This is a genomic window from Aeromonas sp. QDB39, assembly GCF_027707585.1.
Taxonomy (GTDB): Bacteria; Pseudomonadota; Gammaproteobacteria; order Enterobacterales; family Aeromonadaceae; genus Aeromonas; species Aeromonas hydrophila.
Map to the genome: position 1 here is coordinate 57071 of NZ_JAPCIV010000019.1, position 47884 is coordinate 104954.

General features: G+C 59.3%; 38 protein-coding genes, 3 tRNA genes, 2 pseudogenes and 1 riboswitch (1 of these 44 only partly in view). Of the genes and pseudogenes, 20 read left to right on the forward strand and 23 right to left on the reverse strand.

Annotation, left to right across the window (positions count from 1 at the left end; genetic code table 11):
* Positions 1-527, reverse strand: the start of a protein-coding gene (locus PG899_RS12805; protein WP_085734861.1) for an LTA synthase family protein. Its footprint begins 1735 nt before the window's first position; the window shows 527 of its 2262 coding nt (coding positions 1-527); its start codon is at positions 525-527; its stop codon lies beyond the left edge, outside the window.
* 254 nt (positions 528-781) lie between these two features.
* On the opposite strand from PG899_RS12805, the gene PG899_RS12810 reads away from it, so the two are divergent.
* On the forward strand, positions 782-1870 hold the full coding sequence (locus PG899_RS12810) for a hypothetical protein (protein ID WP_011706391.1): 1089 nt from the start codon (positions 782-784) through the stop codon (positions 1868-1870).
* Positions 1871-1964: 94 nt separating this feature from the next.
* On the opposite strand, the gene lysC is transcribed toward PG899_RS12810, so the two are convergent.
* Complete coding sequence (gene lysC, locus PG899_RS12815) at positions 1965-3317, reverse strand: lysine-sensitive aspartokinase 3 (RefSeq protein ID WP_039213472.1); 1353 nt, start codon at positions 3315-3317, stop codon at positions 1965-1967.
* An 89-nt stretch (positions 3318-3406) separates the two neighbouring features.
* A riboswitch (Lysine riboswitch) is annotated at positions 3407-3631 on the reverse strand.
* A 107-nt stretch (positions 3632-3738) separates the two neighbouring features.
* A complete protein-coding gene (gene argA, locus PG899_RS12820) occupies positions 3739-5067 on the reverse strand; it encodes an amino-acid N-acetyltransferase (protein WP_190284151.1) in 1329 nt (442 codons plus the stop codon).
* 258 nt (positions 5068-5325) lie between these two features.
* On the opposite strand from argA, the gene msrA reads away from it, so the two are divergent.
* Complete coding sequence (msrA, locus tag PG899_RS12825; protein WP_024944924.1) at positions 5326-5958, forward strand: peptide-methionine (S)-S-oxide reductase MsrA; 633 nt, start codon at positions 5326-5328, stop codon at positions 5956-5958.
* Positions 5959-6299: 341 nt separating this feature from the next.
* Here msrA and PG899_RS12830 read toward each other — a convergent pair whose 3' ends face one another.
* Genes PG899_RS12830 through PG899_RS12840 form a run of 3 tightly spaced genes read right to left on the reverse strand, consistent with a single transcriptional unit; the run spans position 6300 to position 7532 of the window.
* Positions 6300-6635, reverse strand: a complete 336-nt coding sequence (locus PG899_RS12830; RefSeq protein ID WP_024944925.1) for a DUF3802 family protein — start codon at positions 6633-6635, stop codon at positions 6300-6302.
* Between the two features lie 55 nt (positions 6636-6690).
* Positions 6691-7179 carry a GNAT family N-acetyltransferase gene (locus PG899_RS12835; protein WP_102988554.1) on the reverse strand — a complete coding sequence of 163 codons (489 nt, stop codon included), beginning with the start codon at positions 7177-7179 and terminating at the stop codon, positions 6691-6693.
* Positions 7176-7532 carry an MmcQ/YjbR family DNA-binding protein gene (locus tag PG899_RS12840; protein WP_016351046.1) on the reverse strand — a complete coding sequence of 119 codons (357 nt, stop codon included), beginning with the start codon at positions 7530-7532 and terminating at the stop codon, positions 7176-7178. Before PG899_RS12840 ends, PG899_RS12835 begins: the two co-directional genes overlap by 4 nt.
* Positions 7533-7638: 106 nt before the next feature.
* On the opposite strand from PG899_RS12840, the gene PG899_RS12845 reads away from it, so the two are divergent.
* Together PG899_RS12845 and PG899_RS12850 are read left to right on the forward strand one after the other, a co-directional pair.
* Positions 7639-8421 (forward strand): alpha/beta fold hydrolase, encoded by a 783-nt coding sequence (locus tag PG899_RS12845; protein ID WP_005302068.1) that lies wholly within the window; start codon positions 7639-7641, stop codon positions 8419-8421.
* A 153-nt stretch (positions 8422-8574) separates the two neighbouring features.
* Positions 8575-8970, forward strand: coding sequence for a VOC family protein (locus PG899_RS12850; RefSeq protein ID WP_190284152.1), 396 nt, complete (start codon positions 8575-8577; stop codon positions 8968-8970).
* A gap of 74 nt (positions 8971-9044) precedes the next feature.
* Here the strand turns inward: PG899_RS12850 and PG899_RS12855 are convergent, their stop codons facing one another.
* A complete protein-coding gene (locus PG899_RS12855) occupies positions 9045-9326 on the reverse strand; it encodes a ribbon-helix-helix domain-containing protein (protein WP_039213478.1) in 282 nt (93 codons plus the stop codon).
* 72 nt (positions 9327-9398) lie between these two features.
* A complete protein-coding gene (locus PG899_RS12860; protein ID WP_075384208.1) occupies positions 9399-10376 on the reverse strand; it encodes a LysR family transcriptional regulator in 978 nt (325 codons plus the stop codon).
* Positions 10377-10436: 60 nt separating this feature from the next.
* On the opposite strand from PG899_RS12860, the gene PG899_RS12865 reads away from it, so the two are divergent.
* The 5 genes and pseudogenes from PG899_RS12865 to PG899_RS12885 all read left to right on the forward strand — a co-directional run bounded on the left by PG899_RS12865 (position 10437) and on the right by PG899_RS12885 (position 17795).
* Positions 10437-12134 carry an L-lactate permease gene (locus PG899_RS12865; protein WP_190284316.1) on the forward strand — a complete coding sequence of 566 codons (1698 nt, stop codon included), beginning with the start codon at positions 10437-10439 and terminating at the stop codon, positions 12132-12134.
* 13 nt (positions 12135-12147) lie between these two features.
* On the forward strand, positions 12148-12939 hold the full coding sequence (locus PG899_RS12870; protein ID WP_190284317.1) for a (Fe-S)-binding protein: 792 nt from the start codon (positions 12148-12150) through the stop codon (positions 12937-12939).
* A complete protein-coding gene (locus PG899_RS12875) occupies positions 12932-14368 on the forward strand; it encodes a LutB/LldF family L-lactate oxidation iron-sulfur protein (protein ID WP_190284154.1) in 1437 nt (478 codons plus the stop codon). The genes PG899_RS12870 and PG899_RS12875 overlap by 8 nt, the downstream gene beginning before the upstream one ends.
* A 1-nt stretch (position 14369) precedes the next feature.
* Positions 14370-15014: a LutC/YkgG family protein gene (locus PG899_RS12880; protein WP_190284155.1), complete on the forward strand. Its 645-nt coding sequence runs from the start codon at positions 14370-14372 to the stop codon at positions 15012-15014.
* Positions 15014-17795: pseudogene (locus PG899_RS12885) on the forward strand (FAD-binding and (Fe-S)-binding domain-containing protein). The gene PG899_RS12880 and the pseudogene PG899_RS12885 overlap by 1 nt, the downstream one beginning before the upstream one ends.
* A gap of 368 nt (positions 17796-18163) precedes the next feature.
* On the opposite strand, the gene PG899_RS12890 reads toward PG899_RS12885, so the two are convergent.
* Positions 18164-19381 (reverse strand): DUF3644 domain-containing protein, encoded by a 1218-nt coding sequence (locus PG899_RS12890; RefSeq protein WP_232105297.1) that lies wholly within the window; start codon positions 19379-19381, stop codon positions 18164-18166.
* 76 nt (positions 19382-19457) lie between these two features.
* The gene (locus PG899_RS12895; protein ID WP_190284156.1) at positions 19458-20216 is read right to left on the reverse strand and encodes an ATP-binding protein; all 759 of its coding nucleotides are present in this window, start codon (positions 20214-20216) and stop codon (positions 19458-19460) included.
* 572 nt (positions 20217-20788) lie between these two features.
* Between PG899_RS12895 and PG899_RS12900 the strand changes: the two genes are divergently transcribed.
* Positions 20789-21733 (forward strand): hypothetical protein, encoded by a 945-nt coding sequence (locus PG899_RS12900; protein ID WP_190284318.1) that lies wholly within the window; start codon positions 20789-20791, stop codon positions 21731-21733.
* A 103-nt stretch (positions 21734-21836) separates the two neighbouring features.
* Here PG899_RS12900 and PG899_RS12905 read toward each other — a convergent pair whose 3' ends face one another.
* The 3 genes from PG899_RS12905 to PG899_RS12915 are packed head-to-tail and all read right to left on the reverse strand — an operon-like array spanning position 21837 to position 26044.
* On the reverse strand, positions 21837-22904 hold the full coding sequence (locus PG899_RS12905) for a lipocalin-like domain-containing protein (protein ID WP_190284157.1): 1068 nt from the start codon (positions 22902-22904) through the stop codon (positions 21837-21839).
* Positions 22901-25342, reverse strand: coding sequence for an ABC transporter permease (locus PG899_RS12910; RefSeq protein WP_190284158.1), 2442 nt, complete (start codon positions 25340-25342; stop codon positions 22901-22903). The genes PG899_RS12905 and PG899_RS12910 overlap by 4 nt, the downstream gene beginning before the upstream one ends.
* Positions 25343-25363: 21 nt before the next feature.
* Positions 25364-26044 carry an ABC transporter ATP-binding protein gene (locus PG899_RS12915; protein WP_139389854.1) on the reverse strand — a complete coding sequence of 227 codons (681 nt, stop codon included), beginning with the start codon at positions 26042-26044 and terminating at the stop codon, positions 25364-25366.
* A gap of 197 nt (positions 26045-26241) precedes the next feature.
* On the opposite strand from PG899_RS12915, the gene PG899_RS12920 reads away from it, so the two are divergent.
* Complete coding sequence (locus tag PG899_RS12920; RefSeq protein ID WP_016351033.1) at positions 26242-26709, forward strand: DUF4357 domain-containing protein; 468 nt, start codon at positions 26242-26244, stop codon at positions 26707-26709.
* Positions 26710-26840: 131 nt separating this feature from the next.
* Here PG899_RS12920 and PG899_RS12925 read toward each other — a convergent pair whose 3' ends face one another.
* From PG899_RS12925 to PG899_RS12970, 10 genes are all read right to left on the reverse strand, one after another.
* On the reverse strand, positions 26841-28028 hold the full coding sequence (locus tag PG899_RS12925; protein ID WP_049047841.1) for a Bcr/CflA family multidrug efflux MFS transporter: 1188 nt from the start codon (positions 28026-28028) through the stop codon (positions 26841-26843).
* 51 nt (positions 28029-28079) lie between these two features.
* A complete protein-coding gene (locus PG899_RS12930) occupies positions 28080-29363 on the reverse strand; it encodes a hypothetical protein (RefSeq protein WP_190284319.1) in 1284 nt (427 codons plus the stop codon).
* A gap of 187 nt (positions 29364-29550) precedes the next feature.
* Positions 29551-30111 (reverse strand): hypothetical protein, encoded by a 561-nt coding sequence (locus tag PG899_RS12935; protein ID WP_190284159.1) that lies wholly within the window; start codon positions 30109-30111, stop codon positions 29551-29553.
* Between the two features lie 131 nt (positions 30112-30242).
* Positions 30243-31667, reverse strand: a complete 1425-nt coding sequence (locus PG899_RS12940) for an FAD-dependent oxidoreductase (RefSeq protein WP_190284160.1) — start codon at positions 31665-31667, stop codon at positions 30243-30245.
* Positions 31668-31763: 96 nt separating this feature from the next.
* Positions 31764-32588, reverse strand: coding sequence for an FTR1 family iron permease (locus PG899_RS12945; RefSeq protein WP_039213490.1), 825 nt, complete (start codon positions 32586-32588; stop codon positions 31764-31766).
* Positions 32588-35569, reverse strand: a complete 2982-nt coding sequence (locus tag PG899_RS12950; RefSeq protein WP_190284161.1) for a YncE family protein — start codon at positions 35567-35569, stop codon at positions 32588-32590. Before PG899_RS12950 ends, PG899_RS12945 begins: the two co-directional genes overlap by 1 nt.
* 4 nt (positions 35570-35573) lie before the next feature.
* Positions 35574-36023 (reverse strand): hypothetical protein, encoded by a 450-nt coding sequence (locus PG899_RS12955; protein ID WP_190284162.1) that lies wholly within the window; start codon positions 36021-36023, stop codon positions 35574-35576.
* A 117-nt stretch (positions 36024-36140) separates the two neighbouring features.
* Entirely contained in the window at positions 36141-36626 is a 486-nt protein-coding gene (locus PG899_RS12960; RefSeq protein ID WP_011706364.1) for a YqhA family protein, read from the reverse strand.
* A gap of 143 nt (positions 36627-36769) precedes the next feature.
* Positions 36770-36845, reverse strand: a tRNA-Asn gene (locus PG899_RS12965).
* A gap of 2 nt (positions 36846-36847) precedes the next feature.
* A tRNA-Asn gene (locus tag PG899_RS12970) sits at positions 36848-36923 on the reverse strand.
* Positions 36924-37414: 491 nt separating this feature from the next.
* Between PG899_RS12970 and dauA the strand changes: the two genes are divergently transcribed.
* From dauA to PG899_RS13015, 9 genes and pseudogenes are all read left to right on the forward strand, one after another.
* On the forward strand, positions 37415-39211 hold the full coding sequence (gene dauA / locus PG899_RS12975; RefSeq protein ID WP_193557075.1) for a C4-dicarboxylic acid transporter DauA: 1797 nt from the start codon (positions 37415-37417) through the stop codon (positions 39209-39211).
* Between the two features lie 183 nt (positions 39212-39394).
* Positions 39395-39482, forward strand: a tRNA-Ser gene (locus tag PG899_RS12980).
* A gap of 83 nt (positions 39483-39565) precedes the next feature.
* Positions 39566-40876 carry a site-specific integrase gene (locus tag PG899_RS12985; protein WP_148140660.1) on the forward strand — a complete coding sequence of 437 codons (1311 nt, stop codon included), beginning with the start codon at positions 39566-39568 and terminating at the stop codon, positions 40874-40876.
* A 291-nt stretch (positions 40877-41167) separates the two neighbouring features.
* Positions 41168-42328 (forward strand): tyrosine-type recombinase/integrase, encoded by a 1161-nt coding sequence (locus tag PG899_RS12990; protein ID WP_270697428.1) that lies wholly within the window; start codon positions 41168-41170, stop codon positions 42326-42328.
* A gap of 296 nt (positions 42329-42624) precedes the next feature.
* Positions 42625-43323 (forward strand): plasmid mobilization protein, encoded by a 699-nt coding sequence (locus PG899_RS12995; RefSeq protein WP_109113091.1) that lies wholly within the window; start codon positions 42625-42627, stop codon positions 43321-43323.
* On the forward strand, positions 43314-45023 hold the full coding sequence (locus tag PG899_RS13000) for a relaxase/mobilization nuclease domain-containing protein (RefSeq protein WP_198497570.1): 1710 nt from the start codon (positions 43314-43316) through the stop codon (positions 45021-45023). The genes PG899_RS12995 and PG899_RS13000 overlap by 10 nt, the downstream gene beginning before the upstream one ends.
* A gap of 153 nt (positions 45024-45176) precedes the next feature.
* On the forward strand, positions 45177-45932 hold the full coding sequence (locus tag PG899_RS13005; protein ID WP_270697429.1) for an AAA family ATPase: 756 nt from the start codon (positions 45177-45179) through the stop codon (positions 45930-45932).
* Between the two features lie 979 nt (positions 45933-46911).
* Positions 46912-47340, forward strand: a complete 429-nt coding sequence (locus PG899_RS13010) for a hypothetical protein (protein ID WP_005893577.1) — start codon at positions 46912-46914, stop codon at positions 47338-47340.
* A 332-nt stretch (positions 47341-47672) separates the two neighbouring features.
* Positions 47673-47884: pseudogene (locus tag PG899_RS13015) on the forward strand (IS5/IS1182 family transposase); the annotation flags it as partial.

The following is a 47884-nucleotide window of genomic DNA, read 5'->3' on the forward strand; positions in this document are numbered from 1 at the left end:
GTGAGGTTGAAACCCCGCTCCGGCAGGGTCTGCAGGATCTGGCTGAATTCACCGCTCTCGGGCCTCTCCTTGAGCAGCAGGCCGATCCGCAGCTGATAGCGGCTGGCCAGGGCGTCGTCGGGGGCCCGCAGGGTGCTGTTGAGATCCAGGGTGCAGCGTCCCTTGCGGCACAGCTGGCGCTTGTCCACCGGCTGGCTCAGCTGATCGATGCGCTCGCCCCTCTCATTGAGCAGCTCCACCCTGACCTTGTCACCCTCCTGCAGCGGCCCGCGCAACTGCCACTGGCTGCGCACCACCAGATAGAGGCCGCGGCTGTCGCTCTTGTAGAGCAGGGCGTGACGGGTGAGGGTGGCGATGGGGTTGTCCGCCGGCCCCAGTACCAGCGGCTGGGCCCGGCCGAGCCAGCTGGCGGGGTTGATCTGCGGTAGCAACAGGGTCAGCAGCAGCAGCGCGGCCAGCATGGCGAGCAGCACGGAGGGCAGAGCGGGCACCCTAGCTGACAAGCGCGCTGAAGTGGGGGCTTTCATATGGGCTCATCCTTTGAGCGAGTGATGATGAAACATGGCTGCTGCATTTAATTTGACCCGATGGTGATGGGCTTGTTCCTTGTTGTCAATTTAATGACCGAACAATGAACATTGCGTGACCGTGAAACCATGCAAACTGTGATCCCGATCCGGGGGCCGCACTCATTCTGTGATGAAAGCGTCATCATGGCGCTTTGCCACTGGCCTGCCTCTGCCTTGCTGCTTAGTCTCTCAATATGGATGGAGGTACATGTATGAATCCCAAAGTAGCGGCACGTCAGGCAAGATTGCTCCGCATGCTGGAGAGCAAACAGGAGATCCGGATCGGGCGCGAGCAGGACTGTCCCTTGTCCGTGGCCAAGCTGGTGCGACTCAAGGAGGATCATCCGGCGGTGCTCAAGGTCTATCGTCACGGCCTCACCGCCGAGGTGTTCCACCTCAAGGTGGAGGGACATCACTGGTGCCTGAAGCGGCGCCGGCACGACTCCCTGGTGGCCAACGTGGACGGCAGAACCGCTTTCCTGACCGAGCTGGAGCGCCGCCGCGAGATAGAGGCCCTGCGGGAGTTGCACCCCACCATCCTGGCCAACGTGGTCTGTACCTGTTTTGGCTCGGCCCGCGCCGGCGTGCTGGTCTCTCCCTGGCTGCGGGGCGTGCCGGTGCATGAACTGAACGAGCGCAACCTGGCGCAGATGCTGGCGGTGCAGGCGGAGCTGGCCCATTGGGGCTGGTTCGACTGGGATCCGAGCCCCGGCAACCTGCTCGACGACGGCCAGCAGATCAGCGTGTTCGACTTTGGCTACATGTGGCCCTTTGACCCCCGCCATGAATTCAACTCCAACGGCCTCACCGATCCCGCATTTCACGTACCGGAGCGGCTGGAGACCCGCACCCTCTCGGGCCTGTGGCTTGACGAGCCGGATCCGCTGCCGCAGTTTCGTTACTGGCGCGGCCTGTGTATCAATTGGGCGCAGCGGGAGCTGCAACACCTGACCCGGGAGGGGGCGAGCGCACCGGTGCTGGCCCGCTTGCAGAGCCTGCTGGGGGAGTGGCGTTCGGCGCTGGCCAGCGAGGAAGCGCTGGCTGCCAACTGGTGGCGCGACATGTATCGCAGCCACCGGCTCGACATTGCCGACGATCTCAGCGGCAAGAGCTGCGGCCCGCTCACTCTGCGCCGGCTCGACTGGTTGCAGCAGGCGGTGACCGAACACTTCGCCGAGCTGGTGGACAACCTGGGCCCCGACGAGGCGGGCTTAAGTCAGGTGGCGCTGCTGAGCCGGCTGGAAGGGCTGCGCGAGGAGATCCGGGCCAACCTGCTGCCGGTACCGACCCTGGTGGGCTAGGGAGAACCGCACTTAGATTCCATCTGCGTATCACCTTATATAAAAAGAGGGGCCAGCCGGCCCCTCTTTTTTATTTCCATGCGGTGTCAGTACATCAGTCGAGCAGCTCCTGGTGGAGGCGGTTGACGATATGGCCCGCCTCGTCCTCCTTGACCAGGAAGCAGAGGTTGTGGGCGCTGGCGCCGTAACAGATCATGCGGATGTTGTGCTCGCGAATGGCGTCAAAGACCTGACTGCCCACCCCGGCTGCTTCGCTCATCCGGTTGCCGATCAGCGCCACCAGCGCCAGCCCCGTCTCCACCTGCACCTTGCACAGCTGGCCAAGCTCCGCCAGCACCTTGTCGCCGAGGATGGGCTCACCGTTGCTCTGGCTGCCGGTGTGATCCAGGGTGAGCGACACGCTCACCTCCGAGGTGGTGATGAGATCCACCGAGATGCGGTGGCGGGCCAGGATGCCGAACACCTCGGCCAGAAAACCGTAGGCGTGGAACATGTTGAGGCTGTGCAGGGTGACCAGCACCTGGTTGCGGCGCAGGGCCACGGCGCGAAACAGTGGATTGGTGCGAGTGCTGGCGCGGATCCAGGTGCCGCCGGCGGCCGGATCCTTGCTGGAGCCGACAAACACCGGGATGTCCTGGCGCACCGCCGGCTGCAAGGTGGCCGGGTGCAGCACCTTGGCGCCGAAGGTGGCCATCTCGGCCGCCTCCACGAAGCTGATTTCGGGGATGGGGCGGGCGCGGGTGACCAGGCGCGGATCCGTGGTGTAGATGCCGGGCACGTCGGTCCAGATCTCGATGGTTCCGGCGTCGAGCGCCTCGGCCAACAGGGCCGCGCTGTAATCAGAGCCGCCCCGGCCGAGGGTGGTGGTGCGCCCATCGCCGTCGGCACCGATAAAGCCCTGGGTGATGATGAGGCTGTCGCCAAGCAGGGGGCCCAGCGCGGCCTGGCAGAGGGCGCGGGTGGCGGCCAGATCCACGCTGGCCTTGCCAAAGCGGCTGTCGGTGCGCAGCAGCTGGCGCGCATCCTGCCAGCAGGCTTTCACGCCGCGCTGGCGCAGCAGTTCGGTAAAGAGGCGGGTGGACATCAGCTCGCCGCAGGCGATGAGCCTGTCGGCCAGCTCGGCATCGGTGTGCAGATGGGCCTGGCGTGCCATGGTGCGGATCTCGCCGAGCTGGCCGTGGATGAGGTCACTCAGATCGCCTGAGTCGCCCAGCTCCGTCAGAATGGCCTGCTGGATCTCGGTGAGCCTGGCCAGTTGCGCCTCCTGGCCCGCCTCGTCCAGATCGCCCTGAGCCAGTGCCACCAGCAGATTGGTGACACCGGCGCTGGCACTCAGCACCACCACCCGGGTGGCCGGGTTGGCCAGCACCACATCGGCGCAGTTGTTCATGGCTGCCGCGTTGGCGACGCTGGTTCCGCCAAACTTGGCGACATTGATCGGGCTCATTGCTTACTCCTGTCTTAATATGAAAATCCGGATCCATCGGGCAAAAAGAGAGGAGGAGGCTGAAAATGGCAGGAATGATCGAAGCTATCCCGGCCAGAAGCACTCCACCCGCAGAGCCCATCCCGTACCCGCCCCTGACGGGGCGCGGTGGGGGATGACCACTACCGATGACAACCCGGGGGATTCAGCCCCCGCAGCCGACACTGAGGTATCCAGTTGCCTCAGATGTCTCGGCGCTGCTCCCCCTGACCCAAGTTCACCGGACACTGGTGTCCTCCCTCGGGCTGCCTGGGCAGCGCTCCTCTTCTGGCTCCACCAGGGCGGTGGAGTGCATTTAGAAATACCTTGCGTTGGATTGCACTGTCAATCGAGTTTGTGAAAAAGTTAAAAAAGTCAGTCAAGCCAACGCAAAATCAATTACTTATACGATTGTCTTTGACAAAACCTTGGAGCGACGCTGCCAGTTGTAGAGGCGCTGGCGCGCCACCGGCAGATCTTCCACCTCCAGCGGATCAAAGCCCCGTTCCCGGAACCAGTGGATGGAGCGGGTGGTGAGCACGAACAGGCGGCGGATGCCGAGCCGTTTGGCCCGCTCAGCCACCTTGGTCACCAGCTGATCCCCCCGGTTGGAGTTGCGGTAATCGGGGTGGATGGCGACGCAGGCCATCTCCGCCATCGCCTCTTCCATGAAGCAGTAGAGCGCCGCGCAGCCGATGATGAGGCCGTCGCGCTCTATGATGGTGAACTTGTCGATCTCCATCTCCAGCTGCTCGCGGGAGCGGCGCACCAGAATACCTTCCTCCTCCAGCGGGCGGATGAGATCCAGGATGCCACCGATGTCCTCGATAGTGGCGGCGCGCGCCTGCTCGGCGCTTTCCCGCACGATCTGGGTGCCGAGACCGTCGCGGCTGAACAGTTCCTGCAGCATGGCGCCGTCATCCTGATAGCTCACCAGGTGGGAGCGGGGTACGCCGCCGCGGCAGGAGGCGATGGCCGCACGCAGATAGCGGGCGGTGCCGGACATCTCTTCCCCCGCCTGCTCCAGCTCCACCAGCAGCTCTTCGGCCTGTTCGGGGAAGAGCTCGGAGATGGCTTCGCCGTGGCGGTCCATCACCCCCTGGGTGCTGCTGAAGCAGATGAGTTTGTCCGCTTTCAGATCCACAGCCACCCGGCGGGCTACCTCTTCCGAGCTCAGGTTGAAGCTCTCGCCGGTGACCGAGCAGCCGATGGGGGAGATGAGCACCAGGCTCTTCTGATCCAGCTGGCGGGTGATCCCCTCCACGTCGATGCGGCGTACCCGGCCGCTGTGGCAAAAATCGATGCCGTCATCCACCCCGAGCGGCTGGGCGGTGACGAAGTTGCCGCTCACCACGCTGATGCGGGCACCCTGCATTGGTGTGTTCGCGAGCCCCATGGAGAGCTGGGCGGTGATGTCGTACTGCAAGCCGCCGCACACCTGCTTGATGATGGCGAAGCTCTCGTCATCGGTGACCCGGATCCGCTTGTGGTACTGGGCCTCAATGCCGGCACGGGCCAGCGCCTCGTCGTTCTGCGGACGGGAGCCGAATACCAGCACCAGGCGAATACCCAAGGTCTGCAGCAGGGCGATATCGCTGACGATGTTGGCGAAATTGGGGTGGCAGAGGGCTTCCCCCCCCATCATCAGCACGAAGGTGGCGCCTCTGTGCACATTGACGTAGGGGGTAGACTGCCGAAAGGCATAGACCAGGCTGGGTTCGCGTTCACGCACTTGAGGCTTCTTCCATAAAAAAACAGCAACGGGCTCAATATATGAAAATAAATTCACAAATCAAGATTAAATATTGATTTTGCGCGATTTTGTCATCGGCACGGCCAGGCGGTTCGAACAGCGGCGACACCAGGCAGGGCAGGGGGTCAGCGGTGTGAGGGTACGCCTCAGGTTGATCCCGGCCCATAAACTGTTATCTTCGATATTCCTTTTCGTCAGCTGTGCTATCGCACAGGTTTTTATACAAGGACAGGGTGCATGGAACAGATTATTTCGCCGGCAGACGCGCTGCCGGGACGCCGCGAGGCGATGGTGATTGGCCAGCAGCATGCGGTCAATGGTCACCCGACTCAGGGACCCTGGCCTGAAGGGATGGCGGTGGCCTGGTTTGGCATGGGCTGTTTCTGGGGTGTGGAGCGCCTGTTCTGGCAACAGCCCGGGGTTTACTCCACCGCAGCCGGCTATCAGGGCGGGGTGACCCAGAATCCCACCTACAAGGAGGTGTGCAGCGGGCTGACCGGCCATGCCGAGACGGTGCAGGTGGTGTTTGATCCCAAGGTGATCAGCTACGGCGATCTGCTCAAGCTGTTCTGGGAGCAGCACGATCCGGCCCAGGGCATGCGCCAGGGCGGTGACATCGGTACCCAGTACCGCTCCGTCATCTTCTTCGGGGATGACACCCAGGAGGCAATTGCCCAGCAGAGTCTGGCCGCCTACCAGCAGGCGATGACGGCCAGCGGTGACGGGCGCACCATCACCACCCGCATTCTGCCGCTGGCGCCCTTCTATTACGCCGAGGATTACCATCAGCAATATCTGGAGAAGAATCCGGACGGGTATTGCGGCCTGGGTGGCATCGGCGTCTGCCTGCCACCGAGCCTCAACCGCTAGGTGAAGATGACGGGTATCTGTTACTTGTCATTGATTGTAAAAAGAAAAAGGCCGCGTTTGCGGCCTTTTTATCGGGTTTTGTCAGGAGAGTGAAAAAAATCATAAAAAAATGTGTCATGGGCGGGAACTAAATTGAACCCGCTTTGCCTAACCTAGTAGCCACCATGGATGGCGGCTAAGACCAGACACATTTCTTGCCTCGAAAATTCATAAAAGTCATTGAAAAGCTTGATGAGTTGAAATGATAGCAAGCAGGGCTGCCCGTTGAAGGCGGCCCTTTTCATGTTTGCGGTGCGGACAAATTTGCGAGGGAGTGGCGAACTTGGCGTTCGCCATTGTGATCAGCTGATGGCGCCGTCAAACAGGTTCTTGATGAGGTCGATGAACTCTTCGAGGAAGGCTTTCTGCTCCGGGGTCGGGGCGCGCAGCCAGACGGCGGAGAGCACCTCTTCCAGATCGGCCACCACCGCATCGGCTTCCTGCATGATCACGAAGCGCAACTTGGGATCGAGCTGCGGATTCTGCTCGCAGATGGCCATCAGGTTGCTGGCCACCCGGCCGCTCACCAGATCTTCGATGGTCTGTTCACCACTGCTCTGTTGCTGGGTTTCAAACAGTCCCAGACTCTCCACCAGATACTCAATCAGGGCGATATAGCCTTCGCTTTCTACAACCATGGCGGCCTCAATCCTCAACAATACGAAAAAACTGTGCGTATTTTAGTGGCTGGACCTAGCTTGGCAAGCGGCAGTGCAGGCGATAACGGATAAAACCGACCCCGCCGCGCTCCACGCTCTCCAATCCGGTCAGCTCAAAGCCATACCGTAAAAATAGCCCATAGCTGAAGGCGCTGGCTTCCGTTGTCAGCTGTGTGAGGCCGAACCGTTTTGCCTCGGCGAGGGCCGCAGCCAGCAGCAGGCCGCCATAGCCCCGGCGCGGGTGATCGGCGCTCACATAGAGCAGGCTGAGGTGGCCATCCTGGCTCAGGGTGACGAAACCGAGTGGCTCGCCGCCTTGCTCCAGCACCCAGCCGTGGTGCTCGCGCAGCTGGCCGGCAAAGCCGGGATGATGGGCGCCGAGGGCCCACTGCTCCACCTGCTCCGGGCTGTAGTGCTGCGGGCCAATCCTTCGCACCGACTGCTCGAACAGGGCGCAAAGGGCGGGGATGTGTTGCTCGTTCAGCTGGACGAGTCTGGGCTCTGCCGCCATGGCGGGGCTCATCGCTGCGGCGCCTGCGGACGCTTGGCCTTGGGCAGACCGGCCACCACCCGCTCGTAGGAGTGATGCACCCAGCCCTGCCAGAGATCGTCGGCCAGGCCGTCGCTGAAGGTGACCGTGTTCCAGTGTTGCTTGTTCATGTGCCAGCCCGGTTTGACCTCGGGGTGGAGTTCGCGCAGCAGCAGGGCCAGCTCGGGTTCGCACTTGAGGTTCAGGCGCAGCGGCTCGGCCTGCCAGTCCAGCAGGGCAAACATCTTGCCGGCGATGCGATAGACCAGGATCTCTGGGCCGAAGGGGGTATCCTCCTGAGCGCCCGGCAGGGTCAGCAGAAAGGATCTCAAACGGGTCAACTCCATGGTCATGCTCCTCGCCGCTTGCGGTGCAAACGTATTAGTCGGGTGAAAAAATCTGCTAAGATGCGCGCCTACTATACCCCAATGCCGTTGATGAGGGAGTCGCAAGATGTTGTATCACAAGACCTTCGAGCTGGGTCCCGAGCGGGATTGGGTAGTCTTCGTGCACGGGGCGGGCGGCAGCTCCTCCATCTGGTTCAAGCAGTTGCGCGCCTATCGCGAACATTTCAACGTGCTGCTGCTGGATCTGCGCGGCCACGGCCAGTCCCACAAGCTGCAGCAGGTGATCAAGGGTCACTACAGCTTTCGGGCGGTGACCGAGGATATCCTGCAACTGCTCGATCACCTCAATATTCGCCGCGCCCACTTCGTCGGCATCTCCCTTGGCACCATCCTCATTCGCCATCTGGCGGAGCTCTGTCCCGAGCGGGTCAAGAGCATGGTGTTGGGCGGCGCCATTTTGCGGCTCGACATCCGCTCGCGGGTGCTGGTGCAGCTCGGCCGCCTCGGCCAGCACATCCTGCCTTACATGTGGCTCTACCGGCTGTTTGCCTTCATCATCATGCCGCGCCAGCACCATCAGGAGTCGCGCAACCTGTTCGTGCGCGAGGCGCGCAAATTGTGCCAAAAAGAGTTCAAGCGCTGGTTTCGCCTCGCCACCGAGGTGAATCCCCTGATGCGTTACTTCAAGGAACGGGCCCTGCCCATTCCGACCCTCTATGTGATGGGGGAGGAAGATCACATGTTCCTGGCGCCGGTGCGCGAGCAGGTGGCGCGCGATCCCTACAGCCGGCTCGAGATCATCGACGGCTGCGGCCACGTCTGCAACGTGGAGCGGCCCGAGCACTTCAACCGCCAGTCGCTGGCCTTTCTCACCGCCCAGCCCGGCTGAATTAGCTCCAGCCGCCGCTTTGATGCGGCCCTGGTGGCTTGAGCCTGCGAGGTCATGTCAGGTGTTGGCCGCCAATCACCGGGTGCTAGTCCACTACTACCCGGCCGGCTGAGCCCTTGGTTACCCTGTGACTCCCATCACCAAGGAGTCCCTATGACCAAACTCGTCCACACCATGATCCGGGTTCGTGACCTGGACAGATCCGTGCGTTTCTACCGCGAGGCCCTCGAGCTGGCGGTGCGGGATCACTTCCCCTTCGACGGTTTTTCCCTCACCTACCTTGCCAATGACCAGAGTGGTTTCGAACTCGAATTGACGCACAACCAGGGTCAGGCCGAGCCTTACAGCCATGGCAACGGCTATGGCCATCTGGCGGTGACGGTGGCAGACATCGAGGCGGCGCATCAGCGCCTGACGGCACTGGGTCTGGCCCCTGCGTCGGTCAAGGCGATGCACCATGAGGGCACCCTGCTGGCCCGGCTGTTCTTTTTGACCGACCCCGACGGTTACCAGATCGAGTTCATCGAGCGGGCCGGCCGCTTCGCCTGAGCTTGAAGCGTGGAATTGGAAGGGGCCGCAGCCCGGTGCTGCGGCCCTTTTTTCATAAGGAAGGAAAAGGCTCCTCAGGCGGCGACGTCCGGCTCCTGTCTTGCTTCCAGATGAACCAGGCAGGAGCAGCGCAGCAGGGAGGCAAAGTTGCTCATCTCCATGCCGTTGCCGAGCGCCTCCTGATAGAGCTCGGAGAGAAACAGCCCCATGGAGCGCCCCTGGGCCTGGCAGAGCTGCTCCAGGATGGTCCAGAACTTGTTTTCCAGCCGGATGCTGGTGCTGTGGCCGCAGATCCGCACCGAGCGGGTGGTGCAGGCGTAGTGAGTGGGATCCTGGCCGGAGAAGACTGTGCACATGGGCTTGTCCTGAGCGGTAAAGGGGAGGGCCATGGTAGGCAACTCTGCCGTCCGGGTCAAAAAAGCCCCCCGTCAGCCAAAATAGTGGGCGATGTCGAGGTAGCGCTGGCGGATGTGCTCGATCAGCAGCCGGATCTTGCGCGGCGGCTGGCGGGTAAAGGGGTAGACGGCGTAGATGCCGAGCTTCTTGCCTACCTGATCGGGGAAGAGATCCACCAGCTCGCCGTTCATCAGATCGTGATAGACCAGGCAGCGCGGCACATAGACGATGCCGCGCCCCCCCAGCGCCGCCTTGCGCAGAGCGCCGGCGTTGTCGGTGCAAAAGCTGCCCGACACCGACAGCAGATAGTTGCCCTCTTCCCCCTTGAAGGCCCACTCCGAGGCCCCCGTGCTCTGGTAGGCGTAGCGCAGGCAGTTGTGGGTGAGCAAGTCTGACGGCTCGCGCGGCGCCCCGAAGCGGCGCACATAGGCGGGGGCGGCGCAGATCACCCACTGGGAGTCGAGGATGTGGCGGGCAATCAGGCTGGAGTCATCCAGATAGCCGGTGCGAATGACCAGGTCGAACCCCTCTTCCACCAGATTGACGAAGCGGTTGTCCAGCGACATCTCCACCGTGAGCCCAGGGTGTTGCTGGCAAAAATCGGCTACCGCGTCGGCCAGCAGCAGCTCGCCGGAGATGGTGGGTACCGACATCCGCACATGGCCGCTCACCTTTTCACCAAAACCCGCCACCGCGTCGAAGGCGTCCAGTGCGGCGGCCTTCACATTTTTGGCACCCTGATAGAGCTCCTTGCCCGCCTCGCTCAGGGTGAGCCGGCGGGTAGTGCGATAGAGCAGCTGCACCCCGAGTTCTTCCTCCAGGCGCCCGATCCGTTTACTAACTACCGAATTTGTCAGGGAGTTTTGTTCAGCCACCTTGCTGAAGGAGCCGGCCTCCACCACCTGGGCGAAGAGGATGAGGTCGTCAGTACTGGCCATATTGATCAACTTTTGGAACGAATGTTGTTCATTATTTCCATATATCGCGAAAAAGGAACAGGGTAAGGTCACGTCCGCTTAACAAAACAACAACAAGGTGCGCCTCTGCACCGCTCGGACAAGGACGCAATGATGACAGACACCCTGCTGGCCCTGGTGGCCTTCTCGCCGATCCTGGTGGCCGCCGTGCTGCTGGTCGGCCTCAACTGGCCCGCCAAGCGCGCCATGCCCGTCGCCTTTTTGTTGACCGTGTTCATCGCCCTGTGGGGCTGGCAGATGAGCCCGACCCGGGTCTTTGCCTCCACCCTGCAGGGGCTGGTGATCACGGTGACCGTGCTCTGGATCGTGTTCGGCGCCATCCTGATGCTCAACACCCTGAAACACACCGGCGCCATCAGCGCCATTCGCGGCGGCTTTACCAACATCTCGCCGGACCGGCGCATCCAGGCCATCATCATCGCCTGGTGCTTCGGCGCCTTTATCGAAGGGGCCTCCGGTTTTGGCACCCCGGCCGCCATCACCGCGCCGCTGCTGGTGGCCATCGGCTTTCCGGCGCTGGCCGCGGTGCTGCTCGGCATGATGATCCAGTCCACCCCGGTGTCGTTCGGCGCGGTGGGCACCCCCATTTTGGTGGGGATCAACAAGGGGCTCGACAGCCAGTCCATCGGCCAGACCCTGAGCGCCGGGGGCAGCAGCTGGGAGGTCTACCTACAGCAGGTGACCACCAATGTGGCCCTGATTCACGCCGTGGTCGGCACCCTGATGCCGGTGCTGATGGTGATGATGCTCACCCGCTTTTTCGGCCGCCATCGCAGCTGGACCGAGGGGCTCGCCATCCTGCCCTTTGCGATTTTTGCCGGGCTCGCCTTCACCGTGCCCTATGCCCTGACCGGCATGCTGCTGGGCCCCGAGTTCCCGTCCCTCATCGGCGGCCTGGTGGGGCTGGCCCTGGTGGTGACGGCGGCGCGAGCCGGTTTTCTGGTGCCAAAAACCAGCTGGGATTTTGCCCCCGAGCAGGAGTGGCCCGCCGAGTGGCTGGGCTCCCTCAAGCTCGATCTCAAAGAGGCCGCCGCCTGTCCCATGTCCTTGTTGCTGGCCTGGCTCCCCTATGTGGCGCTGGCCCTCTTGCTGGTGGCCAGCCGGGTGAGCCCGGAGTTCAAGGCCAGCCTCCTGTCGGTGAGCCTCGCCTTCACCGACCTCCTGGGGGAGAAGGGGGTCAGCGCCTCCATTGAGCCGCTCTACCTGCCGGGGGGCCTGCTGGTGCTCTGCTCCCTGCTCGCCACCTTGCTGCAATCGCGCTCCCTCGCTCCCTTCGGGCGGGCGCTGGGGGAGTCCAGCCGCACCCTGATCGGCGCCGGCTTCGTGCTGATCTTCACCGTGCCCATGGTGCGCATCTTCATCAACTCCGGCGTCAACGGGGCGGATCTCGCCAGCATGCCGGTGACCACCGCGAATTTTGCCGCCGGGCTGGTGGGGGAGTTCTTCCCGGCGCTCAGCGCCACTATCGGCGCGCTGGGGGCCTTTATCGCCGGCTCCAACACGGTGTCGAACATGATGTTCAGCCAGTTCCAGTTTGAAGTGGCGCAGACCCTGGGGGTCTCCACCGCCGCCATGCTGGCGCTGCAGGCGGTGGGTGCGGCCGCCGGCAACATGATTGCCATTCACAACGTGGTGGCGGCGTCGGCCACCGTGGGGCTGCTCGGTCGTGAGGGGGCGACGCTGCGCAAGACGGCGCTGCCGACCCTCTACTACCTGCTGGCCACCGGCCTTATCGGGCTGGCGCTCATGTACAGCTTCCACATCTCGGACGTCCTGCTGCAGTTGAAGTAAAGGAGAGCAAGTGATGAAGGTAATTCGGGTCTATCCGGCCAAGCCGGCCGATGTCTATCTCTACGCCACCTGTCTGGTGGACCTGTTCGACCCGGTAGCGGGGCTCGATGCCATCGCCCTGCTCGAGCGGGAAGGGATAAGGGTGCACTTTGTCGAGAAACAGACCTGCTGCGGGCAGCCGGCCTACACCTCGGGCCATGAAGAGGAGGCGCGCCAGGTGGCGCAAAGCCAGATGGCGCTCTTCCCCGAGCCCTGGCCGGTGGTAGTGCTGTCGGGCTCCTGCGGCGGCATGATGCACCATCACTATGCGCGCCTCTTTCCAGAGAGCTCCGAGGTGGCGGCGTTTTGCGAGCGGGTGTTCGAGCTCACCGAGTTCCTGGCCCAGGTCTGCCGGGTGCGCTGGCACGGGGTGGGGAGGGCAAGCATCGTCATGCACACCTCCTGCTCGGCCCGGCGCGAGATGCAGGTGCACAGCCGGGCCCGTGCCCTGCTGGGCCAGCTCGATGGGGTCACCTTGCATGAGCAGGCCTACGAGAGCGAGTGCTGCGGCTTTGGCGGCACCTTCTCGGTGCGCCATCCCCACATCAGCCAGGCCATGGTGGAGGACAAGACCCGCCACCTGCTGGCCACCGGCGCCGACACCCTGGTGAGCGCTGACTGGGGGTGCCTCTTGAACATCAAGGGGTCCCTGGCCTATCAGGGCAAGACACTGCCCGCCATGCACCTGGCCAGCTTCCTGCTCGCCCACAGCGAGCCGGTGGCGCAGTGCTTACAAGAGCCAAAACAGGAGGCCCATCATGAGTGAGCACGCCAAGTATTCGCCGCGCCGCTTCCATCCCCAGGCCGAGGCGGCCCTGGCCGACCCCGTGCTGCGCCAGAACTTTCGCGGCGCCATGGATTACCTGCGCGCCAAGCGCCGCGACGCCTTCGCCGATCCCGCCGAAGAAGCGGCGGTGCGCAATGCGGCGGAGCAGATCCGCCAGCGTTGCCTCTCGCGCCTGCCCGATCTTTTGGTGCAGCTCGAAACCAACTGCGAGCGCAACGGCATCCGGGTGCACTGGGCCCAGACGCCGGCGGAGGCCAACGCCATCATCCTTCGCATCGCCCAGCAACATGGGGTGAGCAGCATCGTCAAGGGCAAGTCCATGGTGAGCGAGGAGGTGGGCTTCAACCACGAGATGGCGCGCCACGGCATCCGCTGCCTTGAGAGCGACATGGGGGAGTTTATCGTCCAGCTCGACGGCGACACCCCGTCCCACATCATCATGCCCGCCATCCACAAGAACAAGCAGGAGGTGAGCGACACCTTCGCCGGCAACCTGGCGGATTTCACCCCCACCACCGACGTGGACGAGCTGATCCAGACCGGGCGGCGGGCCTTGCGCGAAGAGTTTCGCCGCGCCGGCATGGGGCTCTCCGGCGTCAATTTCGCGGTGGCCGAAACCGGCAGCCTCTGTCTGGTGGAGAACGAGGGCAACGGGCGCATGTGCACCACGGTGCCGAAAGTCCATGTGGCCATCACCGGCATCGAGAAGGTGGTGGAGTTTTTATCCGACGTGCCACCCCTTTACAGCGCCCTGACCCGCTCGGCCACCGGCCAGGCCATCACCACCTACTTCAACGTCATCAGCGGCCCGCGCCGGGCAGGGGAGCTGGACGGCCCGGACGAGGTGCACCTGGTGCTGCTCGACAACGGCCGCAGCCAGGCTTATCGGGACGAGGAGCTGCGCAAGACCCTGCAGTGCATCCGCTGCGGCGCCTGTATGAACCACTGCCCGGTCTACACCCGCATCGGCGGCCACGCCTATGGCACCATCTACCCGGGCCCCATCGGCAAAATCATCTCCCCCCACCTGCTGGGGCTGGAAAGCACGAGCGATCTGGTGACTGCCTCGAGCCTGTGCGGTGCCTGCGGCGAGGTGTGCCCGGTGCGCATTCCCATTCCCGACCTGTTGCAGCGCCTGCGCCGAGAGGCCAAACACGACGCACAGCCCGGCCACGAACCGTTGGCGGGGCAGGGGGCGGCCAAGAGTCGGCTCGAGACCCTTGCCATGCAGGGCTTTGCTTTCGCCGCCACTCACCCGCGCCTCTATCACGCCGCGACCGGTGTCGCCGGTCGCCTACGGGGGCTGATGCCAAAGCATCTGGGCTCCTGGACCCAGTGCCGCGAAGCCCCCAAACCCGCCCCCCAGAGCCTGCACGCCCTGCTGCGCCAGAAGAAGAAGGAGTCCTGAGATGTCGAGCAAAGAGGCCATATTAAGTCGCCTGCGCGGCGCCGCCACCCCCCTTGCCCACACTCCCCATGGATGGCAGCCCTGGCGCGGGGAGGATGGCAGCGCGCGGCGCGAGCGCTTTGTTGCCGGGATCAGCGCCAGCCACGCCGAGATCCTCACCGTCAAGGAGGCAAATCTTGCCCGGGATCTGGCCGTCTGGCTGGATGGGGAAGCAATAACGCATCTGGCCTGTGGCCAGGGCGGCCGCTGGCAGGCGGCGGTCGCGGTCGCCTGTGCCGGGCGCTCTGTGCTGACCCCGGCGGGCGAGTTCGCGAGCTGGAAAGACGATCTGTTTGACGTTTGTCAGGCGGGCATCACCCACTGCGCGGGGGCCATCGCCGATACCGGCACCCTGGTGTTGCTGCCAGATGGCGGCGAGCCGCGCACCCTATCCCTGGTGCCCCCTTGCCATATCGCCCTGCTGGCGGCCTCCACCATCGCCGACAACCTGGCGGGGCTGGTGGCGGCAGGGCACTGGCAGCAGGCCATGCCCACCAATCTGTTGCTGGTTTCCGGCCCCTCCAAGACCGCCGACATCCAGCAGACCCTGGCCTACGGCGCCCACGGCCCGAGCCGCCTGTTGGTAGTGTTGGTGGAGGATTGCTGATGCGCTGGAACCAGTTTGACGCCGCCGTGCTCTCGTGCATCCCGCCGGAGCGGCTGGTGAGCGACCCGGATCTTCGGCTGGCCCACGGCACGGACGCCAGCTTCTACCGGCTGGTGCCCGAGCGCATCGTGCGCCTCGACTCCCTCGATGAAGTGCGCTTTGTGCTGGCGGTGTGCCGCGAATTGCACCTGCCGTGCACCTTTCGCGCCGCCGGCACCAGCCTCTCGGGCCAGGCCCTGAGCGATTCGGTGCTCATCACCCTGACCGACAGCTGGCGCGGCCACCGCATTCTGGACGAGGGCGCCCGCATTGCCCTGCAACCCGGGGTGATCGGCGCCGATGCCAACCGCTATCTGGCGCCTCTGGGCCGCAAGATTGGGCCGGATCCCGCCTCCATCAACGCCTGCAAGCTCGGTGGCATCGCCGCCAACAACGCGAGCGGCATGTGTTGCGGCACCGCCCACAACAGCTATCACACCCTGCACGCCATGACCCTGCTGCTGGCCGATGGCACCGTGCTGGACAGTGGCGATCCCCACAGTCGCGCCGTCTTGGCGGCCAAGCGCCCGGAGCTGCTGGCCGGGCTCGCGGCCCTGCGTGCCGAGGTGCTGGCAAATGAGGCGCTTGCCGCGAAAATTCGCCACAAGTACCGGCTCAAGAACACCACCGGCTACGCCATCAATGCCCTGCTCGACCATCAAGACCCCATCGATATCCTCACCCACCTGATGATCGGCTCGGAGGGGACCCTCGGCTTTATCGCCGAGGTGGTGCTCGACACCGTGCCCGAATACCCCCACAAGGCCTCGGCCCTGCTGGTGTTTCGGGACGCCGAGCAGGCCTGTCTGGCCACCTCGCGCCTGAAAAGTGCGCCGGTGGCGGCGGTGGAGCTGATGGATGGACGCTCCCTTCGCTCGGTCGCGGGCAAGCCCGGCCTGCCGGACTTTATCAAGACCCTGGACCTGGCTGCCTGCGCCTTGCTTGTCGAGGTGCATGGGGAGTCGAAAGAGGAGCTGGTGGATCGCTGCGAGCAGGTGACGGCCATGGCGGCCGAGTTCGCCCAGGTCGCCTCGGTGCCCTTTACCGGCGACAGCGCCGGCCTCTGGGCCATTCGCAAGGGGCTCTTCCCGGCGGTGGGGGCGGTGCGCACCACCGGCACCACCGTCATCATCGAGGATGTCGCCTTTCCCATCGAGCGTCTGGCCGAAGGGGTGGCGGGGCTGCAAGCCCTGTTCGATCGCTTCGAATACGGTGAAGCCATCATCTTTGGCCACGCGCTGGAGGGAAACCTGCACTTCGTTTTTACCCAGGGGTTCGAGGATCCGGCGCAGGTGGCCCGCTACGGCGCCTTTATGGATGCGGTGGCCGAGCTGGTCGCCGTGCGCTTTGGCGGGTCGCTCAAGGCCGAGCATGGCACCGGCCGCAACATGGCCCCCTATGTGGAGATCGAATGGGGGCCGGAGGGGATGGCGCTGATGCGCCGCATCAAGGCGCTGCTGGACCCCGATGGCCTGCTCAATCCCGGCGTCATCATCAATGACGACCCCAAGGCCCACCTGGCTCACCTCAAGCCCATGCCGGCGAGCGATGCCATCGTCGATCCGTGCATCGAGTGCGGCTTTTGCGAGGCGGTCTGCCCCTCGCGCACCCTGTCGCTGTCGCCGCGCCAGCGCATCGTGCTCTACCGCGAACTGGCCCGCCGCAATCGTGCCGATGAGCCCTCCAACCAGCTGACCCGGCTGTTTGACTATCAGGGCATCGACACCTGCGCCGCCACCGGGCTCTGCGCCGATCGCTGCCCAGTCGGCATCAACACCGGAGCGCTCATCAAGAAGCTGCGCACTGACAAGTACCGGCGCTTCGTGCCCATCGCCCGCTGGAGTGCCGATCACTTCGCCGGCGTCACCCGCACCGCCCGCGGGGCCCTCGGCCTCAAAGGAATTGCCGGCAAGCTGCTGGGAGACAAGGCGCTGGCGGGATTGGTGAACGGGGTTCGCCATCTGAGCGGCCAGCGCACGCCCGCCTGGCTGCCGACCCTGCCGGGGCCAAGCCACTATCGGTGGTCGCCAGGGGAGGGAAGCCATGGCGGATCCAGCGAGCGCGCTGTGGTCTATCTGCCGTCGTGTGCCAGCCGGGTATTCGGCCAGCAGGAGGATGCCCCGTCACTGCCGGACGTGGTGTTATCTCTGCTCAAGAAGGCGGGCTGCCGGGTGATAGTGCCGCAAGGCATCGAGGGGCTCTGCTGCGGCATGCCCTATGACAGCAAGGGGATGGTCGAGGTGGCTGCCGCCAAGCGTACTGAGCTGGCTGAGGTATTGTGGCAGGCAAGCGAGCAGGGGCGCTGGCCCGTGCTGCTCGACACCAGCCCCTGCGTGCAGCGACTGCTCTCGGGGGCGCTCGGCAAGGGCCTTCGGGTGTTTGAGCCCGCTACCTTTGTGCTCGAATACCTGCTGCCCCACCTTGAGCTGACCCCCATCGATGAGACAGTGATGCTCCATATCACCTGCAGCAGCCGGCGCATGGGGCTGGGGGAGACCATGCTGGCGCTGGCCCGCACCTGCGCCCGCGAGGTGATCGTGCCAGAGCATATCCAGTGCTGCGGCTTTGCCGGCGACAAGGGGCTGATGACCCCGGAGCTCAACGCCGCGGCTGCCCGCCCAGGTACCCAGCGATTGCCGTCAGGGATTCAGCAACAGCCGTACCTGCGAGATGGGGCTCAGCCAGCACGCCGGCATTCCCTATCACAGCATCCTCTATCTGGTGGATCAGGCGGCGAGATAGGAAAATAAAAACGGCAGGATAAATATCCTGCCGTTGGTCAGATGCTGGATACTGAGCGCCTACCTTGGTCTTCAATTTTGGGCGGGAGGGCGTGCTGACTCAGTAGGCGGGCATCAGTACGTTTATCTCTCCGGTGCGCGAGCAGGTGACCGCGTTCCCTACAGTCAGCTCGCCATCATTGAATATTGCTGATCTGTCTGCAATGTGGCACAGCCGGAATATGTCTATCATCGGTCGTTAGCACTTATATCAAGAAAACATTCTAGGTGTAGGTCATTTAATAGGTAAATAGAGTTAGACTTTTCAGATCTTACTACATTATGACTCTGAGATTTTTAGTTAAAAAACTGCTCAAGATGATTTTATAACTATTGATTTCTTGGCTTTCTATTTCTGTTGTATTCCTCTAATGCGGTTTTTAACCAATCCTTATGTTCCTGGATGTTTTTTACTACCCATGACACAAATTTTTCTGAATATCTGGCTCTGTCAGTAAAATTGTACATGTCTGAATTGGAGTTTCTTTTTATTTTATGTTTAAAAACTATAGATTGAAATGAGTGTCTATTTATTTTTTGAAGTTTTTGCTTAGTGTTAATTGCTACAATTGCATCATCGGTAAAATATGGGTGGGTGTCGTTAAGATCTTTTGCTTGTGTTATTATTATTGCCTTCTGCCCTTGATCTCCTGTACTTAATGTTAAATCTGATTTATGTGGGTTTCGAACAAGCGCTAGTTTATACTCTATATTAATAGAGAACTTATCAGAATTTAGCTCTTTATTCATGCTTTCAAAAGACTGAATAAACCTTTCTACTTCCGTTGATGTTAATATGCCATAGTTTTCCTTAATGACACCAATTTCAGGCGTAGGCCCGTCTATGACTAAACTAAGCATCCCTACGCTTTGTCCTGCAAGAGGTGAATTACCCATTTGGTTTTTATATCTTTCTTGATAATTAAAAACATTGGCTTGAAATAGGCGTGAGAGCTGTGGTTGTAACTCAGGGATAAGCAAATGTGTTGCTTGATCTCGAAGTAAAATTAATGTTTCAATGTTACGCCTTACTGGATCACTATTTTGAATTCTCAGCGAAAGTGCATCAGAAATTGAGATGCTTTTCCCATTTTTATAAAAGACTTTCTCTTCGCCTAATGCATCTAGTATCTCAGCTTTTAAGAAAAGCTCCCATGAATTGACCATTAAAATGGTAAATGCTTCTACTCTATTACATAAGCTAGGCCTATTATAAACTTCTAATGCGAGAGTAAATGCATCAAGACTCCTTCTTATTAACTGTTGATACATTTTTTCCTGTGGAGTGATTTCTTTTGATGAAATACTTTGAGACATGAGTCTAATAAACTCATCATTTGAAATTTTCGTTAGGCCTTTAGAAGTAAAGCTGTTATTTCCAGATTTAAAAATGAATTCTCCTTTTAGCTTTTCATTAATATATTTTATTATACTCTTAGTATTATACCCAGTGGCAGCTGCAGCTTGTGCTACTGAAAAACACTCATTTATTTCTTCTTTTCCTCTGAAGAATTCAAGTAATAATATGCGTTTATCTTCTCTGGTCATTTATATAGCCTATGTCAATTATTTATAGTGCTGAAATTATATTCATGCTCGTAGAGATCAAATACTATTATTAAAATTAACGCTGTAATCTTTGGATGATATAATCTTGTAACGCAACCCCTTGTAGTTTTTGTTTACATCCATTGACTCTTACCCAAGTATGGCCAGAGGAGTTAAAATGTAAGCCAGATAAGTTCGATTTAGGTACACGAACCTCAAGAACATAACCATCATTTGTTCCAACCACACCATGGAGTATCACATTGATTCTTGTAGGGTCAATTGACGGCTCGATAGTATTAATTTTTATATTGATGGATTTTCTTATTTCATCTTTTAATTGACTGTTTAATCTTAAGCTTTTTACTACACCATTATCTTGAATTCCCCAAAATATGCTGCCGCCTGAACTATTGAGGAATGCAAGTATATATTCATCGACAATATTCTGAACCGATTTAGTTGGGTTTTGACCTTTTATTTCTTTAAACTCATTATATAAGTCCTCTTCTAATATACATTTCTCACCTTCATTGAATTTATACGAGTTTCGTGAGGTTAGAGTTTCAAACTCATCAGGTAGTGATTCAAAGAAGACTCTAAGAGTCTTAATAGTACGTGGTGCCATCTGCACTGATTTAGACATTTTGTTTATTGAACCGTATTCACGAATCAAAGAGTTAAGTTCGCTTAAAGATCTTGATTTGCCAACAAGTTGCCCCCATGTTTCTATCAATCTATTGCGCTGAGGGCCACTTTGTATTCCCCCTGGGTAATATTTCACATTTACCATTTCAAATGTAGTTTGGAGACTCCAATTCTTATTAATTAACAAGCTTGTACCTCAATATGTAGTCAGAGAAAGAATGTAACAAGGGTAAAATGCCCCAACTATATTGGATGCTTAGTATATATCCGTATTTTTATAAAATTTATTAAATGTGGTCATGTGTATAAACGAGAGTCATTTATTTGTATCTAGATACGCGTGATGCTAGTAAATGAGATAGCTACCGCACGGGGTTTCAGCTCCCTGAGTGCTGTTGTTAATTGAATAGATACAAACCATACGTTTTGGATCTGAGGGCCAGATGGGTAGCCTATCAAAGGCCGACCGCTCCTGTTGAGTAAAAACACAGCCGTTCCGTGGGATTTGAATGAAATCTTGATGGCGGTCAGATTTTGATGTGGAAAGGTCGAGAGAAACGGGGGGAGGGGAGATGGCCTCTCTTCTTGTTGCTGCATCGCCTGGCCAACCAAGTCATGTGTTATCTCTTGCTCATCAATGCCTTGTAACAGCTGGTTACAGATCTTGCGTCGACCGGCGAACCCTTCCTCCAGTAAATTCAGCGGCGATTGAATGCACCTCACATAACAAAGCAATTGCAAGGAACAAGAGTCATGAGAATGCACCACAAAGCCATGCTGGCCATCGCCTGCACCGCCGCCCTGTCCGCCTGCGACAGCGAGAAGGCGGCCAACAGCATCGCCAAGCGCGCGCCGCTGCCGTTGCCCGATGCCGGCGTCTATGAGGCGCACTTGCTCAGCCGCGATGGCGATCAGGGGCCGCTCAAGATGATCAAGGGGTTGGAAGGATTGGCGCTGGTCTATCCCAAGGGGGATGGTGAGCAGCGCTGGGGCGTCTGGGTCGAGAACGACGGCAAGTCGATTACCTCTTCACAATGGATGGGGCAGGCGGCCCAGAAGGAGAACAAGGAGGGCATCTATCCGGTGCTGCTGGAGCGTACCTCGGTGCGGGGCAAGCGGCTCGATGTCCAGAGCAACGACCACAACCTCATCAGCTTTCAAGACAAAGCGGTAACCGATCTGGCTGGCAAGGAGGTCAAGCGCTGGACCTTTGACTTCAGCCGTACCGGCACCCAGTTCCGGGATCCGGATCAGAGCACCGCCCTCTATCGCGACTGGAGCGGCCACCTTGCCGTGAGCAAGCTCGCCACCCGGACGATCACCAGCGACAGCTGGCGGGTGGCAGAGGACGCCGGCTTTGGCGATGCCATGGTGGGGCTGATCCGCAGCACCAACAATGGCGGCTCCCTGACTCTGGAGATCGAATTTCCCAAGGCGGGCTGTACCCTGACCGGCAAGGGCAATGCAGAGTCTGGCAAGGGGCTCAGCAAGCTTAACCTGAGCGGGTTTGGCAAGTGCAGCTTCAAGGCATCAAGCGATCTCAGCCCGCTTGAGAACAAGTGGATGCTGGGTCTGGCCAAGGCCAAAGAGGGGGCAATGGCCTACGTCGCCGCATTCGAGATGCCGGACACTCGCAAGACGACCCTGGTGGTGGGCTTCCCCGAACAGCATGGCCTGATGATGGTGGGCGACAAGCAGCCCTGATCCCGTCTTGATATCTCGCCCCAGCACTGCGTTGTTACCCCGGCCTGGCCGGGGTTTTTGATGGCGGGTGGGCCTGCCATTAGAGGGGGGAATTGGGCAAGGCTCAGTAGCCGGTCATCTCCAGATAGCCGACCCCCTTGGCATCCCCCGAGACGGACACCGCCCCTTCCCAGTAGTCAAAGCGCCCCGTCATGGCCTGATCGGGCTGTCGCGCCTGAATGCGGAGGTTGATATCCCCGGCCTTAAGTTGCCACTCGATGGGGTAGGGTTGCCCCTTGGGGCCGCGCCAGGTCTTGCCGGGGGTGAGGCGGATCTGCGCAGGGTTCAGCACCCGGCTGCTGCCGTCCCGTTCAATCAGGATGCCGTAGCGGTTTTCTGGCTCAGAGCGTCCTGCCTTTGTGCGCAGGCGAAACAGCATCAGCTCGCGGCCATCTTCAAACTGCAGCGAAAACCAGTCCCAGCCCGATTGCCACTGGGCCAATACCGAGCTGCTCCACTCGTGATCAAACCAGCCCTCACCGCTGACGTTGCGGGTCTCGCCATCCAGGGTCAGGGTGCCGCTGATGGTCAGGCGCGGGTAGGAGTAGTAGAAGGAGGCGTTGCCCGGGCTCTTCTCGCTGTAACCCGCTTTGCCCTGCAGCACCGCCGGCTTGGCGGCGCTCACCTGCAAATCAAGATCCCCCGCCTTGCTCTGTATCTTGAGGGTGGCGGGAAAAAGCGATTCCCCTTGAGAAGCCAGCACCCACTCTTTCAGCCAATACTGACCGCCGCTGGCTCCGGCGAGCCCTGGCCCCTGGCGGCTGGTGCGCTCGTCCTGCTGGTGGCTGCCTTTGCTCAAATCCGTGATGGCGAACTGGGCCAGCCAGAGCTGGGGCGTGAGCCAGGGGTTGTCGGATGTTATCTCCTGCTCGATGCCTTGGCGAAACAGGGTCCACTGCATGCCGTAGTCGCGCCCCTGCTCGTCTTTCAGGTTGCCGGTGAGATACCACCACTCGGAGCGGTAGTCGGGGTGGGCACCGTGATCCGCGGGCAGGTGGATGGATTGACCCGGCAGGGCTTTTTTGAAGTGATCGTTGCCGCCGCCAAGGATGGCGCCCAGATCGTTGGCACTGATCCCGGCGCCATACAGGGTGCAGATCAGCGCCAGCGACCAGATGTTGAATGTTTTCATACCACTCTCCTTGCGGCGTACAAGGAGGCAAGCGCGCCACAGACGGGGGCGAGCAGGAGCGCCGTGACGGCGTGCAAGGGGGCAGCCTCGAAGGCCAACCGCCAGCCGAAGGCGCGGGGGTTGACTACCTCAATCAGTACCCAGGCAAGGCCATAGCCCACCGGCAGCGCCAACAGCGCGGTGAGCAGTCCCAATCCCGCCCCCTGCCACACCAGCAACCGGCGACAGTGGCGGGGGCTCAGACCAAGGCTTTGCAGGGTCTGCAACTCGCCGCGCCGGGCCAGCCCCAGCACCATAAAGGCCGAGCCGATGCCGACGAAGGCGATCCCCAGGATCAGCAACTTCAATAGTTCGGTGACCACGAAGGTCTGGTCGAACACCCTGAGGGCGGCGGCGTGGATGGCGGGGGCGGGCAACAGGTTCACCCGCTCGCCAAACTGGGCCCGCAGGCGATCGGCGAGGCGATCAACGTGCTGGCTGAAGAGGGCCAGGGATTGCACCTTGCCCCCTTCGAAGGCGTGCAGTATCTGCCCCTTGTCGCTGCCGTAATCCTGATAGACACCGGTGACGGTGAACGTGCGTGGCCCCAGCTCGCCGCTCACCTCGAGGCGCTGGTCCACCTTGACCCCGAGGCGCACCGTCAGCGGTTCGCTCGCCAGCACCTCGTCGGGGGTGGCGGGCCAGCGTCCGGCCAGCAGCGGATAGGCGGCTTTGAGCTCGGGAATAAAGTCCATCTGCGCCCACTCGATGGGCTGCCCCTGCCAGCGGGCCGGGTGCACCGAGCGGCGCGAGGCGGCGCGCACATCCGGCGCGGCGAGGATGGTGTCGAGGGTCTGCTCGCTCAGGGTGCCCTTGCTGCCGGCCACCCCCTTGGGGGCGGTGATATAGAGATCGGCGGCCAGGCGCTGGCCGAGCCAGATCTCCACGCTCGAGCGAAAGCTCGACACCATGACCCCGATGCCGATGGCCGCGGCGATGGCCAGTTGCAGCGCCATCACCGCGATGGCGGTGCGATCCAGGTGATAGAGGGTTTCGGCCACCCCGAGCCGGGCGCTGAGGGGGCCGCGCTCGCGTCGGCGCAGCCGGCCCAGCACGGCGCGCAGCACATCGGGCAGGGCGAGCGCCATGGCCAGCAGCCAGCCGCCGGCCACGAAGAGGGCGCCGCCCAGCCCGGTTTCTGGCCGCCACAGACAGAGGGCGCAGAGCAGCAAGATGGCGATGGCGAGCCCCCGACGTTGCCAGGGATGAGCCGGCGGGCGGCTGTTGCCCTCTCGCAGCTCAAGAGGGGATTGGCGCAGCAGTTGCCACCAGCCGGGCAGGTTGGCGGCGAGCGTGCCCAGAAGGCCGATCACCAGCGCCTTGCCAAGGCTCGCGGGGGAGAGGCGCAGCAGATCGATGGGGTTGGGGCCATAGAGATCGGCCAGCGCCTGGGTGAGCTGCCCCATCAGGGCGAGGGCCAACAGGCTGCCGAGCAGCAGCCCGAGCAGGGTGCCGATGCTGGCGAGGATCAGGATCTCCAGGGTCAGCCAGCGCAGCAGCCGGCGCGGCGGCATGCCGAGGATGATGAGCTGGGCCAGCTGGGGGCGGCGCACGCTCTGCACGAAGCGCTGGGCGTTGAACACCAAAAACAATCCCACCGCCATGGCGAGCAGGGAGAGCGCCGTGAGGTTCAGCGCCAGCGCATCGCCGAGCTGGCTGGCATCGAGCGCCGGACTGATGGGCTCAAGCCACAAGGGCTGGGCGGCGAGCCCGGTTCCCTGCGCAGCCTGCAGGGCGTGTTGCAAGGCCGTGGCCTCTTGCTCGCTGAGCTTGAAGACGATGCGATCGAGCCGTCCTTCCTTGCCAAGCAGCGGCTGTGCAAGGCCGATGTCGGTCACCAGCAGCCGCTCCATGGGCACGGCGCCGGGCTCGAAGGTGCCGGCCAACGTGAGGGTCAGCGGGCGGGGCGGCGCCCCTTCACCGCCACCCAGCACGAAGCGCCGGCTCTGGCCCGTTTGCCAGCCAAGGCGCTTGGCCTCGGGGGCAGCCAGCCAGACGCTGTCGGCGCGGGTGAGGGAGAAGGTGGGCTCTTTGTCCGGCGCGGCGCCAAACAGCCGGCGCAAGGGGCCGGGATTGAACAGATCCATCCCCAGCAGCTGAAAACTGCGCCCCTGTTCGTCCTGCAGCCAGCCGTGCAGCTGGGGCATGGCGTCGAGGTTAGGCTGGCTGCGCACCAGCGTCACATAGAGCTGCTCGTCCAGCCCGCTGTCCGGCGCCAGCCGGTAGTTCGCTTCCCCCGCCAGCTGGCTGCGGGCGGCGACGAAGTTGGTGCGGGCGCTGTGGTTCAAGAGCTCGATGGCCACCACCAGGGAGACCCCCAGGGTGAGCCCGACCAGGCTCATCAACAGCAGCCAGGGGTGGGCGCGATAGAGGCGCAGCAGCGCCTTGAGCGGCAACATCACAGCCCTCCGTGGCGGGCGTCAGTCATGGCGGCGCCCCTTGAGCTCGACCAGCTGGCCCCCTTCAAGGCGCAGCACCCGATCCGCCAGGGCGCCATAGGCGGGGTTGTGGCTCACCAGCAAGAGGCCGGCGCCGGTGCCCCGCACCGCCGTCATCATCAGCGCCATCACCTGCTCGGCGTTGTGTTCATCGAGACTGCCGGTGGGTTCGTCGGCGAGCAGCCACTGGGGCTGGTGAATGAGGGCGCGGGCCAGCGCCACCCGCTGGCGCTGGCCGCCGGAGAGCTGCTCCGGCCAGGCGTGGCGCTTGTGGGCCAGATCGAGGCGCTCCAGCAGGCCGTCAATGCGTGTCTCATCGCGGGCAAGCTGGTTGATGGCAAGGGGCAGGGCGAGGTTCTCGGCCACGGTCAGGGTCGGCAGCAGGTTGAAGTCCTGATAGACGATGCCGAAATGGCGACCGCGCAGGCGGGCCCGCTCGTCCGCCGACTGGTTGTCAAGGCGGGTCTCCCCCAGCCAGATCTCCCCCTCATCCGGGGGGAGGAGGCCGGCGATGAGATTCAGCAGGGTCGACTTGCCGCAGCCGCTCTGCCCCAGCAGCAGGGTGATCTCGCCGGCCGCCAGGGTCAGATCAAGGTGGTGAAACAGCGGCAGCCGTTCGCTGCCGTTATCGAAGCTCTTGCCGAGATTGCGCAGGGTCAGCATGGGATAACCGGTTGATGGTCAATGGCTTTCATCATGCCATGTACGTTGCTCCCCTGCCTAATGATCACGCTGCTTTGCTTTTGCGCGAGAGTGCCAGTTAGTGATCAAGGCTGCAAAAGAGGTGAGGATCCTGGCTGGATCCCGCTCGCCTGTGGTGGTTAGAATAGGGGCCTCCATGGGTCACAGGATGCGCAAGGATGTTACACAAGCAAGTCAGTTTTATCATCGACAGCAAGGGCAACAAGCAGGCTGCCGTGGTCCCCATCGAGATTTACAACGAGCTGATGACCCTGCAAAAGGCGCTCTCCGACAACAAGCCAGGCGAGCGCGAGCTTTACCACTTCAACGGCAAGGGGGCCGAGGCACACGGTTATCCGGTGGGCAAGCGGCAGAACCCCGGTTTCATGGTGCTGGCAGGCTCTACCGCCAACGGCGAGGATGCGGCTTCCTTACGCGAGGCGGTGATCGAACTGCGCCAGGAGCTGCTGGGCAAGGGGATCCTGGCCCCGCGCAGCGAAGGGGGCTTCGTCTTCACTGCCGATCAGCTGTTCAACAGCCCGAGCCTGGCTGCCAGCCTGGTGGCAGGCAACAACCGCAGCGGGCTGGACGCCTGGCAAAACAGCGCCGGCTATACCCTCAAGCGCTCGGGGTTTGGCAAGAAGTAGGCTGAGCCCTCACCCCTCAGGGCAGAGGATGCGTTGACAAGGTGCAGATAACACAAGGCCGCCCCCTGCGATGCAGGTGGGCGGCCTTGTTGTTTGTTGCTTGTTGCTTGTTGCTTATTGATGGTCTGGGCTTATTTTTTGCCGGTCAGCAGCCAGTAGCTCAGGGTCGAGCCGAACCCGCAGCCGGCGATGGCGATGGCCATCGGCAGCGGCGATTCGGGGGGATTGAGGTTGACCAGGATCCCCACCACGGCGCCGATGCCAAAGCGCAAGGTGCCCGCCAGCGCCGAGGCGGTGCCTGCCGATTGCGGGAAGTGGCCCATCAGGCCGGTCATGGCGTTGGCCCCCACCAGGCTGATGTGGCCGACGAACAGCACCACCGGAATGACGATGCCCCACAGGCCGCCGGTCTGACTCCAGGCGTTGTAGATGAGCAGGGCGCCGGCACAGGGCAGCACCAGCAGACCGTATTGCAGCATCCGCTCGGCGCCCACCCCCTTCACCAGCCGGCTGTTGACGAAGGTGACCACCATCATCAGCAGGATATTGAGGCCAAACAGCCAGCCATAGTGCTCGGTCGGTACCTTGAAGTACTCGATGTAGACATAGGGGGAGGCGCTCAGGAAGGCGAACATGCCCGAGCTTGAGAGCGAGCCGCACAGCACGTAGCCCATGGCGCCGCGATGGGAGAGCACGCCCCAGTAGTTCTTCAGGATCTGGCCGAGGTTGAGGGGCTGCTTGTGCTCAGGCTTCAGGGTCTCCTGAATTTTCCACTGCATCATCAGGCAGATGAGCAGGCTGATCCCCACCAGCAGCCAGAAGATCACCCGCCAGTCGCTGTGGGCGCTGATGTAGCCGCCCACCACCGGTGCGACAAGAGGGGCGAGCGTCATCACCAGGATCACGAACGACATGGCGCGGGAGAAGGCCTCCTTCTCGAACAGGTCGCGCAGCAGGGCATTGACCACCACAGAGCCGGCCGCCCCGCCAGCCGCCTGCAGCATCCGATACGCCAGCAGCTCGGGCAGGGAGTCCGCCATGGCGCAGCCCACCGAGGCGATGGCAAACATCACCAGCCCCGCCAGGATCACCGGCTTGCGGCCATAGCTGTCGGCGAGCGGGCCGTAAAAGAGCTGGCCGATGGCGAAGCCGCCCAGAAAGGCGCTGATGGTGAGCTGGGCACCGTCGATGCTGGTGGCCAGATCCCGAGCGATGGACGGAATGGCGGGCAGGTACATATCTACCGCGAGCGGGGTCAGGCCCGCCAGCGCGCCGAGCAGGATGAACAGAAAACGGGGGGAGAGGGGGGCGTGGGGCATAGGCTATCCAGTCTTGATGAGTGCGAAGTCAGGGAGTGACAAACATCCAGTCTACCAGTTTTGGTGACGGGGGTGATCCTGTATGCCGAGCCACAGGCCGGGCTCGGCGTGAAAGCGGGGGGCAAACCAGACCCGTTGGCTGCCGGCGTGCAGCTCCTCCGGGCTGAGGGGACGCCGGCTGAGCCGGCAGGCCCCTTGCGCCAATGCAAGGCGGGCATCCCCCTGATACCAGCCGTCGGTGACGGGCAGGGCCGTGGTTTCGCGCAGCAGCCTCACCCCCCACTGGGTCACCAGCGCCGGGCACGCCTGCTCGGCCAGCCTGGCGGCCCGGGTCATGGCTGGCGCCGCCGGCGGGGTGAGGGTGCAGAGCAGCAGCAACAGGGCTCCCAGCATGGCTGGCAGCTCGCCTCGGCACGGCAGCCAGCCTGCCAGCAAGATGATGCCGAGCAGGGTGATGGGGGCCAGATGGCGGGGATTGTCCGGGTTCTGGCCAAACAGGGTCCACAGCAGCAGGACGAGCCAGTAGAGGGTCCAGCAGGGGGAGAGGATTGGATTGTGATCCTTTGAGCGTTGCCAGAGTGGCAGTACCAGCAAGGCTCCCATCAATAGGGGCCAGAGCAGGGTCAGCTGCTCGTTGAAGGTACGGGCCCAGCTCAGTAGCCGATCGCCGTGAGCCGCCGCCGTGTTGCCCCACAGGGTAAAGTGACCGTCGGTAAAGCGGCGCCCCTCGCTGAAATAGGCCCAGCCATCGGCCTGCCAGACAAACAGCAGGCAGGCTAGCCCCACCAGCACAATGGGGAGCATAAAGTGAAGTCGCTGACCCTTTTGCACCATCCCGAGCCAAAGGGGCAACAGGGCCAGCACGAAGTAGGAGGGCCGCAGCGCCAGCATGAGGCCCAGCAGCAGACCCGCCAGGGCTATCTTGCGCTGTTGCAAGGCCAGGAGAGTGCCGAGCCAGGCGGCCAGCGCCGGCCCGTCCGAGAGGCCGGAGAGCGCCAGGGTCGGGGTGAGCGGCAGGGCCAGTACCAGCAGCCAGACCGGCGCCAGCAGGCTTGGCCGTTGCCACAATCTGACCGCGAGGGTGGCGGCGAGCGGCGCCAGCAAACTGCTACCCAAGAGGCTTGTGTACTGCACCGCACGGGCGGGATTGTCCACCGCCAGATTGATCAGCCGCGCCAGCCAGATAAAGGCGGGGTAGCCCGGAAAGTGGGGGGAGAACTCCAGCACGCTGAAGCGCACCACCCCGTGGGCGAAATTGAGGGCATCGTCGGAATCGAGGGCCACCGGGAAGGCCAGCAGCCAGCCGAGCCAGACCAGTTGCAGCAGGGCAAGCAAGTAGGGTCGATTGGCGAAGCGTAATCGGCCGAGATGACGCCCCCCTTCTCCCCTTGCGGGAGAAGGGTCGGGGATGAGGGGGGCCGTCGTCATCAATGAGAGGTCATCAAAATGCGTAGGGTGGGTAGCGCGCAGCGAAACCCACCGTTTGTCACAGCGAGATGGCGCAATGATTGGCTGGTGGCTATCAAAGCGGCGCCAGCACGGCCATCAGCGCTTTCTCGGCCTCGGTGAAGGCGGCGGCATCGGCGGGCTTGGCACCCACCCCGAACACCCCCGGATTGCCGATGGCATCCAGCACCTTGGCCAGCGCCTGCTCGGCGGCCTTGCGATCCCCTTCGCTCAGGGAGGGGAGGATCAAATCGAGGAAGCGCTTGCTCTTGACCACCAGCACCTTGGCGGTCTGGTAGTCGCCAAGGTTCTGGCTGGCCCCCTCGAGACGGCGCTCGATCTCCGCCTTGTAGGCCCGGTTGAGCAGGGCCGCGGTAGCCGCGGCGTCTTTGGCCTTGATGGCGGCCGCGAGCGGTGCCTGCAGCTCGACCTTGTGGTGCTGTTCCAGATAGGTCAGCTCCTCGGCAATCTCGCTCAAGGTGGCGCTGGCATCCTTGCCGTCAGTGGCGGCGCCCAGTAGTGCCTCGCGGGCATCGATCAGCGGCTCCTTGCCGGCGGCGGCGTAGGAGTAAGCCTGCGCCTGACCGCTCAGGGCCAGCAGCAGGGTGAGGGCAAGTAAACCCGGGCGGATGGTCATCCTCTTCTCCTTGTTTGTTTATGGCGCGGCCATCACGCCACGCTCTGGGTTTCGATCACGGTATTTTCGTTGCGATGGTTGAAGGTGTTGTGGCGTCTGTCCACCCCGTCGATCACCACATTCAGGGGCTATCAGGCCACGCTCTGGGTTTCAATCACGGTATTTTCGTTGCGATGGTTGAAGATGGCGTGGCGTCTGTCCACCCCGTCGATCACCATGTCGGCAGCCATCATCCCCATCTCCATGGCGGTGTCGGTGAAGATGTAGCGGAATGTCCCCTGACGGCCGGTCATGATGAGGTTGGTGATGGGCATCAGCGCCTTGATGGCTTCGTTGCGGCGGGCCTGATAGCCAAGATCCATCAGCGGATAGGCGTACTCACTGCGTGCCTCGAAGGTCTCATCGCCAAGCTTCTGGGTATCGACACCGAGGCCGGCGAGATCGGCAGTGACCCGGCCGCGCAGATCAGCGAGCGGCGCCTGCCAGGTGGCATCTCCCGGATTGCAGGGGATCTCCAGCATCACCGAGGTCTGGCCTTGGGGCGCCATAAAGGGGCTGCGGCGGCGCGGCTCCTGCAGGCGGGTCGCCAGGATATGGGGGTCGGAGAGGTACTGCCAGGTGTTGTCCGACAAATTCTCCTGTTTGAGCGGCATATTGACGAAGCGCAGGGATCGGTAGTGCAGGGAGCAGGACAGACCCAGATGCTGGCAGGTGAGCGGCAGCGGCAGGGTGGAGATCACCTGATCAAAGGCAGCGCTCTGCTCTACGTTATCTTGTTTCCAATAAACCCGTTCGATGCGGCCATCGGCCTGCTCGAGGCGGGTGATGGTGGCGCCGGTTTTGAGCTCAACTCCCTCGGCAACCAACCGCTCCCCCAGGGTGGTGAAGATCTGGCCGAAGCCATATTTGGGGTAGCGGTATTTGCGGGCATAGGTACGCACCGAGATGCTGCCGTTGCGTCTTGGCAGCAGGCGGCGCGCCACGTCTTTGAGATCGATCAGGCTGATGCGCTGACCGGCCCAGTCGGCGGAGAGCTGGTCCGGGTTAATGCCCCATAGCTTACCGGTGTAACCCTCGAAGAACTGGCGATAGAGGGTGCGGCCGAAGTGGCTCTGGATCCACTCGGCAAAGCTCGCCTTGGCAAAATCGGTGGGCTTCTTGGCAAAGGGCAACAGCAGCAAGTCTTTCACCGCACCGGCCATCAGGGCGAGCGGTGCCGTCTTGAGCAGGTTGGGCAGGTTCAAGGGGTAGTCATAAGTGCGCCCGCCAAAGCGGATCACGCTCTTGCGCTCGGCGTGGAGCAGATCGTCCCCCATCAGTTCGTCGATAAAGGCGAGCAGATCGGGGTTCTTGGTGATAAAGCGGTGGCCGCCGTAGTCGAAGCGATACTCGCCGTCGCGCCCCTTGAAGGTCTGGGTGGCGCACATGCCGCCCACCACCGCCTCCTGCTCGAACAGGGTGACCGCAAAACCGGCCTGGCGCAGGCGCCAGGCGGCCATCAGACCGGCAGGGCCGGCGCCCAGTACCGCAATGTGTTGTGTGTTGTTGTCGCTCATGACTCTGTTATCCGAAAAGCTGACCAAAAGAGAAGACGTTGAAAAGGCGGCCCCGCTGAGCCGCCTTGTCATCCGCTGCCGCGCCGCGCTGGGCGATCAGCGCTGGGGCTGGGGACGATAGTTGCGATGCCAGACGGTGACGAAGATCACCAGGTAGCTGGCCCAGGTCAGCAACTGCAGGCCGGCTGGTGAGGCATTGTAGCCAAACAGGGCGCGCAGGAAGGTACCAAATACCCCCTGATCGTCGAGAATGTGACTGATGTTGAAGACAGGCGTCGTCCAGAAGGTGATGAGCCCGGCCGCCTGCAACATGTTGACGGCGGACGACAGCAGCCCGGCGGCGATGATGATGATGAGCAGGCCGGTCCAGCGGAAGAAGGGCGCCAGCGCCACCTTGCGGGTGGAACGCAGCAGCCCCCACACCAGCACCACCGACAGCAGCAGGCCGCCCAGCGCCCCCATCAGCCCCTCGTGCAGATCCACCCCTTGCCCGGAGTAGACCAGGGCCGAGAAGAACAGCACGGTTTCAAAGCCTTCGCGCATCACCGCCAGGAAGGCGAGCAGCACCAGACCAAACAGGTTGCCGCCGTCGATGGCGGCATCGATGCGCGCCGTCATGGCCCCCACCTGGGATTTGGCCTGCTTCTGCATCCAGACCGCCATGTAGGTGAGTACCAGGGTGGCGAAAATGAGGATCCCCGCCATCAGCAAATGGTTGTAGCGCTCGCTCTCGAACTGGCTCACCACCACCTGGAACAGGAAGGCGACGACGAGGGAGGCAAGCAGACCCAGCCCCACCCCCAGATAGACGAACTTGTTGTAGCGGCTCGCCCCCAGCTTGGCGAGGTAGGAGAGGCAGATGCCGACCAGCAGGAAGGCTTCCAGCCCCTCGCGCAGGGTAATGAGAAAACTTGCAAACATCAGGATTGAGGCTCCGTAGCGGGCGTGACGGGAAGAGGCGGCAAGGTAAGTTGCAGCCGATTAAGTAGCACTATGGGTGGCTCCGGCAAGCTCGGCTCGGCGGCGCGCACCGCATCATTGACCCACTTGGGGTAGGTGCGGAAATTGAGTTTGATATCAGCCTTGAAGGGCCCCTTGGCATCCGCCGGCAGCGGCCAGGCTTCATCGCGCCAGCCATCGGCCGGAATGCGGGTATCTTCCAGCAGTTTGGCGTAGCGCCAGAACTTGAGCCCCACCGGCTTGCCCTCGGCATCGCCGAACACTTTTCTGAACAGCCGCGCATCTTCAGGGACAGCGCCATCCACCGGCTGGCCGCTGGCAAGCACCAGCTTGCCGCTGGCGTCGGTGACGGTCAGCTCCAACCAGAGTTCACGGAAATCGGCGACCCCGGTGGGCAGGGCGTGGCCGGCGCCGGTATTGGCGACCCGCACCACCAGCTGCGGGCTAGCGGCCCCCTGCTCGATACGGGCCGAGAGGGTAGCGCTTGAGCGCAACAGCGCCAGACTCTCCTGCTCGAGGGTTGCACTTCTCAGCCCCACCAGCTGGTGCTGGGCGCCGGTAAAGTTGTGGCGATAGAGCCGTTCTTTCACGGTGCCGTTTTCGGTGGACTGGCCGGCCACCGGCGCGCCGCCGTTGCCCGGCTCCGGGTTCATGTGGCAGTCGATGCAGGTGCGCCGCTTGGCGGGATCCTCGGCCTTGGCGAAGCTGGAGTTCTCCCACTCGTCCCAGGTGTTGACTATGTTGGCGCCGGTGCCGGGGGCAAACTCGTTGTGGCACGACTTGCACAGGGCTGCGTCGCGGTAGAAATCCTTCTGGTAAGAAGCCTTGTGCATGGCGGGGCGGGCGTTGATCTGCCGCTCCGCCAGCCAGTGCTGGAGGCTGCCACCGGCGGCATCCTCGAACACATAGCTCTCGCGATCTTTCAGATTCACGGTAAAGGCGCTGTTGCCGCCGGCATCCTCGAGCCGGGTGATGCGATGGCAGAGCACGCAGCCGGTACCTTCTTCCACCACCGGTTCGCCTGCTTTGTGGGCTGCAATGAGCGAGGCGCCGCCGCGCTCAAACATGTGGGAGCCCTTGGGCAGATCCTGCTGGCCGTTCATCACCTGCTGGGGCATGTGGCAGCCCTGGCACCACTGGCCGAAGGCTTCGCCCTCGGTTTCGCGAGCCAGCGCCTGTACCACCTTGTAGTAGGGGTGGGAGTTGCCCATCAGCCGGTGGTTGCTCTCGCTCCAGTCCTGGAACGCCTGTTGGTGGCAGTTCTGGCAGGAGGCGGAGTTGAGCCACTCCTTGGGATGGGTGGTCGGTGCCTTGGCGGGATCCGTGCGCGGGGCATCGAGCCTGAGCCAGTTGGCAAGATAGGGGAGGTTGCCATCGGCGGTGACGAAGGCGTGCAACTCCTCCATCATCGCCTTCACCTCAGGCTGGGGCTTAGCGGGGTCGACCGGCTCGGCGCCATCGCGGGTGTCATGGCCCATGCCGCCCTGGGTCTGCTGGGTCATGCGCAGGTATTCGCCGATAAAGTCCCCCGCCACCATGTTGGCCAGGTTGGCGTGGCCGTTGATGGCGTTGTCACCGCTCTGCTGGCGATGGGCCGCCATCAGATAGCGGTTGGTGAAGTTGAAACCGTCCAGATGGCAGGAGTTGCAGCTCATCCAGTTGTCCCCCGCCATGGGGAAGCGGCTGTTGGCGCCGTTGTTGCCGAGCGTGTTACCAAGATGGAACAACCGCTCGCCGCGCTGAAGCGGTTCAGGGCGCGGATCCGTCTCCACCAGTTTGGCGAAGTGGGGCACATCGACGGTGACCCGGGCAAACGGGCCGCTACCGCCAGTGTTGAGGCGGGTGAGATCCTGCCCCATGACGTTGTGCACCAGGATGTGGTCGCCGTCTACAAACAAGTCCCGCGGATTCTGGCCCGGCAGGTGGCGAAGGAGCTGGGTCGCCTTGGCGCCCCCCTGGAACTTCTTGCGGCGGTGGCGGTTGCTGTTCTGCTTGCCGCTGCGCGACAGGTCGAATACCAGCAGATCCTCCGAGCCCGCCAGGGTCAGGTAGACCCGCTTGCCGTCGGCGGCGAAGCGCGCCGCGAACGGGTTGGAGACGATCTGGCTGCGGTTGCCGACGCTGGGCAGGTTGATCTGCAAAAAGAGCTGCTTGCGCTCGTCCACCCGCTCTTTCTCTTCATCGAGATCGATGATGGAGACAGCCGGGAAGACGGTGCTCTGGAACTGAAAGGGGTGGTCGAAACTCCACAGCACGTGGGGGATCCAGGCTTCGCTGCCATCGGGGGAGAGGGTGATGCCGTCCAGCAGGCGCGGCAAGCCTTGCGAGTCGCTTGGGGTGTCGCTGTGGGTCTCGGCCAGGGTGATGAGTTTGGGCTTGGGCAGGGTGGCACCCTTGGTGCCGCTGCCCAGCCTGGCAAGATCATAGATGGCGAGCCGGCCGGTCATGGCATGGGTGAGCAGCAGGCGATCGTCATCGGTCAGCGCCAGCCCGCGGGGTGTCTCGGCGGTCTCTGCATCCAGCTGGAGGTTGCCCGCGCTGTCATAGGCCTGCAGTCGGCCTGCCTCGAACAGGCTGACCCAGAACCACTGCCGCTTGGGATCGAAGATGACCCCGTAGGGGCGATGGCCGGTGGGGATCGCCTTTGCCAGCTCGAGATCATCATCCAGCAGCAGCAGGCGATCGCCGCTGTAGTCGGTGACCAGCAGAGTGCCGTCGCCTGCGCGGGCCAGTTGGCGCAGATCCCCCCCCAGTTGGACCTCTTTTATTCGCTTGCCGCTATCGCGCTCAAGCAGGGTGACCGAGCCGGCGCTCTGGTTGGCGGTGACAAGGCGCGGAGCGTTCCCCTCGTCATAGGCAATCATGGCGGCGCCCATCTCCTGGGCCGAGGCGGTCCCCAGCAGCAGGGTGGCCAACATCAGGGATAACAACAACTTCAACATAAGATCAGGTGCGCCATTTCAAGATGGTCCAGCGCCAGGCATGGCGCAGCACCAGGGGAGTCAACGCGAGCGCGCTCAGCCAGTGGGACCAGCTGGCAAGGTTGCCCAGGCCATCGCCCGGGGTGCCGTGCAATACCAGCAGCAATCCGCTGGCCAGACAGACCAGCAGCAAGGCTTCGATGATGCGGCCGGTGGTGCGCAAGAAAGGCTTGCGGCTTTTGCGCAGCAGGTTGCGATGGGAGAGCCAGAACGCGCCGAACAGCAAGGGGAACAGGGTGAGCGAGAGGGCGATGTGCAGGAACAGGTTCCAGCGTGCCAGCGACCAGAGCGGGGTCAGCGGTTCCCACAGCAGCAGGCCGGAGAAGAACATTAGATAGAGGGAGCCCTCGGCGGCCTGATGGTGATAGGCCAGCCACTGCCAGCAGTGTCGTGGTGAGAGGGAAAGGCTTGTCATAGGTGCTCCAACGCCCGGGCAGTGCAGCCCGGGGGAGCAAGTTTACAATGCGGGAAAGGTAATGAAAAGAGTTATCAATTCCGCTCTTGATGAATAAAGGCTGAATGAAAACCGGTGCTATTTGTGGTCCGCCAGCCGCTCGGTTACCGCGTAGATGAGCGCCGCGGTGGAGAAGGCGAGGAACACGATCACCGACCACTTCATCTCCACCTCGTTGCCGACCCCGTCATCCAGGAAGGCTTTGAGCACTTCAATCCCGGCAATGGTGACCAGGGAGTTGATGACGATGAGCTTGAGGGAGGCGAAGTTGATCTTGCTGAGCCAGTTGTTGCCGAGCGCCTCGCGCTGCTCCTGGGTCTGGATGAACTGTACATAGCCGCAGATGGAGACCAGGATCAGCATCTGGGCCACCAGCACGAAGTCCACCAGGGTGAGCACGCCGGTGATGAGATCCATGTAGTGAATGCCCACGATGTCGATGCACAGGGCATAAAGCAGCATGGCGAATTTCACCATCAGCAGGGCCACGCAGACCAGAATGCAGACATAGAAGGGGAACATCATCAACCGGCTGCCATTGAGCATGAAGTTGAAACGGCGCATGAAAACTCCTGAAGAGGGTGAGGTTGCGCTGATTATGGCGCGGATCCGCCATCGAGGGCATCCCTGTTTGCGCACAGAGGGCTGATGGCGGCAGAGAAAGGGGAAACGAAAAAAGCCCAGCCATAAGGCTGGGCTTTCGAATGTGGCTCCCTCGACAGGACTTGAACCTGTGACATACGGATTAACAGTCCGCCGTTCTACCGACTGAACTACGAGGGAATTGGCTCCTCCTACTGGACTTGAACCAGTGACATACGGATTAACAGTCCGCCGTTCTACCGACTGAACTAAGGAGGAATTGCCTGTCTCGTCGAGACGGTGCGGATATTAATGGCCCATCCGCCGGGTGTCAACCCGCGATCCGCTGCAAAAAGGGTATTTTGGCCCGTTTGCCCAAAACTTGGCCGCTGCGGACTATTTTCAGCACAATCAGCAGCTTGGCGTTAGCCTCTCGGGCTCATCGAGACGGCTCAGTGGCATGAAGAGGGGATGGATGAGGATATGCCGATGCTCGGGATGGCACAGTCCGGGATAAGCAGCTGGCTTAGGGCCGAGCAATGACAGATATAAAAGGAGGGGCGGGGGCATGCATCATGGCGGGAGAAATTGGTTAGCAGGCGAAGTGAGTGTGCTGCGTAATGGTGAGAAAAGTGGTCGATATGCTGACAATAAACGGTAATTCTGCGTGGTAACGGCCATTCATTGATCCCGCCCATCGAAATATTTCATCGGCTGGGGTATGGTTGGCCAGGATACCATCGCCGTGTCGACAGCTCTGCCGGCCCTTGATGATGATCGGGCGCCGGTTCAATCCGGCCTTTATCTCCCTCTTCTGGTATTACGAATACATGCACAACCAAGCACCTTTGCAAAGCGTGAAGCTGGCCATTGCTTTACGCCAATCCTGTATTGACGAACCCTACAGCGTTCCCCGCTTCGGCCGCGACCTGATCGCCGGCATCACGGTCGGCATCATCGCCATTCCGCTGGCCATGGCGCTGGCCATCGCCAGTGGCGTGCCGCCGCAGCACGGTCTTTATACCGCCATCATCGCCGGCATCGTCATCGCCGTGACCGGTGGCTCCCGCTTCTCCATTTCGGGGCCGACCGCCGCCTTCGTGGTGATCCTCTATCCAGTGGCCCAGCAGTTCGGCGTGGGCGGCCTGTTGATGGCGACCCTGATCTCGGGCTTCTTTCTGGTAGCCATGGGGGTGGCCCGGCTCGGACGCCTCATCGAGTACATTCCGCCTTCGGTGACCCTGGGCTTCACCGGTGGTATCGCCATCGTCATCGCAACCCTGCAGATCAAGGACTTCTTCGGTCTGCACGTGGCCGAGATGCCGGAAACCTACATCGGCAAAGTTGAGGCGCTGGCCCATGCCCTGCCCAGCTGGCAGTGGGGGGATACGCTGGTCGGGGTTGCGACCCTGGCGGTGCTGCTGCTTTGGCCACGTCTGCGGCTGCCGGTGCCAGGCCACCTGCCCGCCGTGCTGGTAGGGGTGGGCCTTGGCTTTGGCCTGCATCAGTTCGGGGTGGACGTCGCCACCATCGGCAGCAAGTTCAGCTATACCCTGGCCGACGGCAGCCAGGGCATGGGGATCCCGCCCATCGCGCCGACCCTAGTGATGCCCTGGGCTCTGCCGGGGCCGGATGGCTCGCCGGTGGAGTGGAACCTGGCTGCCATCGAGCGCCTGTTGCCCGCCGCCTTTTCCATGGCGATGCTGGGGGCCATCGAATCCTTGCTCTGCGCCGTGGTGCTGGACGGCATGACAGGTCGCAAGCACAGCTCCAACGCCGAGCTGGTGGGGCAGGGGCTTGGCAACATAGTCGCCCCCTTCTTCGGCGGCATCACCGCCACCGCCGCCATTGCCCGCTCCGCCGCCAACGTGCGGGCCGGGGCTACCTCTCCCATCTCCGGCATCGTGCATGCGCTGGTGGTGCTGGCGGCCATCCTGGTGCTGGCGCCCTGGCTCTCCTGGCTGCCGCTCTCGGCCATGGCGGCCCTGCTGCTCATCGTCGCCTGGAACATGAGCGAGGCGCACAAGGTGGTGGAGCTGATCCGGCGTGCACCAAAATCCGACGTGCTGGTGCTGCTGGTCTGTCTGTCGCTGACCGTCATCTTCGACATGGTCATCGCCATCACCTTCGGGGTGATCCTCGCCTCCCTGCTGTTCATGCGCGAGATAGCCAAGATGACCAAGCTGCACGATCTGGCGGATCACAAGCGCTACGCCCATGAGGTGCCGGAGCAGGCGCTGCTCTACAAGATCAACGGCCCGCTGTTCTTTGCCGCTGCCGAGCGGGTGTTCGGCGAGCTGGTAGCCCAGGTCAAAGGCCACAAGTTGCTGGTACTGCAGATGGAGGCGGTCTCCATCCTGGACGCCGGCGGGCTCTCCGCCTTCCTGCAGTTTGAAAAGCAGATGGCCAAGGCGGGGGTGCAACTGCGGGTCGCCGAGTTGCAGTTCCAGCCGCTCAAGACCCTGGCGCGCGCCAAGGTGCGTCCGGTGCCCGGTCAGCTGGAGTTTTACGGCTCGCTAGAAGAGGCGCTCAAAGGCGAGCACTTGCACGAAGCGACTGGAAATTGATGGAAAGGGATACGAAACGGCATTTTTTTAGTCACTTGGTTCGGATAATGAGCAAACGAACGCAAAAAGTGAAAAATTGCATTGACCACATGCCGTCGTATCCCGTACATTACGCCCCGTTCCAGCGCAACAGCGCAGCGAACATCGTGCTGGCTGAGCACGTTAAACAGCAGACCAAAATTTGGTGAGGTGTCCGAGTGGCTGAAGGAGCACGCCTGGAAAGTGTGTATACGGCAACGTATCGAGGGTTCGAATCCCTCCCTCACCGCCAAATATAACCCGTTGAATTTCAACGGGTTTTTTCATTTCTAGACTTACGTGATTTTTTTCCTGGATCAACTGGGTGGAACAATCATGTATCTGAGCAAAAATGCCTCCGGCACCTACTACACTCGGCTTCCCTTGCCCAAGAATTTGCGTGACCGAGGCTTGCCGTTTGCTATCCGCACTTCCCTCCTTACCAAAGAACGTCAAGTTGCCGTAGACCGTAATCTGGTGCTGGCGGCGCGTGTCCGCACCCTCATTGCGGCGACACCTGCCGATGCCACGACCCATAGTTTTCATGCCTGGATCAGAGCTGAGATCGATGCATTCAAAGCGGCGGGCTTTACCGTACCGCAATATCATGCTCTTTCTGTTGCGCTTTCGTCCGTTCCCCAGACCATCAAGCAACCCGTCGATACCTCTCCACCTACTACAGGGGTCCCCCTCAGACAGGCGCTGACGAAGTTTATTGAGAGTAAGGCCAGTGAGGGGATCCAGCATAAATCCGTCGGACAACTCCAACTGCGGGTTCAGGCGTTCGTCACTTGGGCCAAGGGGCACATGGTCGATGAGATAACGCCTGCCCTAGCTCAAGCCTTCCGTAACACTCTGCTCCGTAACGACAGTATCAGCTTCAAAACCAAATCAGATTACCTTGCCGCCACCAAGCAGTTCTTCCGCTGGTGCATGATCCTGGGCTATTGCAGCCGCAACCCGTTCGACAGCTTAACGGCGGGCAAGAAGCCAGTGAAAAAGCGGGCAGATGAAGCCAGGGTACGCTGGCATCGCCCGCAACTGGACACCCTGTTTGCGAGCCTGCGAGCCAAACAATCCCAAAAAGGCAAAAAACTCAAGCCCCAGGACTTCTGGGTGCCGCTGCTCTGCCTCTACGCCGGACTGCGCCCGTCTGAGGCATGTCAACTCAAGACCCGGAACGTCAAACAGATCGAGGGGATCTGGTGTCTGGTGGTCGAGGCGGGCGAAGAAGATCAGCAGCTCAAGACGGCCAACGCCTACCGTGATGTTCCGCTGCACAGTGCACTGATCAGACATCACTTCCTAGAGTATGTCGGCCACTGCCGTAGCCAGGGCAGCCAGTACCTGTTTGACGATAAACCCTCGGGCCAGGACGCCGACTGGTCACACAACCTGGTGTGTCGGTTCCAGCGCCATCTCACCAATGCAGGCATTGTCGGTAAGGGGCGGCCGACGATCTATGGCATGCGCCACACCTTTGTTGATGAGTTGCAGCAGGCGGATGTGGCAGAGCACATCGTGGCGGAGCTGGTAGGACACAGCAAGGAGGGGCTGACCTTTGGCCGCTACGGCAAACGGGTGAGCATTGCCCTGTTGAAAGCGAAGATCGAGTTGATACCGGCGGATCTAGTGACCGTCATTTGAAGAGAGGCCACCTGAGCTCTGGATATGTCGCTAAGCGCTGTATGTAGCGGTTAGCGCCCCTCCCAGACAGCATGACATCTGGTGCCATAGCCAGGGCGCAGGAGCCAACCCATCTCAATACGGTGGGTCGTTGCAGTACCAATTCATATCATGCGCCCATGTCAATATTAGCCCCTATAAATATTTGTAAATATAAATATTGACATCCATAAAAATGTGTGATCGAAATGTGTTGACATGGTGCTTGAACGCTCGTAACCTGCTGGCAAGAGTTAGCTGGAATGAGAGCAAATGACCTATGACAAGAACCCGCAGGCCACAGAACTAGATCGAAAAACTGTTGCAGATGCATTGACTGAAAACCTGACGATCAAGAAAAACCAGTACGCCCAATCAACATTTAAGGCCTATTATCGAAAGACAAAGCAACTTCAGACGCTGATTGGAAAAGAGCTATTGGTTACGGTCACCACGACCAAATTAGAGTTAATGATTGCCAAACTCCTTAAGAGGTATAAGGGTAATACCGTTAATCATTACCTCGATATTCTCAGGCAGGTGTTTGCCAGAGCCAAGAGTGATGGCCTGATAGCATTGAGCCCGATGGATAGCATCAAGAAATGCCGGTTTGAGATTGAAGAGCCGCAACCCTTTCTAAAAAAAGAGATAAAACTCTTGCTGCAACGGCAAGAAAGCAATCCGATTGAAGTGGCATTAATCCAATTAGGGCTTGCAACCGGATTGCGGATCAGTGAATTACTGGCTGTGAGCGTTGAAGCATTTGATCTAGACAAACGGATCTTGACGGTAGATCTCGCGTTGGTTGATGGTGCTTATAAGACGCCAAAAACCAAAGGATCGCTGCGGAAGATTGAGCTGACTGAACAGGGAATAATAGCCGCACGTATCTTGATAGCACAGGCTAGCCATCGTAGGCCCAGATCGCTCACGGTAACCCAGACAGATAATCGCACTAAAAAGATAATTAGCCGTACCTTGGTAGCCTATAACCGCCCAGCAAGGCGACCCTACGCCTCGGTTGACGAGTACAGGGAAACATTTTTTCAGCCGCATTGTGACCTGGTGGGTGTCAAATACCGTGGACCATCTCAGCTGCGCCACACCTACGCGAGCCAACTGTTGTCTGCTGGCGTGAACGTAGAGTGGATTGCCCGGCAAATGGGGCACAACGGGACTGCGATGATCGAGCGCCACTATGGTCGATGGTTGACCGAGGATGCGGCTGACTTTGGTGCCAAAGCAGAAGTGGCCCTACACGATTGTATTCATGGTGATGATCCCGGACTGATTGAGGCATCCAAATCCGTGCCAGCCATATTACCACCTGTTGATTTGAATGCACTGATGGCTAACCCACAGATGCACCAGCAATTAATGGCGTGGCTACAACAGGCACTGAGCAATACGGTAGTGACGGGCAACAGAATTTAGCAAAATAAACAGAATTTCCAGCAGCCAGAATATTGGTTGTACGGATAGTTGTAGGCAGAATTTGTACGGCATCGTATCAGGCAAAAGCACATGGATAAAAAGTGTGTTTTTGACAAATCGTTTTTTGGCGAAAAGTAATAAGAGCAAGGTCACTCCTACACCGTACAAATTGCGTTCCGCAATGTACGGTGTACGGAGCCTTGCCATGGCTGTCGCCCTGGACCTACCTGGGCTGCCGCCCAGACCCGCTAAATAAATATATAAATTAGAGCTGTTCAGCAGCCAGGAGACAATACGTGGGAAAAGAAAATAAAAAATTAAGGAATAGCAAAAATAACACTTTACGTGAGGAGCTTACAAGAGATCCTGATCTCATGCTGCTCATTGAAAGGGCCGTTATCAGGTGCATCAATGACGATGTCGCTGTCACTATTAACGGTATAGCTAGAGATGTAAATATGGATACAGACATCGTTCGACAAATGCTGCCGAGTTTTACAGAGATCCGTGATCATCGAATCGAGCTACGCTGCACATATGAGGAAAAACGTCGTTGGGAGAAAAAGGCTAAAAATGCAAGCATCACTGTATCGAGGTTAGCATCTCAATCTCTCACAAAATTGAAAATCGTCATTTCTCCAGCAGAAACATTACGCGACACAATAAATAATCTTATTGCGCAACAGACCGGGTTTTATAACAATTTCAATCAGCTGGTAAAATGGTGTAATTCCCATAAGGGCGATGTAAATCTACTTTTTATTTTATGCGAACTCAGGGAACTAGAAAAACAACATAAAGAGCAGGTTGATAAAATCAACGAGATGTTATCACCACAATTAACACAGCCATCTCGGGTTATACGCCATGACAAAAGCGATACTGCGACCCCAGACACTACATGGTCACACTCAGGTGAGGATGACGAGGATGCAGTGGAGGTAAATCCAGCATTAATCGAGAGTGAGTATGAGGAGCATGAGCTATGGCGGTGATTAGATTTTTTGCAACCAATGGGCATCGCCAGACTAAGTCCAGCGCCCCAATAGATTACCTACTGGGTATCTACAGCGCTCTGACGCCGCAACAAAAAAATGAGCGTAGTACAATCGCTGATGCGATTAGGGTTGCTCGTGATAAAAATGACGCTCCATTGGTTCATCGGTTGAACCAACAACTGAGACTGATCCATGGTGTACAACGGACTCCACCACCTGAGCTGTTGGCTGGAAATCCACGAGACATTGCTTATGCAATCGAGATATCGCCACATAAATATAAATACACCAGCGGTGTCATTGCACATGCAATTGAGGACAACCAGACGCTGAGTTCCAATCCTGATATTGCTCAGGAATTTCGTGCATTGATGGAGGAGCTGGTTTTTGCGGGATTACCCATAGAGGACAGGATGATCTTGTGGGTACAACATACGCATGAACAAAATCTGGAGAATCATTTTTTAATCCCACGGATTAATCTGCGCACTGGAAAATATTTCAACCCTCACCCACCAGGTGCGGAAGGTGATTTTAATGCGATCCGTGATTACCTCAACCTGAAATATAACCTCGCACGTCCAGATGATCCGCGACGCCAGAGGCTGACAGGAACAATACCACGGTACAGTAAAAATGCGGACTTGATTGCAGCGTTATCTGATGCGGTGCAGTTACGGGTAACTCAGGGTCAGTTATGTAACCGACAAGCTGTGATTGATTGGCTGGAGCAACCTCAGACTCGACAAATGTATGGTATTAGCGAAGTCGAGGCTAAAAAGGATTACATACGGATTGTGCCAGAGGGAAAGATCAAGGCTTTTCGGCTGAAAGGACCTTTATTTAGCCGTGCGTTTACCAGTATTGATGTGGTGAGACCGACGTTGACGATAACAACGCCTCCACAACCGTCGTTGGATGCACTCTGGCAGCAGATTGAGGAGCGGATAGCCAAACGCCGGGCCTTCAATCAGAGCCGCTATAACGTCACTGAGACGCTGCACCCAATGCCCTCTCCGAGGCCTGTGAGACGACCGACAGGTATGGCCGCAGTGATAACCCAGAGACATCGCAAACAGCCAACAAATGCTCTTTTTTGGCAACAGCAGATGCAGCTATATGCAGGTTACACACTGACCCCAATTAACCCTGAGGGAACCCTAACAGTAGACACCGAAAAGGCATTAATTCAACTGCTGATGAAAATTTTGAGCGCTATTTTAGCATTATTAGGAGTGAATCATGAATTTAGAGAAACAATTATTAGAGTTGCTCAGTTTTATCAACACCGAGCAGATGAGCTCGATAGCAACACTCAGGGAGCAGGTTCAATCGCTGCATGTCACACAGCAGCAGATAATGAACGACCATCAGGTCTTGCTGACCATGGTGCAGCATTTGAACACGCATACCAGCGACAGCAACGTCTCTGCCGAGAACTCCATTCATCAGATGAGCGTTTCGCTCGAACAGTTGCAGGAGCAGGTTCAGACCTTGAGCGGCTCCGTAGAGAGTACGCAGAGGTCGGTGAGATTGCTACTCGAGGTCTTAGAATCATAATGGATAACCCTATATTAGCAGCCAAAAAAATTGCACGTTTCAGGATGAGGCCTGGAGCGTATGCATTAAAATCTCAGCACGAGCACTCTGGCCAGAGGACTGCACGTCATGAAATGGATTCAGATCTTTCTTTGTAAAATATTCTGAATGGCGTTTGTTTTTTATATTTGCGGAACATCATCAATACAAGATTACTTGCAATGTTTATCTTTATAAATAGCAATAATGAATATCTACCATTGATTTATAAAAACAACAAATAATAATAACTTTTTTTGGGAGGAGTATGTATGCTCCAGAATAGAATGTTAGCTTGGGGGGTTAGTGAGGGGCGGATTGCCAGTGAGCAAAAACCGATTTGGTTGTTGGACGAACTGATTGAGCAGGGTGATCAGTGGATCATCAATGGCGCCCCCAAATCTGGTAAATCGCTGGTCGCAACGCAGCTCGCATTGGCTATCGCCAGTGGAGGACAGTTCCTCAACTGGAGGAATCGAAATCCAGCACGAGTGTTGTATATGGATTTTGAGCTAAAAGATCGGTTGTTTTGGAAACGCTTTTTAACCATGACAGCACATAATAATGTGACTGACCAAACAATTGAGCGGAATTTTTTCCGGTGTGGTGATTTCCAGACAACGGATGTATTGGATCCTGTAGAGGCGAAAAAAATGATCTCCATCGTGAATGAGATCCAGCCTGACCTGATTATTTGGGATGTACTAGCTAGGATGCATACAGCGGCGGAAAATGATAACGGTTTGATGGGGCAGGTAATGCGGTCCATCAGAAAAATTAGCCGCTCCGCTGCACATATTGTTGTGCATCATGCCAGAAAATCTTCACCAGGAGCTGAGAACTATAATGCTGGCGCTGCTGGTATCAGGGGGGCATCATCCATTCATGGTGAGGCTGATGGCGTTATGTCACTAGGGAGGGTGCGAATAAGCACCCTCCACAACGAAACTGAAAAATTTAGTTTATTAAATTCAAATGCTTACAAGGGCGCATTTTTATGTTTGGTGACTTATTCGCACCTTCCCTAGCATTACGGGATGGGCAGGGGGCTAGATTCAGCCTCAGATTTAGTTCGAGAGCGGTTGAAACTCCTGATGAGATTTTATTAAACCGAACAGAACATCTGATATTCGTCAGCGCGAATGATAGTGATAACAACACATTATTAACTTCCCTGAAAAAAGCTCTGAGTGGGCATACCTCAGTATCAGCAGCCGAGTTAGTGAACTCCTTTTGTGCGGAATTTTCCATACAGGAACGGCAGGCAAAAAACTATATCAGAAAATGCGTCGCAAATGCTTGGGTTCGGCGGGAGAGGAGGCCGGATAAAACGTATGAGTATATCGCCACAGATTTACTCACTGATGTGTCAGCCTAAGCACACAATATCTACCATCTGGATGCAAGCATGCAATGAACCTCTATCTATAAATAGATTGCATCCAGAATTACCCCCCTTACATATCCCCCTTTCATGCACAAGAGCGCCTAGTGCTGATTTTAGACATTGCATTTAAAATGCATTATGATGCTAAAATAAACAATTGAGCCTTTGTTTTCAAAATAAAATATGAATCACATTGAAAACAACTAGAACATGTCATTCAAGCATTGATGTCATTCTATATGCAGGAATTCGTCTGTTTATGTTCTGTTTAAGCCTCGTGTCTATTAAATCGAACGGCAAAAATGTTTTTATTTATATTGCTCTGCGAGCATATTATCCACATGTAATGACTACCGCATTAGCGATATTTACCATCCCATCCACATCCATTCTGTTTATGGGCATGTTATAGGTTAAATGTCGTTCAGCCAACACTCAAAAAGAGCAAAAAGCAACCAAGGGCAAAATTTGTACAATTATTTTTTCAATAAATAATCCCTTAGAAATCAATGACATGATCTTGATGTCCGCCTTGACAGTGGCAATCTCTCGGTTTACCGTGGGCTCATTCCTCGTAATTCACTAGCGTCCTACTGCGGAGAAATCTTATGGATGTTCAAATGACGGATGAAGAACTCATGGATAAAGCCGTTGATGCACTTGTCAATGCTTTTATTGTGATGTTTCGTTCGGTCGGCTATCCAGTCAGACCGTTGTATTACTCAGAAGGGGGGATCACCTTGGAGATCCGAGTGCCACCAACACTCCCTGATTTTATAATGAAAAAATACCCACGGTTTAGGGATGGATTCAGGGCGTGTCCATCAATAGAGTTGATCGGAATACCATATGAATGGCAGGGGTGTGGATTTTTCACAAAATTAGTTAATGCACTAGGTGCTGAGCCTAGTGTTGAGTGCGTCTGTATCTCATGCGTGACTAACGAGGTATTCTCACAGAAACTACAAAACAACCCTGAGTGGGAGCTTTTATATTATAGCGAATTATTTGATGTGAAAGGATTTTATAAGGTATTTAAGAGAGATTGACTATTCTAAGTTTCATTTCAACTACTTCATGTAGCGTCATCAAGCATGCTCGATAAAAGCTATTTTGTCAGCAGCAATCGTCAAGCGCACAAATATCTTTCTCCTATGCATTTTGCGGACCTACCCGTTGAGGTGTTGTTATAGCGCCGCAGGTGGCTCAATAATCGACTTTATGCAGGCACAGCATAGTCGGTAGCACCTTAAGTTAAAGGTTAGCCAGCGTGCGTTGCCGCATGCAATTGCATGCGGCATCTATTCCATTAGGGAAGGTGCGAACAAGTCCCTGATATGAGATCATGTTTGTCATCTGGAGCCATGGAACAGGGTTCATCATGAGTCATCAACTTACCTTCGCCGACAGTGAATTCAGCAGTAAGCGCCGTCAGACCAGAAAAGAGATTTTCTTGTCCCGCATGGAGCAGATTCTGCCATGGCAAAACATGGTGGAAGTCATCGAGCCGTTTTACCCCAAGGCTGGTAATGGCCGGCGACCTTATCCGCTGGAAACCATGCTACGCATTCACTGCATGCAGCATTGGTACAA

What these genes read in the sequence shown, in the direction of transcription:
- PG899_RS12925 (WP_049047841.1), bottom strand. Translation starts at nt 28,028, where the DNA reads ATGCCCCACGCCCCCCTCTCCCCCCGTTTTCTGTTCATCCTGCTCGGC.
- PG899_RS12835 (WP_102988554.1), bottom strand. Translation starts at nt 7,179, where the DNA reads ATGAGCCCCGCCATGGCGGCAGAGCCCAGACTCGTCCAGCTGAACGAG.
- PG899_RS12840 (WP_016351046.1), bottom strand. Translation starts at nt 7,532, where the DNA reads ATGGAGTTGACCCGTTTGAGATCCTTTCTGCTGACCCTGCCGGGCGCT.
- PG899_RS13000 (WP_198497570.1), top strand. Translation starts at nt 43,314, where the DNA reads ATGGCGGTGATTAGATTTTTTGCAACCAATGGGCATCGCCAGACTAAG.
- PG899_RS12985 (WP_148140660.1), top strand. Translation starts at nt 39,566, where the DNA reads ATGTATCTGAGCAAAAATGCCTCCGGCACCTACTACACTCGGCTTCCC.
- PG899_RS12905 (WP_190284157.1), bottom strand. Translation starts at nt 22,904, where the DNA reads ATGAAAACATTCAACATCTGGTCGCTGGCGCTGATCTGCACCCTGTAT.
- PG899_RS12955 (WP_190284162.1), bottom strand. Translation starts at nt 36,023, where the DNA reads ATGACAAGCCTTTCCCTCTCACCACGACACTGCTGGCAGTGGCTGGCC.
- PG899_RS12875 (WP_190284154.1), top strand. Translation starts at nt 12,932, where the DNA reads ATGAGTGAGCACGCCAAGTATTCGCCGCGCCGCTTCCATCCCCAGGCC.
- PG899_RS12915 (WP_139389854.1), bottom strand. Translation starts at nt 26,044, where the DNA reads ATGCTGACCCTGCGCAATCTCGGCAAGAGCTTCGATAACGGCAGCGAA.
- PG899_RS12945 (WP_039213490.1), bottom strand. Translation starts at nt 32,588, where the DNA reads ATGTTTGCAAGTTTTCTCATTACCCTGCGCGAGGGGCTGGAAGCCTTC.
- PG899_RS12870 (WP_190284317.1), top strand. Translation starts at nt 12,148, where the DNA reads ATGAAGGTAATTCGGGTCTATCCGGCCAAGCCGGCCGATGTCTATCTC.
- PG899_RS12890 (WP_232105297.1), bottom strand. Translation starts at nt 19,381, where the DNA reads ATGACCAGAGAAGATAAACGCATATTATTACTTGAATTCTTCAGAGGA.
- PG899_RS12845 (WP_005302068.1), top strand. Translation starts at nt 7,639, where the DNA reads ATGTTGTATCACAAGACCTTCGAGCTGGGTCCCGAGCGGGATTGGGTA.
- PG899_RS12960 (WP_011706364.1), bottom strand. Translation starts at nt 36,626, where the DNA reads ATGCGCCGTTTCAACTTCATGCTCAATGGCAGCCGGTTGATGATGTTC.
- PG899_RS12990 (WP_270697428.1), top strand. Translation starts at nt 41,168, where the DNA reads ATGACCTATGACAAGAACCCGCAGGCCACAGAACTAGATCGAAAAACT.
- PG899_RS12910 (WP_190284158.1), bottom strand. Translation starts at nt 25,342, where the DNA reads ATGTTGCCGCTCAAGGCGCTGCTGCGCCTCTATCGCGCCCACCCCTGG.
- PG899_RS13005 (WP_270697429.1), top strand. Translation starts at nt 45,177, where the DNA reads ATGCTCCAGAATAGAATGTTAGCTTGGGGGGTTAGTGAGGGGCGGATT.
- dauA (WP_193557075.1), top strand. Translation starts at nt 37,415, where the DNA reads ATGATGATCGGGCGCCGGTTCAATCCGGCCTTTATCTCCCTCTTCTGG.
- PG899_RS12900 (WP_190284318.1), top strand. Translation starts at nt 20,789, where the DNA reads ATGCACCACAAAGCCATGCTGGCCATCGCCTGCACCGCCGCCCTGTCC.
- lysC (WP_039213472.1), bottom strand. Translation starts at nt 3,317, where the DNA reads ATGAGCCCGATCAATGTCGCCAAGTTTGGCGGAACCAGCGTCGCCAAC.
- PG899_RS12950 (WP_190284161.1), bottom strand. Translation starts at nt 35,569, where the DNA reads ATGTTGAAGTTGTTGTTATCCCTGATGTTGGCCACCCTGCTGCTGGGG.
- PG899_RS12940 (WP_190284160.1), bottom strand. Translation starts at nt 31,667, where the DNA reads ATGAGCGACAACAACACACAACACATTGCGGTACTGGGCGCCGGCCCT.
- PG899_RS12855 (WP_039213478.1), bottom strand. Translation starts at nt 9,326, where the DNA reads ATGTGCACAGTCTTCTCCGGCCAGGATCCCACTCACTACGCCTGCACC.
- PG899_RS13010 (WP_005893577.1), top strand. Translation starts at nt 46,912, where the DNA reads ATGACGGATGAAGAACTCATGGATAAAGCCGTTGATGCACTTGTCAAT.
- PG899_RS12810 (WP_011706391.1), top strand. Translation starts at nt 782, where the DNA reads ATGAATCCCAAAGTAGCGGCACGTCAGGCAAGATTGCTCCGCATGCTG.
- PG899_RS12850 (WP_190284152.1), top strand. Translation starts at nt 8,575, where the DNA reads ATGACCAAACTCGTCCACACCATGATCCGGGTTCGTGACCTGGACAGA.
- PG899_RS12920 (WP_016351033.1), top strand. Translation starts at nt 26,242, where the DNA reads ATGTTACACAAGCAAGTCAGTTTTATCATCGACAGCAAGGGCAACAAG.
- PG899_RS12830 (WP_024944925.1), bottom strand. Translation starts at nt 6,635, where the DNA reads ATGGTTGTAGAAAGCGAAGGCTATATCGCCCTGATTGAGTATCTGGTG.
- PG899_RS12880 (WP_190284155.1), top strand. Translation starts at nt 14,370, where the DNA reads ATGTCGAGCAAAGAGGCCATATTAAGTCGCCTGCGCGGCGCCGCCACC.
- msrA (WP_024944924.1), top strand. Translation starts at nt 5,326, where the DNA reads ATGGAACAGATTATTTCGCCGGCAGACGCGCTGCCGGGACGCCGCGAG.
- PG899_RS12935 (WP_190284159.1), bottom strand. Translation starts at nt 30,111, where the DNA reads ATGACCATCCGCCCGGGTTTACTTGCCCTCACCCTGCTGCTGGCCCTG.
- PG899_RS12865 (WP_190284316.1), top strand. Translation starts at nt 10,437, where the DNA reads ATGACAGACACCCTGCTGGCCCTGGTGGCCTTCTCGCCGATCCTGGTG.